General features: G+C 37.2%; 51 protein-coding genes and 1 riboswitch (2 of these 52 only partly in view). Of the genes, 46 read left to right on the forward strand and 5 right to left on the reverse strand.

Features of this window, described 5'->3' with window-relative positions; all coding sequences use genetic code 11:
• The 15 genes from IGJ76_RS03390 to IGJ76_RS03460 form a co-directional block, all read left to right on the forward strand.
• Positions 1-1,453 carry the 3' portion of an HD family phosphohydrolase gene (locus IGJ76_RS03390; protein WP_067483875.1) on the forward strand. Its footprint begins 749 nt before the window's first position, so 1,453 of the gene's 2,202 nt are visible here — the last part of the coding sequence; its start codon lies off the left edge, out of view; it ends in the stop codon at positions 1,451-1,453.
• 34 nt (positions 1,454-1,487) lie between these two features.
• Positions 1,488-1,964, forward strand: a complete 477-nt coding sequence (ybeY, locus tag IGJ76_RS03395; RefSeq protein WP_067483877.1) for an rRNA maturation RNase YbeY — start codon at positions 1,488-1,490, stop codon at positions 1,962-1,964.
• Positions 1,948-2,340 carry a diacylglycerol kinase family protein gene (locus IGJ76_RS03400; RefSeq protein WP_172843720.1) on the forward strand — a complete coding sequence of 131 codons (393 nt, stop codon included), beginning with the start codon at positions 1,948-1,950 and terminating at the stop codon, positions 2,338-2,340. Before ybeY ends, IGJ76_RS03400 begins: the two co-directional genes overlap by 17 nt.
• Before the next feature lie 18 nt (positions 2,341-2,358).
• On the forward strand, positions 2,359-3,258 hold the full coding sequence (gene era / locus IGJ76_RS03405) for a GTPase Era (protein WP_067483882.1): 900 nt from the start codon (positions 2,359-2,361) through the stop codon (positions 3,256-3,258).
• A 75-nt stretch (positions 3,259-3,333) separates the two neighbouring features.
• The gene (gene recO, locus IGJ76_RS03410; protein WP_067483884.1) at positions 3,334-4,194 is read left to right on the forward strand and encodes a DNA repair protein RecO; all 861 of its coding nucleotides are present in this window, start codon (positions 3,334-3,336) and stop codon (positions 4,192-4,194) included.
• A 300-nt stretch (positions 4,195-4,494) separates the two neighbouring features.
• Positions 4,495-4,737 carry a hypothetical protein gene (locus IGJ76_RS03415; RefSeq protein WP_067483886.1) on the forward strand — a complete coding sequence of 81 codons (243 nt, stop codon included), beginning with the start codon at positions 4,495-4,497 and terminating at the stop codon, positions 4,735-4,737.
• 22 nt (positions 4,738-4,759) lie between these two features.
• Positions 4,760-5,677 (forward strand): glycine--tRNA ligase subunit alpha, encoded by a 918-nt coding sequence (glyQ, locus tag IGJ76_RS03420; RefSeq protein ID WP_067483888.1) that lies wholly within the window; start codon positions 4,760-4,762, stop codon positions 5,675-5,677.
• A 1-nt stretch (position 5,678) separates the two neighbouring features.
• Positions 5,679-7,754, forward strand: a complete 2,076-nt coding sequence (glyS, locus tag IGJ76_RS03425; RefSeq protein WP_067483890.1) for a glycine--tRNA ligase subunit beta — start codon at positions 5,679-5,681, stop codon at positions 7,752-7,754.
• A gap of 541 nt (positions 7,755-8,295) precedes the next feature.
• Positions 8,296-9,027 (forward strand): GntR family transcriptional regulator, encoded by a 732-nt coding sequence (locus IGJ76_RS03430; protein ID WP_067483891.1) that lies wholly within the window; start codon positions 8,296-8,298, stop codon positions 9,025-9,027.
• Between the two features lie 12 nt (positions 9,028-9,039).
• Positions 9,040-10,215 carry an SIS domain-containing protein gene (locus IGJ76_RS03435; protein WP_067483893.1) on the forward strand — a complete coding sequence of 392 codons (1,176 nt, stop codon included), beginning with the start codon at positions 9,040-9,042 and terminating at the stop codon, positions 10,213-10,215.
• Between the two features lie 25 nt (positions 10,216-10,240).
• Positions 10,241-11,212, forward strand: a complete 972-nt coding sequence (gene lacD, locus IGJ76_RS03440; RefSeq protein ID WP_067484145.1) for a tagatose-bisphosphate aldolase — start codon at positions 10,241-10,243, stop codon at positions 11,210-11,212.
• Positions 11,213-11,303: 91 nt separating this feature from the next.
• Positions 11,304-11,783: a PTS system mannose/fructose/N-acetylgalactosamine-transporter subunit IIB gene (locus tag IGJ76_RS03445; protein ID WP_067483894.1), complete on the forward strand. Its 480-nt coding sequence runs from the start codon at positions 11,304-11,306 to the stop codon at positions 11,781-11,783.
• Positions 11,784-11,795: 12 nt separating this feature from the next.
• Complete coding sequence (locus IGJ76_RS03450; RefSeq protein WP_430596726.1) at positions 11,796-12,689, forward strand: PTS mannose/fructose/sorbose/N-acetylgalactosamine transporter subunit IIC; 894 nt, start codon at positions 11,796-11,798, stop codon at positions 12,687-12,689.
• Positions 12,676-13,485 carry a PTS system mannose/fructose/sorbose family transporter subunit IID gene (locus tag IGJ76_RS03455; protein ID WP_067483896.1) on the forward strand — a complete coding sequence of 270 codons (810 nt, stop codon included), beginning with the start codon at positions 12,676-12,678 and terminating at the stop codon, positions 13,483-13,485. Before IGJ76_RS03450 ends, IGJ76_RS03455 begins: the two co-directional genes overlap by 14 nt.
• Positions 13,486-13,498: 13 nt before the next feature.
• Positions 13,499-13,903, forward strand: a complete 405-nt coding sequence (locus tag IGJ76_RS03460) for a PTS sugar transporter subunit IIA (RefSeq protein ID WP_071868702.1) — start codon at positions 13,499-13,501, stop codon at positions 13,901-13,903.
• An 85-nt stretch (positions 13,904-13,988) separates the two neighbouring features.
• Here the strand turns inward: IGJ76_RS03460 and yidC are convergent, their stop codons facing one another.
• Together yidC and IGJ76_RS03470 are read right to left on the reverse strand one after the other, a co-directional pair.
• Positions 13,989-14,924 carry a membrane protein insertase YidC gene (yidC, locus tag IGJ76_RS03465; RefSeq protein WP_067483898.1) on the reverse strand — a complete coding sequence of 312 codons (936 nt, stop codon included), beginning with the start codon at positions 14,922-14,924 and terminating at the stop codon, positions 13,989-13,991.
• Positions 14,925-15,097: 173 nt separating this feature from the next.
• A complete protein-coding gene (locus IGJ76_RS03470) occupies positions 15,098-15,373 on the reverse strand; it encodes an acylphosphatase (protein WP_067483900.1) in 276 nt (91 codons plus the stop codon).
• Between the two features lie 105 nt (positions 15,374-15,478).
• On the opposite strand from IGJ76_RS03470, the gene IGJ76_RS03475 reads away from it, so the two are divergent.
• From IGJ76_RS03475 to IGJ76_RS03535, 13 genes are all read left to right on the forward strand, one after another.
• Positions 15,479-16,243: a TrmH family RNA methyltransferase gene (locus tag IGJ76_RS03475; RefSeq protein ID WP_270344653.1), complete on the forward strand. Its 765-nt coding sequence runs from the start codon at positions 15,479-15,481 to the stop codon at positions 16,241-16,243.
• 119 nt (positions 16,244-16,362) lie between these two features.
• Positions 16,363-16,866: an HD domain-containing protein gene (locus IGJ76_RS03480; RefSeq protein WP_067483904.1), complete on the forward strand. Its 504-nt coding sequence runs from the start codon at positions 16,363-16,365 to the stop codon at positions 16,864-16,866.
• 365 nt (positions 16,867-17,231) lie between these two features.
• A complete protein-coding gene (locus IGJ76_RS03485; RefSeq protein ID WP_071868704.1) occupies positions 17,232-17,564 on the forward strand; it encodes an LPXTG cell wall anchor domain-containing protein in 333 nt (110 codons plus the stop codon).
• Positions 17,561-18,289 carry a WxL domain-containing protein gene (locus tag IGJ76_RS03490; RefSeq protein WP_270660435.1) on the forward strand — a complete coding sequence of 243 codons (729 nt, stop codon included), beginning with the start codon at positions 17,561-17,563 and terminating at the stop codon, positions 18,287-18,289. The genes IGJ76_RS03485 and IGJ76_RS03490 overlap by 4 nt, the downstream gene beginning before the upstream one ends.
• Before the next feature lie 20 nt (positions 18,290-18,309).
• Positions 18,310-19,089, forward strand: a complete 780-nt coding sequence (locus IGJ76_RS03495; protein ID WP_430596727.1) for a WxL domain-containing protein — start codon at positions 18,310-18,312, stop codon at positions 19,087-19,089.
• Between the two features lie 19 nt (positions 19,090-19,108).
• Positions 19,109-21,754 (forward strand): pectate lyase-like adhesive domain-containing protein, encoded by a 2,646-nt coding sequence (locus IGJ76_RS03500; protein WP_430596728.1) that lies wholly within the window; start codon positions 19,109-19,111, stop codon positions 21,752-21,754.
• Positions 21,755-21,776: 22 nt separating this feature from the next.
• Positions 21,777-22,526: a WxL domain-containing protein gene (locus IGJ76_RS03505; protein WP_095803468.1), complete on the forward strand. Its 750-nt coding sequence runs from the start codon at positions 21,777-21,779 to the stop codon at positions 22,524-22,526.
• A gap of 58 nt (positions 22,527-22,584) precedes the next feature.
• A complete protein-coding gene (locus tag IGJ76_RS03510) occupies positions 22,585-23,667 on the forward strand; it encodes a DUF916 and DUF3324 domain-containing protein (RefSeq protein ID WP_430596729.1) in 1,083 nt (360 codons plus the stop codon).
• Positions 23,648-24,403 carry a class A sortase gene (locus IGJ76_RS03515; protein ID WP_071869154.1) on the forward strand — a complete coding sequence of 252 codons (756 nt, stop codon included), beginning with the start codon at positions 23,648-23,650 and terminating at the stop codon, positions 24,401-24,403. Before IGJ76_RS03510 ends, IGJ76_RS03515 begins: the two co-directional genes overlap by 20 nt.
• A gap of 1 nt (position 24,404) precedes the next feature.
• Positions 24,405-24,854 (forward strand): hypothetical protein, encoded by a 450-nt coding sequence (locus IGJ76_RS03520; RefSeq protein ID WP_083571982.1) that lies wholly within the window; start codon positions 24,405-24,407, stop codon positions 24,852-24,854.
• 6 nt (positions 24,855-24,860) lie between these two features.
• Positions 24,861-26,285, forward strand: a complete 1,425-nt coding sequence (locus IGJ76_RS03525) for a helix-turn-helix domain-containing protein (protein ID WP_430596730.1) — start codon at positions 24,861-24,863, stop codon at positions 26,283-26,285.
• Between the two features lie 451 nt (positions 26,286-26,736).
• Positions 26,737-27,384 carry a FusB/FusC family EF-G-binding protein gene (locus tag IGJ76_RS03530; RefSeq protein WP_067483924.1) on the forward strand — a complete coding sequence of 216 codons (648 nt, stop codon included), beginning with the start codon at positions 26,737-26,739 and terminating at the stop codon, positions 27,382-27,384.
• A 41-nt stretch (positions 27,385-27,425) separates the two neighbouring features.
• Positions 27,426-27,490: riboswitch (Fluoride riboswitch) on the forward strand.
• 53 nt (positions 27,491-27,543) lie between these two features.
• The gene (locus IGJ76_RS03535) at positions 27,544-28,809 is read left to right on the forward strand and encodes a voltage-gated chloride channel family protein (protein ID WP_071869152.1); all 1,266 of its coding nucleotides are present in this window, start codon (positions 27,544-27,546) and stop codon (positions 28,807-28,809) included.
• 547 nt (positions 28,810-29,356) lie between these two features.
• On the opposite strand, the gene IGJ76_RS03540 is transcribed toward IGJ76_RS03535, so the two are convergent.
• Positions 29,357-30,556, reverse strand: a complete 1,200-nt coding sequence (locus IGJ76_RS03540; protein WP_071869151.1) for a YdcF family protein — start codon at positions 30,554-30,556, stop codon at positions 29,357-29,359.
• A gap of 170 nt (positions 30,557-30,726) precedes the next feature.
• Positions 30,727-32,034, reverse strand: coding sequence for a serine hydrolase (locus tag IGJ76_RS03545; protein WP_067483930.1), 1,308 nt, complete (start codon positions 32,032-32,034; stop codon positions 30,727-30,729).
• Positions 32,035-32,536: 502 nt separating this feature from the next.
• Here IGJ76_RS03545 and IGJ76_RS03550 point away from each other — a divergent pair.
• The 14 genes from IGJ76_RS03550 (at position 32,537) to copB (ending at position 51,520) form a co-directional block, all read left to right on the forward strand.
• Entirely contained in the window at positions 32,537-33,658 is a 1,122-nt protein-coding gene (locus tag IGJ76_RS03550; protein ID WP_071869149.1) for a hypothetical protein, read from the forward strand.
• Positions 33,659-34,359: 701 nt separating this feature from the next.
• Positions 34,360-34,560 carry a cold-shock protein gene (locus IGJ76_RS03555; RefSeq protein WP_002288762.1) on the forward strand — a complete coding sequence of 67 codons (201 nt, stop codon included), beginning with the start codon at positions 34,360-34,362 and terminating at the stop codon, positions 34,558-34,560.
• 373 nt (positions 34,561-34,933) lie between these two features.
• On the forward strand, positions 34,934-37,714 hold the full coding sequence (locus IGJ76_RS03560) for a helicase C-terminal domain-containing protein (protein WP_071869147.1): 2,781 nt from the start codon (positions 34,934-34,936) through the stop codon (positions 37,712-37,714).
• A 52-nt stretch (positions 37,715-37,766) separates the two neighbouring features.
• Positions 37,767-38,294, forward strand: a complete 528-nt coding sequence (locus IGJ76_RS03565; protein WP_071869146.1) for a DUF5590 domain-containing protein — start codon at positions 37,767-37,769, stop codon at positions 38,292-38,294.
• Positions 38,295-38,313: 19 nt separating this feature from the next.
• Complete coding sequence (locus tag IGJ76_RS03570; protein ID WP_270492731.1) at positions 38,314-39,510, forward strand: pyridoxal phosphate-dependent aminotransferase; 1,197 nt, start codon at positions 38,314-38,316, stop codon at positions 39,508-39,510.
• Positions 39,511-39,543: 33 nt separating this feature from the next.
• Complete coding sequence (gene asnS, locus IGJ76_RS03575) at positions 39,544-40,842, forward strand: asparagine--tRNA ligase (protein WP_067483937.1); 1,299 nt, start codon at positions 39,544-39,546, stop codon at positions 40,840-40,842.
• Positions 40,843-41,076: 234 nt separating this feature from the next.
• Positions 41,077-41,460, forward strand: a complete 384-nt coding sequence (locus IGJ76_RS03580) for a YccF domain-containing protein (RefSeq protein WP_067483938.1) — start codon at positions 41,077-41,079, stop codon at positions 41,458-41,460.
• Positions 41,461-41,631: 171 nt separating this feature from the next.
• Positions 41,632-43,731, forward strand: coding sequence for a heavy metal translocating P-type ATPase (locus IGJ76_RS03585; protein WP_071869144.1), 2,100 nt, complete (start codon positions 41,632-41,634; stop codon positions 43,729-43,731).
• Between the two features lie 360 nt (positions 43,732-44,091).
• On the forward strand, positions 44,092-45,558 hold the full coding sequence (locus IGJ76_RS03590) for an amino acid permease (RefSeq protein ID WP_067483942.1): 1,467 nt from the start codon (positions 44,092-44,094) through the stop codon (positions 45,556-45,558).
• 161 nt (positions 45,559-45,719) lie between these two features.
• Complete coding sequence (locus tag IGJ76_RS03595; RefSeq protein ID WP_071869142.1) at positions 45,720-46,265, forward strand: topology modulation protein; 546 nt, start codon at positions 45,720-45,722, stop codon at positions 46,263-46,265.
• 73 nt (positions 46,266-46,338) lie between these two features.
• Positions 46,339-46,773, forward strand: coding sequence for a CopY/TcrY family copper transport repressor (locus IGJ76_RS03600; protein WP_067483945.1), 435 nt, complete (start codon positions 46,339-46,341; stop codon positions 46,771-46,773).
• A gap of 13 nt (positions 46,774-46,786) precedes the next feature.
• The gene (gene copZ / locus IGJ76_RS03605) at positions 46,787-46,999 is read left to right on the forward strand and encodes a copper chaperone CopZ (protein WP_067483947.1); all 213 of its coding nucleotides are present in this window, start codon (positions 46,787-46,789) and stop codon (positions 46,997-46,999) included.
• Positions 46,996-49,179 (forward strand): heavy metal translocating P-type ATPase, encoded by a 2,184-nt coding sequence (locus IGJ76_RS03610; protein WP_218658124.1) that lies wholly within the window; start codon positions 46,996-46,998, stop codon positions 49,177-49,179. The genes copZ and IGJ76_RS03610 overlap by 4 nt, the downstream gene beginning before the upstream one ends.
• A gap of 169 nt (positions 49,180-49,348) precedes the next feature.
• A complete protein-coding gene (gene copB / locus IGJ76_RS03615; RefSeq protein ID WP_270492816.1) occupies positions 49,349-51,520 on the forward strand; it encodes a copper/silver-translocating P-type ATPase CopB in 2,172 nt (723 codons plus the stop codon).
• Between the two features lie 26 nt (positions 51,521-51,546).
• Here the strand turns inward: copB and IGJ76_RS03620 are convergent, their stop codons facing one another.
• Positions 51,547-51,699, reverse strand: coding sequence for a hypothetical protein (locus IGJ76_RS03620; RefSeq protein ID WP_169819337.1), 153 nt, complete (start codon positions 51,697-51,699; stop codon positions 51,547-51,549).
• 296 nt (positions 51,700-51,995) lie between these two features.
• Here IGJ76_RS03620 and IGJ76_RS03625 point away from each other — a divergent pair, with 296 nt between their 5' ends.
• The 4 genes from IGJ76_RS03625 to IGJ76_RS03640 all read left to right on the forward strand — a co-directional run.
• On the forward strand, positions 51,996-53,651 hold the full coding sequence (locus IGJ76_RS03625; RefSeq protein ID WP_082904095.1) for a PTS transporter subunit EIIC: 1,656 nt from the start codon (positions 51,996-51,998) through the stop codon (positions 53,649-53,651).
• A complete protein-coding gene (locus tag IGJ76_RS03630) occupies positions 53,617-55,653 on the forward strand; it encodes a BglG family transcription antiterminator (protein WP_067483955.1) in 2,037 nt (678 codons plus the stop codon). The genes IGJ76_RS03625 and IGJ76_RS03630 overlap by 35 nt, the downstream gene beginning before the upstream one ends.
• A 33-nt stretch (positions 55,654-55,686) precedes the next feature.
• Positions 55,687-56,127 (forward strand): PTS sugar transporter subunit IIA, encoded by a 441-nt coding sequence (locus tag IGJ76_RS03635; protein ID WP_067483957.1) that lies wholly within the window; start codon positions 55,687-55,689, stop codon positions 56,125-56,127.
• Between the two features lie 544 nt (positions 56,128-56,671).
• On the forward strand, positions 56,672-57,671 hold the 5' portion of the coding sequence (locus IGJ76_RS03640; protein ID WP_086270645.1) for a PTS mannitol transporter subunit IICBA. The gene runs 764 nt beyond the window's last position; 1,000 of the gene's 1,764 nt are visible here — the first part of the coding sequence; the start codon lies at positions 56,672-56,674; its stop codon lies beyond the right edge, outside the window.

Consider the following 57,671-nt stretch of genomic DNA (forward strand, 5'->3'; position numbering starts at 1 on the left):
TCAGCCTGTAATGATTTTCCAAGGAGAAATCATTGTACGCGAAGGAAATCAAATTGATGCAGCCGCAATGAAAAAATTAGAATTATTGGGACTAACCAATCAAACAACTTCGATTTTTCCGCTAGTTGCAATGATTTTAGCTGTGTTGCTTCAAATTGTTGTTTTGACTTACAATTCATTGCAATTTCAAGATTCAGATAAACGGACGGAATATGTGTTGTTTTATGTAACAGCAATGTCTTTAAGTATTATCATGATGAAATTTTTCCAATTATTCCAAACGGAACAAGCAACTTATATCCCGTTGTTTTACCCAGCGGCGTTTACCCCATTGGTCTTAAATTTCTTCCTTAATCGAAGAGCCGGGATTATGGCAGCACTTTTCCAAGCGGTAACAGCGTTATTTATCTATTATGGTTCTATTGGGACAAATACCTTAACCGTGTTATTAGTTTCGTATCTGTTTTCTGGTTTGATGGGGACAATCGTTCGTCGTCAACGAATTTCTGAACAAGGATTACCAGCGGTTTTATGGGTAATTATCTTCCCAACGTTGATGAATATCATCTTGATTGTTTATCAAGGTATGAGCTTTAGTGATGGAACAACTTGGTTGACTTTAGTTTGTGGTGTAACAGGTGCACTGTTATCTTTCTTATTAACGATGGGCTTGCATCCTTACATTGAATTAATGGTGACAGATGATAGTGTGATTGTCTTAAATGAACTAAGTAACCCAAATCATCCACTATTGAAACAACTATTAGAAGAAGCGCCGGGAACGTATCATCATAGTATGATGGTAGCTAATCTAAGTGCAAATGCAGTAGCAGAAATTGGTGGTCGCTCGCTATTAACCCGAGTGGCTTGTTACTATCATGATATTGGTAAAATTAAACATGCTAGTTTTTTTGTTGAAAACCTACCGTCTGGTGCTGAAAATCCACATAATTTCCTGTTGCCAGAAGATAGTAAACAAATTATTTTTGGTCATGTGACTGATGGTGCTAAAATTTTAGAAGAATATGGTATGCCTGAAATGGTCATTGACATTTGTAACCAACATCACGGAACGACATTGATGCGGTATTTTTACGTGAAAGCAAAGGAACGTAACCCTGAAATAACAGAGGAGCAGTTCCGCTATCCGGGGCCAAAACCACAAACAAGAGAAGCTGGGATTGTCAATATTGCCGATAGCTGTGAAGCAGCTGTACGTGCAATGGATCATCCAACAGGTGAAAAAATCGAACAATTTGTTCATAACTTGATTGCAGAACGCATTTCAGATGGTCAGCTAGACGAGACAGGTTTAACATTGAAAGAAATTCGCAAAGTTGAGAAATCATTGATTAGTGGATTAAGTAGTACGTTCCACTCGCGAATCAAGTATCCAAAAATGAAATCAGAAGCTGAAAAATTAAAAGAAGAGCAAGCACAAACACAAGAATAATCTAAAAAGTGAGTAAAGAAAGAAGCGATGACTAATGGATATTACATTCATGGATGAAACAAACAAAGTACCTGAGGAGAAGATGCAAGAAATCGACGAACTACTCCAGTTTGCAGCCGATTATTTAAAATTGCCTGAAGAAACTGAAATGTCAGTGACTTTCATGGATAATGATGCGATCCAAGTAATCAATCGTGATTATCGAGGAAAAGATGCACCAACTGACGTCATTAGTTTTGCTTTGGAAGAAGAAGGCGAAGACGAGATCCCAGTTATTTTTGAAGATGGAGAGAATCCAATGCCACGTGTTCTTGGCGACATTATGATCTCAATCGAACGCGCTGCAGAACAAGCAGAATCATATGGCCATTCATATGATCGCGAATTAGGTTTCTTAGCAGTACATGGTTTCTTACACATCAACGGGTATGACCACATGACCCCTGAAGACGAGAAAGAAATGTTTGGGTTACAGAAAGAGATTTTGGATGCTTATGGACTTAAAAGATAAACAGGTTGAGAAGAATAAACATTTTATGACTTCTGTGGAATTTGCCATTCAAGGAGTAAAAACGGTTTTTGATGAAGAACGCAACATGAAAACTCATGTTGTGTTCGGCATCTTTGCATTGATTGCTGGCGTTATTTTTCAGCTTAGTCAGAATGAATGGCTGTGGCTGTTTTTAGCTATTTTTTTAGTGTGGATCGTTGAAATTTTAAATACTGTTTTTGAAAATGTTGTCGATATGTTTACGGACTTTCATTTTCACCCGATCGGGAAAAAAATTAAAGACATGGCTGCGGGAGCGGTTTTATTGACGGCTTGTTTTGCGGTGATCGTAGGTTTGATTTTATTTGTTCCCAAAATTTATCAATTATTTTTTTAAAGAAGAAGGAGAAACAATATGCCAGAACATAAATCAGGATTTGTTGCCATTGTTGGACGCCCTAACGTTGGTAAGTCAACACTTTTGAATCGAATCGTTGGTCAAAAAATTGCCATCATGAGTGACAAAGCACAAACAACTAGAAATAAAATCCAAGGAGTCTACACGACACCAGAAGCACAATTGATTTTTATTGATACGCCAGGAATTCATAAACCCAAACATCGCTTAGGTGACTTCATGGTCGAAGCAGCTTACAGCGCACTGAAAGAAGTAGATGCTGTGTTGTTTATGATTAGTGCGGATCAAAAGCGTGGCCGTGGGGATGATTTTATTATTGAACGACTAAAAAATGTAACCTCACCTGTTTATCTAGTTATCAATAAAATTGATAAAATCCATCCAGATGAGTTGCTAAGTATTATCGAAGATTATTCTTCACAGATGCCATTTGCTCAAGTAGTGCCGATTTCTGCAACTGAAGGAAACAATGTGGATCGTTTGATGGAAACTTTAGTGGATGAAATGCCAGAGGGGCCACAATATTTCCCAGAAGATCAAATAACAGATCATCCAGAATATTTTGTTGTTTCAGAATTGATTCGAGAAAAAGTACTGGTATTGACTCGTGACGAAGTTCCTCATTCCGTAGCAGTCGTTGTTGATTCGATGAAACGTAATGAAAATGATAAAATTCAAATCCAAGCAACGATCATTGTTGAACGTGATAGCCAAAAAGGAATCATCATTGGCAAAGGCGGAAAAATGTTGAAACAAATCGGAACAAAAGCGCGTAAAGATATTGAAAGTTTACTCGGTGATAAAGTTTTCTTGGAACTTTGGGTAAAAGTTCAAAAGGATTGGCGTGACAAAAAAGTCTATCTCCAAGACTTTGGTTACCGTAAAGACGAATACTAAAATCAGTAAAAAAGAACGGATCTGGACAGGTAGCAATACTTTTTCCAGATTTCTTTTTTTGAGGAGGGGAATCGATTGAGTCAATTGGTTGAATCAAAAGGCTTGATTATTTCTAGTCGCAACTATAAAGAAAAAGATAAATTGGTCAAGATTTTTACAGAATCAGCGGGGAAAATGATGTTTTATGTCAAAGGTATCCATCGACAAAACCAGCCATTAGCACCTGCTATTCGACCGTTTACTCAAGCTGTTTATATTGGCACCTTTAAAAGTGAGGGTCTATCTTTTATCACGAGTGTCAAAGATGTTCATGCCTATCGTAAAATTCAAGAAGATATTTTTTTGAGTGGCTATGGGACTTATTTGTTAAGTTTGGTTGATGCAGCAATTGAAGATCACCAATATGATCCGAATCTTTTTCATTTTACGCAACAAGCGTTGGAAAGAATGAATCAAGGAGACGATGCAGAAATCATCACCAATATTTTTGAGATCCAAATCCTACAACGATTTGGGATTGCACCGATTTGGACGCATTGCGCGGTTTGCGGTGAAACACAAGGAAAATTTGATTATTCTTCAAAATATGGCGGTGTGATTTGCGAACGTCATTGGTCCCTTGATCCAAGAAGGTATCACGCGGATCCTCGAGCTGTTTATTTTGCACGTATGTTTTCTGCTATTTCTTATGAGAGAATCAACGGAATCCATTTAAAAGAAGAAACGAAGCAAGCGATTCGTCAATTGATTGATCAGCTTTATGAAGAATATGTGGGGATTCATCTTAAAAGCAAAAAATTTATTGATCAAATGAAATCATGGGAGCATGTGCTCAAACCATTAGAGAAAAAAGGTGACGCCCCAGCTACTGAGCAAGAAGAAGTAGCTGAGGAACCCGAGTCACCCTTGTCAGCTGATCCTACAGATCATGAGTGAGCCGAGAAAAAAAGAAATTTAATTGGTCAATAAAAAAATTTGACAAAAGAGTAACGAAACGGCTATTATTAACCGTAGATAAAAATAGTACGTTGATCAAGAAGAGTAAAAAATACGTGGGTAAAAGCGAGTTCGGGAGAGTGTGAGCCGAATACAATCGATTTTTGAAGTGGCGCTTGGGAGTACGTGAAACGAAGCTGCCGAATGTTTATTCGGAAGTAGGGTGGAACCGCGAATTTATTCGTCCCTATGTCTGTAGTCAGACATAGGGACTTTTTGTATTTTTAGGAGGAAATCAAGATGCAATTTGACATGGAAATCCCGGCAACAGAGTTTAAAGAAAACCGAATCAAAATTCTTTCAAGTGTCGCATTAGCAGTCAGTGTTGTTGATGACCAAGAACAAGTGAAAGAAAGCTTTACCACCAGACCAGAAGAAACGATTTATTCAATTACTGCACAATTAGCTGAGACAGACGTTGTTCGTGTGAAGTTGATTCCAGGTTCAGTCGTCGCATTTTATCCAGTCGTGCAAGCTTTGTAAGAAATGAAAGGGGTACTATACTATGAGTAAAAAATTAAGCGTTCAAGACATGATTTTAACATTACAAAAATTTTGGGCATCAAATGGTTGTATGCTGATGCAAGCCTATGACACAGAAAAAGGTGCCGGAACAATGAGTCCTTACACATTTTTACGTGCCATTGGACCAGAACCTTGGAATGCAGCTTATGTGGAGCCTTCACGTCGTCCTGCAGATGGTCGTTACGGTGAAAATCCAAACCGTTTGTATCAACATCATCAATTTCAAGTCGTGATGAAGCCTTCACCAGAAAATATCCAAGAATTATATTTAGAAAGTTTACGTTTATTAGGAGTCGACCCACTGGAACACGATATTCGTTTCGTTGAAGATAACTGGGAAAATCCTTCAATGGGTTGTGCTGGTGTTGGTTGGGAAGTTTGGTTAGATGGAATGGAAATTACACAGTTTACGTACTTCCAACAAGTAGGTGGCTTACCATGCAAACCTGTGACTTCAGAAATCACTTACGGGTTAGAACGTTTAGCTTCTTATATCCAAGAAGTGGAAAGTGTTTATGATCTTGAATGGTCGGCAGGCGTGAAATATGGTGAGATTTTCAAACAACCTGAATATGAGCACTCAAAATATTCATTTGAAGTCAGTGACCAAGAATTATTGTTACAAAATTTTGATCGTTTTGAAAAAGAAGCGAATCGCTGCATTGATGAAAACCTTGTTCATCCAGCATATGATTACATCTTAAAATGTAGCCATACGTTTAATCTACTTGATGCACGTGGCGCTGTTTCAGTTACAGAACGTGCTGGCTATCTTTCTCGAATCCGAAATATGGCTCGCGCGGTAGCAAAAATCTTTGTTGCAGAGCGTGAAAAATTAGGATTCCCACTATTGAACAAGAACACAGCAAATCCAGAAACAGTTAAGGAGGCTGAATAAGATGGCAAAAGACTTATTATTAGAAATTGGACTAGAAGAAATGCCCGCTCATGTAGTAACACCAAGCATGAAGCAACTAGAAGAAAAAACAGCAAAATTTTTAGATGAACATCAATTGACTTATGATTCAATCGAAACATTTTCAACACCGCGTCGTTTAGCAATCAAAGTAGTAAATGTTCCTGAACGCCAAGCAGACAGTGAAGAAGAAATCAAGGGACCTGCAAAAAAAATTGCATTAGATGCTGATGGAAATTGGTCAAAAGCAGCCGAAGGATTTGTTCGTGGGCAAGGACTAACAACAGCTGATATTACTTTTAGAGAATTAAAAGATGTTGAATATGTTTATGTTACAAAATACACGCACGGAAAACCTGCAATTGAAGTTTTAGCTGGGTTGGCAGATGTAATTAAAAGTTTAACTTTCCCTGTAACAATGCACTGGGCAAATTTTGATTTTGAATATATTCGTCCAATTCATTGGATCGTTGCGTTGTTAGATGATGAAGTCATTCCATTTAGCGTATTAGATGTTGAAACAGGTCGTACTTCTCGTGGACATCGTTTCTTAGGCGAACCAATCACTTTTGACCATGCGAAAGAATATGAAGATAAATTGAATGAGCAGTTTGTGATTGCTTCACCACAAAAAAGAGAAGCAATGATTGTTAGCCAAGCACAAAAATTAGCAGAAAAAAATCATTGGGTAATTGACCTTGATCCAGAGTTGCTTGAAGAAGTAAATAACTTGGTAGAATATCCAACTGTTTTTGCTGGTGATTTTGAAGAAAAATATCTTTCTGTACCAGAAGAAGTCTTGGTAACTTCAATGAAAGAGCATCAACGTTACTTTGAAGTTCGAAATGACCAAGGAATGTTATTACCTCACTTTATTTCCGCTCGCAATGGAGATGCTGTCAAATTAGACAATGTTATTAAAGGAAATCAAAAAGTATTGACTGCACGTTTAGAAGATGCTGAATTTTTCTACAATGAAGACAAGAAAGTTTCAATCGCAGAAGACGTAGAAAAACTGAAATCAGTTACTTTCCATGAAAAAATCGGTAGCATTTATGAAAAAATGCAACGTGTTCAAATCGCTGCCCGCATTATTGGGGAAGAAGTTGGGTTATCTGAATCAGAATTAACAGATCTTCAACGAGCTGCCGAAATTTATAAATTTGATTTAGTGACGAATATGGTCGGTGAATTCCCTGAACTGCAAGGAATCATGGGTGAAAAATATGCGTTACTTGAAGGTGAAAAACCTGCAGTTGCGAAAGCGATTCGTGAACACTACATGCCAATTTCAAGCGAAGGTGAACTACCAGAATCAGTTATTGGTTCGGTTTTAGCAGTTGCAGACAAGTTAGATAGTATCTTTTCTTTCTTTGCTGTAGGAATGGTACCAAGTGGATCAAACGATCCATATGCTTTACGTCGCCAAGCTTATGGTGTGGTTCGTATCGTTGAATCAAAAGGATGGAGCTTCCCGTTAGCTAAATTGCAAGAAGTTATTGATGAAGAAATCAGTAAAGATCTAACACGTTTTGGAATTGACTTAGCCAGTGGTCAAGGCGAAGTTCTTTCATTTATCAAAGGACGTCTACGCCAATTATTAGTCACTAAAGAAATTCGTCACGATGTGATTGACGCAGTATTGAATGCGGAACAAAAAGATTTAACAAAAGTCTTTAGCGCAGCACAATTATTTAAAGAACATTTGAATGATGCAGATTTCAAACCATCTATGGAAGCTTTGACACGTGTCATCAACTTAGCGAAAAAAGCAGAAACAACAGAAGTTGGTGTAGTAGACCCCGCATTATTTGAAAATGAAGCAGAATCAGCATTGAATGAAGCTGTGAATGAGTTAAAAGCTAATTTTGCAACACAAACATTAGGTGAAAGCTATGAAAGCTTAGTCCAATTGCGCCCATTGATTGAAGAATATTTTGATCAAACAATGGTTATGGCGGAAGATCAAGCAGTACGTGCCAACCGTTTAACGCAATTGAAAGAAATTGCATTTATGGCGTTGTCTTTGGCAAGCTTGGATAAGATTATGACAAAATGAGGTTGTGGTACCAAGAGTTAAGCTTCAAGCAATAAGAATACTTTTCTAAAAATAGTTTTCCATATTTTAAGAAAAGAGGACTTATTGCCAAAGAAGCTGCTTGGGGAACACCGTGAATAAGGTTGTGGCGCCAAGCGTTCAGCTCCAAAAAAATAATGAGCAACTGACAAAAATAGCTTTTCATGTTTTTGGACAGTTATGAATTATTTTGAGGAGTTGCTTGGGGAACACCGTGAATAAGGTTGTGGCACCAAACGTTCAGCTTCATTGAGATAGCGGGCCCATACTTTTTCAAAAAAATAAGTTTATTTAGAACTGAGACAATGAAATTTGTCTCAGTTTTTTTGCATTAGAAGCCATTATCAAGCAATAAGTGTCATAATTTTATCAACTGGTATCAGTCTGGTACTTTTCTGAAATGAAAAAAAATCCTTGATAATACTGATAATGTATAATTTTTTTAAAAAAAAGGTTTGACAAAATAGAGAAATATTTTTATTCTTGTCATGTGGTTATAACCAGTTAGAGGAAGGAAAAAATAATGGAGAGCTCAAGCAAAGGAAAATCATTATACTATCAACTTGTTGATGTATTAAAAGATCGAATCGAAACGCAGATGACAGCACACGATCAACTGCCATCTGAACGAGAATTATGTCAACATTACGGCGTTAGTCGCACGACTGTTCGCTTAGCTTTACAAGAATTAGAAACACTAGGTTGCATTTATCGCCGCCATGGTAAAGGTACATTTGTCTCTGATCTATCTGTGAAATCATCCAACTTAGCTGGAGCATACAGTTTTACAGAAGCAATGAAAGAATTAGGCAGACTACCTAAGACAGTTATTTTAGAATTTCGTCAAATCGAAGCAACAAAGAAAATTGCCCAAGCTTTGAATATAATGCTTGGTGAACCAGTGTTTAAAATCAAACGATTACGATTGGCAGATGCAGAACCCTTGATGGTAGAACGTTCTTACTTGCCAGTTAAATTATTTATGAATTTAGATTTACCGTTACTTGAAAGTAAACCCTTATATGATGTTTTCTCACAAGACTACAATCAAATCGTCCAGTTTGCAGATGAAGAATTTTATGCGAGCATCGTTCAAAAGAAAGACGCCGATTTATTACGTATCGCAGATAGTGCACCTGTATTACATTTGATTCGGTCGACGTACAATCATAAAAATGAAATTATCGAATACACAGTCAGCGTTGCCAGAGCAGATCAGTTCCATTATAAAATTCGGCACGTACGTAGTAATTAAGGAGGAAGTCAAATGCTTGAACAAAAAACAAAGTTGAAAGAGCTAGGTGCAGCAATCACGGCTAGTGAAATTCAACAGCAACCAGAATTATGGCAAGAAACCGTTACAATCATGAAGGAAAAAAAAGAAAAACTCAAAGAATTTTTTGAAAAAATGGATGAAGCAGCAGATGGAAAACGTATCCGAGTGATTTTCACTGGAGCGGGAACGTCTCAATATGTTGGAGATACAATTGTTCCTTATTTGAATGGACATGGTGAAACACAAAAGTTTATTTTCCAAAGTATTGGAACAACTGATATCGTTGCTGCACCACAAGATTATTTAATTCCAGACGAACCCACATTACTTGTATCGTTTGCACGCAGTGGGAATAGCCCTGAAAGTTTAGCGGCAGTTGAGCTCGCAAATCAAGTTGTTTCGACGATTTTTCATTTAACGATTACTTGTGCAGCAGAGGGAAGTTTGGCTAAAGCAGCAGAAAAAGATGCAAACAACTTTTTATTATTGATGCCTGAAAAATCAAATGATGCTGGTTTTGCAATGACTGGAAGTTTTACGTGCATGATGTTAAGTGCCTTACTGATTTTTGATCAAACACCGGATGAAACAAAGGAAAAATATGTAACCGTTTTATCAACGTTGGGTAAGGATATCTTAAACAGAGCAACTGAGATTAAGGAATTGATTTCGCCAGATTTTCAAAGAATTGTTTATCTAGGATCAGGTAGCTTAGCAGGTTTGGCAAGAGAAGCACAACTTAAAATTTTAGAATTAACTGCGGGAAAAGTCGCTACTAGTTTTGATTCTTCCATGGGTTTTCGTCATGGACCTAAATCATTTGTAAATGACGAAACGCTCGTCTTTGTATTTGTCAACAATCAGCCTTACACACGAACCTATGATTTAGATATTTTAGAAGAAATTCACGGAGATAAAATTGCGAAACAAGCGATTGCGATTGCTCAACCTGGAAAAATAAACTATTCTGGTCAAACTTTCCAAATCGAAGCAACTGAAATTCGTTTGCCTGATGGGTACCTATCTTTAGCGATGATCTTAGTTGCACAACTGATTGCATTGTTGACATCCATCAAAATCGGAAATACCCCAGATACTCCTTCACCAAGCGGAACCGTTAATCGTGTTGTTAAGGGAGTAACGATTCACGACTATCCAGGAATTTAAAGAAAAGAGGAGAAAATAAGTGAACTTGACAACAGAAAAACAAGCAGCAATGAATCGATTATCCACAGAAACCGGGAAAATCAGTGCATTAGCAATTGATCAACGTGGTGCACTGAAAAAAATGATGAATGCACTAGGAATGGATGCGACAGCAGAACAAATCAGCGAATTTAAAACCCTCGTTTCAAGTGAACTGACACCTTTTGCTTCTGCTATTTTGTTAGATCCAGAGTATGGCTTACCTGCGGCAAACGCTCGTGACGAACAAGCAGGCTTGTTATTAGCTTATGAAAAAACGGGGTATGATGCGACGAAACCAGGACGTCTACCTGATTTGCTCGAAGATTGGTCTGCCTTACGTTTAAAAATAGCGCAAGCAGATGCTGTTAAATTCTTACTATATTATGACGTAGATGAAGACCCAGCAATCAATCATGTAAAACATGTTTTTGTCGAACGTTTAGGAAGTGAGTGCGCAGGAGAGGATCGTCCTTTTTACTTAGAATTGGTTTCTTATGATGCAACAATTACAGATAGTAATTCAATTGAATATGCGAAAATCAAACCCCATAAAGTCATTGAGATGATGAAAGAATTTTCACGGCCAAACTATAAAGTGGATGTATTAAAAGTCGAAGTGCCTGTCAATATGAATTACGTTGAGGGGTTTGCTACTAGCGAAACATGCTACACACAAGTTGAAGCACAAGAATTCTTTAAAGAGCAAAGTGAAGCAACGAATTTACCATTTATTTTCTTAAGTGCAGGAGTGTCAACGAAATTATTCCAAGAAACGTTGGTCTTTGCCCACAAATCTGGTTCGGACTTTAACGGTGTTCTTTGTGGCCGAGCAACTTGGAAAGACGGTGTAAAAGCCTATGTTGAGAGTGGTCGAGCAGGCGCAATTGATTGGTTGCAAACGACTGGTCGGGCAAACATCGAGGAATTAAATGAAGTTGTGGAACAAACAGCGACACCTTGGTATGAAAAAGCATAACAGTTTCATTTTAATTGAAGAAAAAGTAAGCGGTTTCGATTGCTTTTTATAGTAACATCACATATTTAAAAATAGAAGGGAACGAAGCAAAATGGCAATTATTGGCGTACGGATTGATGGCAGACTGATTCATGGACAAGTAGCGAATTTGTGGACAACAAAATTAAATATTACGCGAATCATGGTAGTGGACGACGAGGTAGCAACGAATGCAATCGAAAAAAGTGGTCTAAAGCTTGCTACACCAGCCGGAGTAAAGTTAAGCGTGTTACCAGTAGAAAAAGCAGCAACTAATATTTTAGCTGGAAAGTATGATTCGCAACGATTGCTGATTGTTGCAAAGAAGCCAGATCGTTTATTGAAGTTAGTTGAATTAGGCGTTCCTTTAACAGAAATCAATGTTGGCAATATGTCTCAAACAGATGAAACTCGATCGATTACTAAGTCAATCAATGTTGTAGAAGAAGATGTGTCCGTATTTAAGCAGTTGGCAGCCAAAGGTGTACACCTGATTGCCCAAATGGTCCCAAGTGACAAAGCCGAAGACTTTATGAGTCTGTTAACAAAATAGGAGGAATAATTCATGGATATTCAATGGTGGCAGATCTTATTATTATCATTATACGCAGGCTATCAAATTTTAGATGAGTTACAAATTTATTCGTCAATGAGTGCACCCGTGTTTGCAGGTTTATTTGCAGGTTTAGTGATGGGTGACTTGCAATCTGGTCTTATTATTGGTGGTAGTATGCAGTTAACAGTGTTAGGTGTTGGGACATTTGGTGGTGCCTCTAAGATTGACGCAAACTCAGGGACGATTTTAGCGACGGCATTCTCTATCTCGCTTGGAATGAATCCTGAGCAAGCGATTGCAGCAATTGCTGTGCCGGTAGCTAGTTTGATGATCCAATTAGATATTTTAGCTCGCTTTGCAAATACGTATTTTACACATCGAATTGATCGACATGTTGAAACAATGAATTATAAAGCAATTGAACGAAACTTCTTGATGGGTGCCTTACCTTGGTCACTTTCTCGATTAGTTCCTGTCTTCTTAGCTTTGGCTTTTGGTGGCGGCTTAGTTGAAAATGTTGTTGGTGTGTTAAATGGTGACCTAAAATGGCTAGGTGATGGTTTGTCTGTAGCCGGAGCTGTTTTGCCAGCAGTTGGGTTTGCTATCTTATTACGTTATCTACCTGTTAAGAAACATTTTCCATATCTTGTTTTAGGTTTCACGATTACTGCATTGTTAGCAACACTTTTCTCAAACGTTCAATTACTTGGAACAAGTGTCGCAAGTGTAGTGAAAGAAATGCCAGGAACGTTTAACTCATTACCAATGTTAGCTGTTGCTTTGATTGGATTTGCATTAGCAGCAATTAGTTATAAAAATGGTCAGAACAATCACAATCAAAAACCAGTAGCAAGCGAGCAAGTAGAATCAGCTGAGGGGGAAATCGAAGATGACGAAATCTAATTATAAATTGACAAAGGAAGATTTTAAACAAATCAATCGAAGAAGCTTATTCACCTTTCAACTAGGTTGGAACTATGAACGGATGCAAGGTTCAGGTTATTTGTATACGATTTTACCTCAACTTCGTAAAATTTATGGTGATGATACACCTGAATTAAAAGAAATAATGAAAACGCATACGCAGTTTTTTAATACGTCAAACTTCTTTAATACGATTGTAACTGGTATCGACCTTGCAATTGAAGAGAAGGAAGGCATTGCAGCAAAACAAACCGTTTCTGGGATGAAAGCTGGGTTAATGGGACCTTTTGCCGCAATTGGTGACTCGATCTTCGCAGCACTTATTCCAACTATTTTTGGTGCATTGGCTGCGAACATGGCAATCAATGGAAATCCAGCGGGTGTTTTCATTTGGATCGCGGCTCAAATTGCAGTCATGGTCTTTCGTTGGAAGCAATTGGAGTTTGCCTATAAGGAAGGAATTTCCTTGGTAACAACAATGCAATCGCGGCTCACTGCGTTAACTGATGCAGCAACTTTACTCGGTGTCTTCATGGTGGGCGCTTTAGTAGCAACGATGGTCAATGTAAAATTTTCTTGGGCACCAAGCATTGGTGATGTGACGTTAAATATGCAAAATAATATTGATATGATCTTACCTAAGCTTTTACCAGCAGCAATCGTTGGTGGTGTGTATTGGATGTTAGGTAAGAAAAATATGACATCTACACGCGCTATCTTTATTGTTTTGATTGTCTGTGTTGCGTTATCAGCCCTTGGTGTGATTTCAAAATAATGGGGTGTAAGAAATGAGTCAAGAGTTAGTTTTGATTAGTCATGGTCAATTATGTGAAGCCTTGAAAAAAAGTACAGAAATGATTATGGGACCACAAACAGCAATTCATACGGTGGCGTTGTTAGAATCAGATGGAGTAGAAGACTTTAAAGAAAAATTTTTACAAGTCACAGATGAATTAGACTCCTATGTTGTCTTTTGTGACTTAATGGGAGGGACGCCCTGCAATGTCATCTCTCGTATGATTATGGAAGGCGCAGCGATTGAACTTTATGCAGGGATGAATATGCCAATGGTGATTGAGTTTATCAATGGGACATTGCTTGATACACCTGTTGATTTTATTACTTCCGGTCAGCAAAATATCGTTTCTGTTAATCAAATGATTGCACTGACGAATGAAGAAGAGGATGAATAAAATTATACATCATGAAAAAGAGTGGCTGATCGAAGGATCAGCCACTCTTTTTCTTGTTGAAAGTAAAATGCTTGAAATAAAAATTTTAGTTACGGTTTTGTTTACCAGCATTTCGTTTTTTTGATGAATTATTTCTTTGTTGTGTATTGACTTGTTTAGGTGCTTTTTTCGTTTCAGCAGGTGTGACGTCTTTTCGAGGTGTCACGACTTGCTTGGGCGGATTTTGTTTCAATTCTTCAGCCACTTGAGCTTTTAAACGAGGCTTCATCAAAACGTTCGTAATGAATGTTTGAATACAACTAAAGATACCACCAACTACCCAGTACAGCGTAACGCCGGCTGGTGCACTAATTGACATAAAGACAATCATTGCTGGTGAAACAATCAGCATCGTACGCATGGTTTTCTTTTGCTCTTCGGGAATACCAATCGTTGAGATATATCCTTGAAGCAAATAAGCAATACCAGCGATAGCAACTAACACTAAACTTGGTGAGCCAAGATCGATTCCGTAAAAGCTTGATTCGCGGATTCCTTCAGTATAACGGGCAGTAAAGTAAAGTGCTGAGAAGATAGGCATTTGGATTAGCAAGGGTAAGCAACCAATTCCACCAGTCATACTCATCCCATTATCTTTATATACTTGTTGCATCTCTGCTTGTGCAGCGACTTGTTCTTCACGAGTCGTAGCAGCTTTTAACTTTTCTTGTGCAGCTGATACTTGTGGTTTTAACGCTTGCATTTTTTCTGATTGGATCATTGTTTTTTTCGATTGGCTAATACCTAAAGGCAGGATTACTAACCGAACGATAATAGTCAAAACAATAACGGCCCAGCCATAAGACCAATTAAAATTTTCTACTAAATAGGTAATTGCTTGCCCCATCGGATGAACAAGAACTCGATAGACAAAACCTGATGTGTCAGGATTTCCATGCGAGTCAGTTCGAACACAACCGGATAAAAAAAGTAGGACAGTAACTAGTCCAGATCCCAATAACCAATTTTTCCATTTATTCATAAAATACTTCCTCTTCCATAATTTTTACACAAAATTAACTATACTAAAAAAAATTTCATAATTCAATCAACTTCATAGAAAAGTCATAGAAATGTTCGGAAACTGTCCCCAGAATACACAGAAAAAATAAAGAGGAAAATCAGAAACCTGTTTTTTCCTTTTTCATGAAGTTCTTAGTAGATGACGTCAAAACTTGTTCGGTTATCCATCCACGGATTGTCTTGTAAATCGAGATAGGTCACTCGACCAGCAGGACTGGGTGAATCTTTGATCTCTTTAATGAAGCTTTCTACTTGTTCATCCTCGCCTGCGGCCTCTATTGTAACGGAACCATCTTCTTCATTTTTTACTGTTCCATAAATTCCTAAACGATCTGCAACCATTTTTGTTGTGTAACGAAAACCAACACCTTGGACGCGACCTTGGACATTCATTTTGACTTTACGCATAAGTTGTCACCCGCTTTCATTTTCTTATCTTTATGATAACTATTTTTTAGGAGAGAAACAAGTTACAGCCTTGAATACATGCTATAATCAAGTGAGGTGAAAAAGGTGAAAGAAATTCAATCCGCAAAAAATCCACGAATCAAAGAATTGAAAAAATTGCATAAGAAAAAATATCGCGAAGAAAATCGCACTTATCTTTTAGAAGGTTTTCACTTGATTGAAGAGGCAGTGGCTGCAAATGCTGTCATCAAAGAAATTTATGTTACCCAAAAAGGTCAAAGAGAATGGCAAACTTGGCTAGAGAAACTAGCTGAGATTGAATTATTTTTCGTAACAGATGAAGTCATGCAAGCCTTATCTGATTTACCAACACCACAGGGAATCCTTGCTGTTGTAGCACGTGAAGCAATGGAACCACCAGTTTTTTCGGGTGGCTGGTTGTTGCTAGATAATGTCCAAGATCCCGGAAATGTGGGGACGATGATTCGAACAGCTGACGCTTTTGGCTTAGCAGGCGTGTTGCTTGGCCAGGGAACAGCTGATTTATACAGTACGAAAGTGTTAAGAAGTATGCAAGGCAGTAATTATCATTTGCCTGTTATCCAGATGGACTTATCACTTGCTGTTCAGCAACTAAAAGAGCAGGGGATTATGATTTATGGAACAGAGTTGAATGAAGCAGCAACTGCGTTGAATGAAGTAGAAAAACCGGCTAATTTTGCCATTATTATGGGAAATGAAGGACAGGGAGTTAGCCAAGAATTATTGAACTTTACAGATAAAAATATCTATATACCAATGAGTGGAAATGCTGAATCATTGAACGTAGGTGTGGCGACAGGTATCTTGTTGTACCACTTTGCAGTTTAGTTAAGGAACTATTAAGCTTTCTTATTTTACTGCTCAGTAGCTAGAATCTTATCGTTTCAGGTGATATACTATGGTCAATTTCAGAAATAACGAAAATCAAAAGGTGGCAGATTGAAAATATGACAGAAAAATGGCGTGAAGACGAAGAATACATGTCTTATGTAGCAGATCTTTTGGAAACAGATGCAGTGAAAAAATTAGCCGACTACACGCAACATGTCCACTCAACACGATTGGAACATTCCATTAGTGTTTCTTATTATAGTTATTTATTAGCGAAAAAATGGGGCGGGGATGCTAAGGCAACAGCAAGAGCTGGGCTTTTACATGATCTGTTTTATTACGACTGGCGAACGACTAAATTTGATGAAGGTTCACATGCGTATGTACACCCAAGAATTGCTGTGAAAAATGCAGAAAAAATCACGGAACTATCTGATTTAGAACGTGATATTATCTTGAAACATATGTGGGGAGCAACCATTGCACCACCCAAATATAAAGAAAGCTACATTGTGACATTTGTTGATAAGTATTGTGCAGTGAAAGAAGCTGCTCAACCAATGACTAGTAGCATGCGTCAAAAATGGCAACATTATTTTGGAAAAGAACAATCTATTTAAGACAAAAAGCATAGGGCAGCGATCGTAATTGATCGTTGTCTTTTTTTCTATCGAAAGAGCAAGAAAACAGCGAATAATCTGTTTTTCTGCTCTCTTTTTGATTGCCTTAATGGAATAATCATTTTGTGTATGAATAACGATTAAGAAAAATAAAATAATAACTATGATTTGCAATACAAAAAAAGAAAGCGGTCAAAAAATCCCGTGTGTAAACGCTAACAATTGTTGGCACATAACGGTTTATATATTTTTTTTTGATAGTTAAGTAAAAAGTTTGAAAGAAACAAGTTTTTTATTTTTTTATAATTAAGTATGGTTGGAGGCCAGTTCAATCAAATCACAAAAAGACAAGAAAGGAGTAGCATATGAGAAATATTTTAAAAATGATGAGTGTTCTACTGCTATTTTTTTGTGTAATAGGGATTACAAATGAAATAAATGCAATAGAGCAGAACTATGACTCAAATGGACAAGCGAGTTTTTATGGTAAATATGAGTACGAGAATAAAAATGATTCAAATAATTCTGGATCTGATTGGGTAGCAGGATCTAATAATTATTTATCAACTGGCCAAGTCATATTACCAAGTACAGGAGATTATACTTATCCAGCTTTTACGCATGTGGGGGTTATTCTGTTAATCGGAGTAAGCATTTTTATTTTTATGAAAAAGAGAAAAGGGGAATTTGATAGATGAAAAAGATGGTTAAATTGATGTCAACTACTTTGCTATTCAGTTTGATGGCACACTCGATTCAAGTGGCTGCAGAGGAAACATTTCCAAAAGAATACAACTCAGAAGGAATTATTACTTTTGAAGCAGGGGACGAAGAGGTAACACCCCCAGTCGATCCGGAAAATCCAGATCCAACAGATCCTGTAGATCCAGTGGATCCTCCAGGACCAGGAACAGGTGGGGCATTATCGATTGATTATGGTTCAAAATTTAAATTTGGTGTACAAAAAATCTCTACAGCAGATAAAGTGTATTACGCAGCACCAGATGAAATGACAGATGGTTCTAAAAAACCGACTTATGTCCAAGTTACCGATAAAAGGGGGACGTTGGCAGGATGGAAGCTAAGTCTTTCACAACCAGAACAATTCAAAACAGCATCAGGTGAAGAGTTAGTTGGCGCACAGTTAGCATTTACAAAGGGACAAGCTGCTTCATTAGTTGACGCAAAATATACACCAACAACTGTGAACGCTGATTTAATATTGACACCTGGAGCAAGTAATACGCTTGCAATCAATGCGAAAGAAGGAACTGGCGTTGGAACATGGGTTTATCGTTTTGGTGCCAATGAAGAAGAAAACAAAGACGCTGTTCAACTTTCAGTACCAGGGAAATCGGTCAAATTAGCACAACAATATTCAACAAAATTAGTATGGTCTTTGGAAAATACACCAAATAACTAAGTTTGAGGAGGAGAGTATCAATGAAAAAGCAACTCATCGGTCTGTTAGCTTTTAGCACTTTAGGACTGTTAGCGACATCTATCGAAGGATATGCAGCAGAGAACAAACAGTATGACTCAAATGGACTCGTAGAATTTATTCCTAATTTAGATCCAACTGTTCCAGTTGATCCAGAAAATCCAGATCCAGAAAAACCAGTAAACCCAATTGATCCAACAGATCCAAATGGGCCAAATCCAGGAACACAAGGACCATTGTCAATTGACTATGCTTCTAGTTTAGATTTTGGTAAAAATCGTATCTCCAATAAAGATCAAGTTTACTTTGCCAGAGCACAAGCTTATCAAGGTGACCAAAAAGATACGGCGAACTTTGTTCAGATTTCTGACAATCGCGGAACAAACGGTGGTTGGACGTTGACAGTTAAACAAGAGACTCAATTAACTTCGACAACACAAACATTGAATAATGTTTTAACGGGTGCACAAATTACTTTAAATGATCCAACAGTGAATAGTAATGCACAAAACGTAGTAGCTCCTGATGCAAAAGATAATATTGCTTTAGTACCTGGACAGGAGTCTGTTGTGACAACAGCCAAAGCAGAAGCTGGTGCTGGAACTTGGGCAACCTATTGGGGAGCTGTAGAAGAAGTAGAAGAAGTTGATGAAAATGGTGATGCACAAAAGGTAAATGTTACAAAGGCTATCCAATTAGCTGTACCTGGTTCAACGCCTAAAGATGCGGTTAAATACCAAACAAAATTAGTTTGGACGTTAACGGATGTTCCAGGAATTTAGAGATTAGGGGGAAAGAGATATGTTCAAAGGAAAAATAGTTACGCTAATGTTAAGCGGCATATTAGCGACCAATATCTCTCCTATTGTCAATACATTTAGTTCAGACTCTATTACAAACAGTTCTGAAACCACTCAAAATGAATTACCTGATACAGACATTTCAGAACGATTAAACACGGATATTTCTGATCAGCAAACAGAAACGAGCGACATTCCGACAGCTGATTCAACCCGTGAGACACTTTCTTCAAGTGAAAATGGGAATGAAAGTACTACAGAATCAAGTGATACTACAAAGAAAACGTCTAAAGTAGAAGAAAAAAATGAGGGCAATGCGCTAATCACTACAAGAGAAGCAGCTATTGACGGTGTAGAAGTATCCAGTTGGAGTACATTTGTTCAAGCTATTAGAGACGAAGCAGTCACTAAGATTATTTTGACAGGTGATTTTGACAATCCCAGTAATACAGATACATCTTTAACCAACTATTCGAGAAAAAATGACTTAGAAATAGATGGTAGAGGTCATCGAGTGGATTTCAAAAGTACATCTATTCAGCTGGGTTCGCCAACAGGATCAGGGAATTTTCATATGCATGATATCGTGCTTAATCAACGTTACGGTGGAGCAAATAGTGAAGACATTGTGGGCACTCGTTTAAATTACACTAATGGCGGGAAATGGCGATATCGTTTTGGCAATATTACAACGGAACCCGATGTCCAAAGGTTGGCAAGAGCCTCTTATTCTGAAGTAACCGTATATGGAAAAATGGACATCGATACACGTGCGGAAAACTTCTATTTAGGTAGTTTGAAAATGGAAGATGGTACCAATTACAAAGGGAATGTAAATTATTACAATTTCTCGATTTTTTGGTATAACGTTGCTGCAGCAGATACATCCACAGGTGCAAGCAAAGAATTTACGATTGGAAAAAATTGTCGTGTCGATTTAACACAAAGTCAGACAACGGGTACGACTTATCCAGCAGTTTATTCATATTATCAAGCATTGACGGTGGGAGAAAATAGTACATTTAATGTAAATATGCCCGGAAATGCTGTTCGATTTGATATGGATGGTGCAGGAATGACTATAAAAGCAGGGGCAATCGTTAACTTAACTAGTAAACAAAATTCTGGTTCAGTTGTAGCTTATAGTAATGACAATAATTATTTGATTGTTGAACCAGGGGCTTACTTTTACACGATTGGTGTAAGTAATCAGCCACTGATTAATTTGTCTGCCAATGGACTAGGTACGGGAAATGTTAGAAGACAAAATAACAAGTTTATTTTGAATAGTCCTGCTCAATACGACATTCGTAATTTAAGAGATGGCTACACAGCAGTTCAAGTTGCTATGGGAAATTATACGGATAATCTTTTTCAGATTGTCGATTCTGATATTGATTTGTGGAAGTTAGCTACCCAACCTCTAGGCCCCTCAGATGAAACATATACAAAAGTAGCTCAATTTTCAGTAACCGGTAATGGCTCAAATGAACAAATTAGTGCTACTACCTCGGGATTGAATTCTTTTTCTCAAAAAAATTATCGTAGAATCTCAGGAATGAACCAAAACCCTGTCGTTGAGTGGGTTCCTGTTACAGATGCAGATAAAACAATTAAAGCCAGAGTGATTATCGGTTATGTGCCAGATAATAATGGATTAAATGCTGACGGAGAAGTTAGCTATATTCCTGTTTATGCTTCCAAAAATCAAGCAAATGTGACAATTACTGATACCCACGGGAAAGTAACGAAAGATTTATTGACAGATGAAAATGGCTATGCAAGTTATCAATCAGAATCATTTAATCTTGCAGGAAAAGATATGCAGGCAACAGCGCAAAGAGGTCCATGGATTTCGGAAGAAGCATCAAAATATCTTGTAATTGATGTTACACCTCCAGAACCAGCCATTATCGATAGCGGTGAAACCTTATCACCTTTGGTCAAAGAGCTATCAGGAACTGGTGAAGCTGGGGCAATCGTTACGATAACACTAAATGGTGAAAGGCAAACCAATACTACGAATGTTTCTAGTGAAGGAAAATGGACGTTGTCCCTTTCAAATCTAAGTTTAAAGAAAGATGATGTACTACAAATCTTTTTACAGGATACAAGTGGCAAAATAACACAAATTCCGGATCCACCAAAAACGAATACTGAAGTTGGGAACATTCAGCCTGCAGAAGAATATGCTTACCGCGATGCTGTCTTTAAAGCTGCAACAAAAATAGTTGTCATAGGAACCTTAGAACTGAAGGCTGTACCTGAAACATTTGATTTTGGTACGCAAAAAGTTAGCAGTATCCGAACAAAATATACACCCAATGTAATTGGAAACTTAATTGTTTCTGATACGCGGGGAGCTGAAAAAAATCCTTGGCGAATTACGTTGAAAGAAAAATCTCCTTTAGTTTCGGACCATAATAGCTTAGCGGGACAATTTTATTACACGAATGATGTGGAAACAATCAATATTACTAGTGAATCAATTCCCGTTGAAGAAGGTAAGCTAACAGAAGATGGCGAAACAAATTTATCAGACGGTTGGAATGATACAGAGGGACTCAGTCTGAAAATACCGATAGAAAAACAATTGTTAGGGACTTATAAAGGAACTTTAGAATGGGCGCTTGAAGATGTCCCATAATCAAAAGAATGGAGCAAATAAAATGAAAAAATCAACTAAATTATTTATGTCAACAATTATCCTAGGCGCACTAACTGTACCAGTAACTACTTTTGCAGCTGACGGTGGCGTTTATACTTCAAACGGTGTGGTAGAATTCGTACCAAATGAAGACCCAACCGATCCAGTTGACCCTACGGATCCAACAGGTCCAGTAAATCCAATCGATCCAACGGATCCAGATGGACCAAATCCTGGAACAAATGGTCCACTATCAATTGACTATGCTTCAAGTTTAGATTTTGGTGTACAAAAAATCACTTCGAAAGACCAAACTTACTTTGCTGCATCACAAAAGTATAAAACCTTAGATGCAGAGGGTAATCCATCAACTGAAGTGAAAGAGGGCCCCAATTATGTTCAAGTGACTGATAATCGTGGGACAGAGGCTGGCTGGTCATTGAAAGTGAATCAAGAAGGTCAATTTACATCTACTTCAGGAAAAGAACTAACTGGTGCAACAATTAGTTTCAAAAATGGGCGTGTAGTGACAGCATCTGATTCAGGTAAACCAGTTGGACCAGAAACAATCGTTTTAAATGCAGATGGTTCACAATCTGATGTTATGGCAGCCAGTGTAGGAAACGGTGCTGGAACGTACCTTTACACTTGGGGAACTGCTACAACAGCTAGTGAAAGCATTGAACTAAGTGTCCCAGGTTCAACAACAAAATATGCTGAAAAATATTCAACTAAGTTAACATGGACACTGACTGATGTACCAGGAAATTAATGCCTTGAGAGACGAGAAATCATTCTCGTCTCTTATCTATTGGTAAGGAGTGGTTTGATTGAAACGAAAACAAATACTATTCACAATTGCACTAGTTGTTTTAAGTGTTTTTGCTAGCAGTAAAACGATAGCTGCCAGTGAATTCAATTTCGCGGTTACACCGATAACACCTGCAAATCAAATTGACAAGGAAAAAACTTATTTTGATATCCAGCTCGAACCAAATCAACAAGAAAAGTTAAACGTTAATTTGCGAAATGATACGGATAAAGAAGTTAAAATTGATGTTTCACTAAATAATGCTACGACTAATTCAAATGTAGTAGTTGAATATGGAAAAAATGAGATAAAAAAAGATAGTAGCCTAACATTTAATCTGGAAGATTATGTGGACTATCCAGAAACAGTTACCTTGAAACCTCATAGTAATCAAACCGTTACTTTCCAAGTTAAGATGCCAAATGAAACATTTGATGGCGTACTGGCTAGTGGGATTACATTTAAAGAAGTTCAAGATGAAGAGAAACAAAAGGAAAAAGATGAGCAAGGATTATCAATCAAAAATGAGTATTCTTATGTTGTAGCTTTACTGATGCGCCAAAACTTAAATGAAGTGGCACCTAATTTAATTCTTCATGAGGTTGAGCCTGGGCAAATCAATGCTAGAAATGTCATTTTAGCGAATATCCAAAATGATCAAAAAACGTATATCAACCAAGTGAGTATTCAAACCGAAATTACAAAAAAAGGTCGCTCAGAAGTTTTATACCGTGAAGATAAAGAAGATTTACAGATTGCACCAAACAGCAACTTTTCTTTTCCTACTTCTCTAGGTGGTGCTGCCTTGGAACCAGGTGAGTATCATCTAAAAATGACTGTATTTGGAAATGAAAATGAGTCAGGAAAGTTTACTAGAGAAAAAGAGAACACGACTGTTAACTACACCAACTATTGGGAATTTGAAAAAGATTTTACAATTGCTGGTGATGTTGCTCAGAAGTTAAATGCGAAGGATGTCACAATCAAAAAAGATAATACTAAACTTTATATCCTGATAGGAATCATTTTCTTGTTATTGATGTTGTTGCTGATACTTTGGTTGATTTGGAGAAAGAAAAAACATGAGGAAGAACAAACTTAAAATCATTATCAATTTACTTTTTATTATGGGTGTATGTTTGATTTCTTTTCCTATTATTAAAAATACAATTACAATCGTAAAAATTCAAAAGACAAAAGTAGTAACAAAGGAAGAACTGCCAGTAGTAAACCCGAATGAACGAATCGTTTTACCGACAATTGAAAGTTATCTAACAGCATCTTCCAAAAATCTTGGAACAGCTATCGGAGAACTAAACATTCCCAGCCAGAAAATAAAAATACCTATTTTTGCTGGTTTAAACAATCAACAAATGTTATTTGGTGTAGGCGCTATGTATCCAGAGCGTAATGTTCTAAAGGATAACTTGGTACTTTTGGGTCATCATTTAAGCATGACGGAGCTACTATTGGGCAATATTCAAAATTTACAAGTCAATGACAAAATCACTGTGACCTATCTAACGAACAAGATACAATATCGAGTAATTAAAAAGGAAACAGTCAATGAAACGAATCTTAGTGTTTTAGAAAGTACGAACATACCTCAGTTAACACTCATTACTTGTGATAAGCCTGAGCTTACTGATAAACGAATTGTAGTGACTGCAAAACTAGTTGATCGGGAAGAACAAGAAACTTTACAGAATACTAAGAATAATGTGACACCAAATAAAAAAATATTACAAAGGAGTATCGTGAAATATAGCTTAATACCTCTTTTCATAATGTTCACTGCATTAGGTATAGGTAGCTATGTGATTTGGCGATACGTATAAAATGATGAATCAGTATAAAAATATTTTATTGTGGAGTTCTATTATTCTCTCCCTTTTAAAAGCAACAAGTGTAGTATATGGAGAAGAAAATCAGCATCCTATTTATGACCCAACAAACCCTAATCAACAAGTCCAACCACTGGAAAATACACATGAAAATGAAGCCGTTGTTTCAATCGAAGATAGTTCTGAAACAGTATCTGAAACACAAGAGAGTAGTAAGGAATCGAAAGAAATACAAAAATCTTCTGCTACAACTTCAGTAACAAATGAAAAGGCTCAAAAGAAACCAACTAAGAAAATTTATTTAACGAAAGAACTATTTAATGTCAACAAAGATGTTATACAAAATGGTGGTCTTGATGGTGACGACCCAGACCCCGATAATCTATTTTATTTCCAATTGATTGATGAATTAGTGGGAACAGCAATATATGGAAGAAAGAGCTGATTACTAATGAATTATGAGTTTTTTTTGAGCAAAGAGGACTATCGCAGTTATTCCTTACTTAAATATTTGGAAGAAAGCTCAAATTTGTCAGAATCAATACTGAAAATCCAAGAGGAATTATCATTATCAACTTTCCTTTTGAAAAAAACGATTGAAAACTTAAATGATGATCTTGATGAGCTAGGTATAAGTGAACATTTAAAGATTCTTGCGACAGGTACAGAAGTTTCTTTAGAGATTGATGGCCATTACTCTAGTGGTTTTTTATTGTCAAATTATATCAAACGATCCATTTATTTAGATTTATTGATTGAATTTTTTCGAGAAGATTACACTACCCTTGAAGTTTTTGCAGATGAGCACCATATCAGTTATTCTTCAGCGTATACTATCTTGCAAGAGCTAAAAAAAGTGTTGAAGAAGCATCAGATTTTTTTTGATAAAAAAAAATTATACGGAAATCGAAGGAATATTGTCATTTTCTATTATCAATTATTTCTGGTTACAGATATTTCTTATACGAAAGTTTATCCGGGAGATGTCATCGATCAAACAAATCAATTTATTTTTTTATTAAGTAATGAATATTCTTTGTCTGTTTATGAAAAGAAAAAATTATTTCATTATCTATCTGTCAATTTATTAGCAGAGAAGTCAAAAGAGTTAGAGATTTGTAAAAACATTATCCATTTTTTCTCTGAAGAAGACGTTACAAAAATAAAAAAGTTATTAAAAATATCTTCAACTACTTTTGCCTATCTAGTTCTGATTTGGCTTTATCTGAATGATAAAGTAGATCGAACGTATATCGAAAACAATAAAGACGAGGGTATCGAACAGTTAAATGATCACTTTATCCAAAAAATTGAAGAACGATTTAAGCCGCTTCAAGAAGAAAATACTTGGGAAATTCGTAGAGAACTAAGTAAAATTCATTTTAATATTCTGTATTATCCTATCAATAAATTTGATGAATTTACTATTAATATTTATTTTTTTAGGCAAAATTATCCGGAGTTCTACTTCTATTTGTTAGATTATGTCAAGTTATTAACGGAAGAGTACAAAGAATTATCTCGAGATAAAATTTTTCTGTTTTTTAGTTACTTGATGTTAATCATCAATCATGTACCCGTTCAGTTGATTTCTGACTCAGTCAAAGTCGGTATCGATTTTTCTTATGGATCTGCTTATAACCAATTTATCAAGAAAAACTTAGGTTTATATATCAATCTAAATGTAGAGGTCGTTGATGATGAACAATCAGCTTATACAGATGTAGTTATTACCAACATGAATAATTTGTATGGGGAAAGTTCTCCACAAGTTGTCGTCTGGTTAAATCCACCTCGCCCCGTCGATTGGGGGAATCTTACCAAGATTTTGTTGAAAATCCAAGAGGAAAAATATAAGAATGGTCAAAACAACTAATACTCGTACAAGTATTGTTACCAAAAAAAGACTTTTAGCTATTGATCAGTAGCCAAACATCGAAAAATGTTTTTTAGCCAAAAAGATGGAACAGAACGCAAGCACGTTTTGTCCATCTTTTTTATTGTCTGAAGTTTGAGTATGGAAGAGAAAAGAGTCGATGTGTTCAAAAATGTGGAGAGCGTCTGAAACCTGTCGAAGGGATCTGGATATGTTTCTTTGAAGAGGAACACATCACAAGCAATGATTGACGAAAAAGCGAAATTGGTGTTTACTTACAGATGACCATTTAAGCAAGTACATAGATCAATACCATTAAAGGGGGTGATGATGAGATGCACACTAACGTATCTTATTTAAAAGAGTTGGGTTTGAACAAGTAACGACATGCTTTGTTGAAACAACTTTTTTCTTCAAAGTATGACTTTTGAAAGAAGAAAGGACTCTTAAAATGAAACAAACAATCCAACCATATCAATATTATTTTATTCAACGTGAAGTAGAACAATTACTTAATGCTTATTCTTCTGTGAACGATCCGAAAACGGTTCAAACAGTTCAAGCATTAGCAACTGAAAAAATTCATTCTGTCATTCAGGAAGAATTACCTGAGATCACCGATTTTTTAGCAATCGTAATGAATGTCACGCTAACACGAGCAAAAGCGGAGCGTGCGTTGGAAGAACTGAAATCCTATGTCATACCTTTTGAGCAACCTTCGAAGCAACAAGTTGACAAAATTTTTCGGAAAGTGAAAAAGCTGAAACAACCAACCTGGTCAGCATATGATCTTAGAGAACACACTTATGTAGGGTTCAACGATCCGGGAAGTCAAAGAAAGTATTTGCTTTACTATGAAGAAGGAAAACTCCAAGGAGATTACGGCAGTCTATCACCAACCATTACAAAAGGAATTTGTGCTATTTGCCAGAAAACATCGAATGTTTCACTCTTTCTTTCAACGACAAAGTCTGGTTCAGACGGTACCTATACAAAAAAAGGCAATTATATTTGTCATGATAGCGATATGTGTAATCATCAATTGGTACAACTTGAGCCATTTTATGAATTTGTTCACCGCGTGAAAAAAGAACGATAGTTGATTGTAATTTTCAGAAAATCATGCTATATTTTTAAATGAAGTGAATAGGTGATGGTGTTCGCCTTTAAACGTTTATCAATAAACTAATGACGCCTACTAAAAAACGGGATAAGTGTCCTCTTTTTTAGTAGGTGTCTTTTTTTAGGAGGAGTTTTAATGGAAAAACAAACAACAAATGTGTTAAGAATAGGAGGCTATATGCTGAAGTGGCTACTGATTACGGCCATTTTAGGAGTGGTAATGGGAAGCCTTTCAGCATTTTTCTTAAACAGTTTAACGTTTGTAACTAATTTGCGCTTGACCCATACGTGGCTATTATTTCTTTTACCCGTAAGTGGTGCTATTTTTGCTTATTTATATACAAATTATGGTGGGAATTCAAGTCGTGGAAATAATTTAGTTATCGATCAAGGTAATGGTGGGGAAGAAAGAGTTCCGCTACGATTGATTCCATTGACTTTATTTGGAACAATCACGACTCACTTATTTGGTGGATCAGTTGGTCGTGAAGGAACGGCTGTTCAAATGGGGGGCGCATTAGCAGATAACTTATCACGTGTATTTAAACTGAATCAGTTAGAGCGAGAAATCTTGATTATCAGTGGAATCAGTGCAGGATTTAGTTCTGTTTTTGGTACACCTTTGGCAGGAACCTTGTTTGGCTTAGAGGTTTTAGCAATTGGGAAAGTTCGGACAGAGGCTTTATTTCCAAGCTTTTTTGCAGCTATTTTTGCAAATCTCATGACAGAAAGTTTTGGAATTGTTCACGTCCATTATCCAATGGGAGAAATTCCTGCGTGGAGTGGTAGTTTGTTTGGTAAATTGATGTTGGCAGGAATTGTCTTTGGTCTTTGTGGCTGGGTATTTAGTCGTTCAATCGTCTTTTTGAAAAAAGTCTATGCTAATTGGTTTACGAATCCTGTTTTACGAAACTTTATGGGTGGAGCAATTGTTGTTTTGGTAGCTGTTGTCTTGCAAACACAACGTTATCTTGGCTTAAGCTTACCTTTACTGCAAGATGCTTTTAATGGTAATGCGCACCCCTTTGATTTTTTAGGAAAACTGGGTTTTACTATTTTATCTTTGGGCGCTGGATTCCAAGGTGGGGAAGTAACACCCCTGTTTGAAATTGGTGCAACATTAGGTGCAAGTTTGGCACCAATCTTACATGTCTCTGTTCCATTTTTAGCTGGACTTGGTTTCATTGGTGTGTTTTCTGGTGCGACGAATACACCAATAGCTTGCTTTATTATGGGAGTTGAATTGTTTGGTAGTGAAGCAGCCGTGTATTTCTTTTTGATTTGTCTAGTTAGCTTTATGTGTTCTGGCAACAATGGTATTTATTCTGCACAACAGGTTAGTATAAAAAAGGGAATCTTTTTTACACCTGTTCTTGAATCATTCCGCAATAAAAGGAAATAAAAAAGCAAGTCGAGGTCAGTTCGGACTTCGACGTGCTTTTTGTTTTGTGGATATTTTTTGTTGAGTGATTAAGGTTTGGAGCTACAACCCTTTATTCACGGTGTTCCCCAAGCAACTTCTTCGGCAATAAGTCCTCTTTTCATAAAAATATCCTTATTGCTTGAAGCTGAACGCTTGGCACCACAACCTTATACACGGTGTTCCCAAAACAACTCCTCAAGATAGCTTGCAACCACTTCAAAATATGAAAAGCTATTTTGAGTGTCTGCTCACTATCTAGTCGGAGCTAACCGTTTTGCGCCACAACCTAATACACGGTGTTCCCAAAACAACTCCTCAAGATAGCTTGCAACCACTTCAAAATATGAAAAGCTATTTTGAGTGTCTGCTCACTATCTAGTCGGAGCTAACCGTTTTGCGCCACAACCTAATACACGGTGTTCCCAAAACAACTCCTCAAGATAGCTTGCAACCACTTCAAAATATGAAAAGCTATTTTGAGTGTCTGCTCACTATCTAGTCGGAGCTAACCGTTTTGCGCCACAACCTAACTAAACAGTGTTACCAACACCAGCAACAAATCAAAAGCGAAAATCAACGAACACATAATGAGATGGCGCTTTTTATTCAGCATCAAGATTGCAATGTATTCTCTTAGAAAAGCATTTGGCAGATAATATAAAGCTGTCTTTGAACCAATTCCGTTTGCTTTGAGTTGTGCTTGTCGCGCATAAAGTCCTGCACGAAAAATATGATAGTTATTTGAACTGAAGATTGCTTGGTAAGGGCCTTTCATTAAACGATCCATGATTTCCTTAGAAAAACGCATATTTTCTAAAGTAGTCGTTGAATTTGTTTCAACAATAATCTGTTCTTCCGGAATGCCTTTTTTCAACGCGTAATTTTTCATTGCAACAGCTTCAGGCAACTTCTCGTCAGCTCCTTGTCCGCCAGACATCAATAATTTTGGTGGATTAAGTGTTGCTCGCTCTTGCGCTCGATAAAAGGCAATTGCTTTATCAATTCGTTGACCAAGTAAAGGTGATACTTTTTCACCACCCAAAAGTCCAGCACCTAAAACGATGATGAAATCTTGGTTGAACCGTGGACGATTGAATTGATATAGAACAGAAATCGTCAAGAAATTATAAAATACGACAAACAAGTAGAATAAAATCATGGGTACAACACTGAACAAAACGTTTGCCCACTGTGGCAGATATTGAAGTAAGAAAAGTTCAGTTAACAAAAAGATGGTTAAGAAAACACCAAGCAATAATGTCAACAAATTCGCTAGTGAATGTGATTCTTTTTTTAATACCACGATGCCATTCCAAAATAAAACGACAATCAATATATATAATCCAAACAACAGGATTAAAAGAAGGGGAATAGCAATCAGTGCAAGCAATCCACCAATGAAAACATTCTCTGTTTCAAACAAAAGCATGACTAAGTAAATACCGAAGCTGATCAGAAATAAATTAAACAACCACCCATTCAGTAGTCGCCTTTTCTCCGTAAAATAAAAAAAGGCAAAGACACTAAAAAAGAATAAGGGAATCATAAAAAAGAGTGAGTGATAGGAAATTTCTAATACAATCAAGTAAGTCAGTAATACACCAAAGGACCATGTACTACCATAGAAAAAAAGTGCAGGATCTTTTTGTTTTTTCCGCCAATAATAAATACCAACAATGCCTAAAAAATAGAGAGCCATAAAAGCTAGATCTCTGGTTAAATTCATAAGTTCAACTCCTTTTTCATTCATTAAGTATAACGAAATTTCTCTAAAAAAGCTTTTAATAAAACTAAAAAATTGAAAGAAAATGAGCGAAATAAAAAAGCGTGAGAGCCGTTGTCGTGTGACAAACGTTTCTCACGCTTAATGAATTGTAGATTACTTTAATTAGGAGATTAAAAAAGATTTGTAAAGAATTCAGCGACATGTCGCCAACCAAGAACGAAAATATTCGCTTTTTCAACTTTAGCAGTTGTGATGATATCAGTTGCAGGTGCATCTTTTTCATCTAAATAGCCAAGTTTGTCATCTGCTAAAGTGATTGTGGCAGTACCGACTTTTGTTCCTTTGTCTGCAGGTGCTTGAATTTTTTGATCGGTTAATGAATCTTTTGCAAGTGTAGGTGTAATGGTTAACTTTCCTGTATCCATGTCATTACGAACCCAAACTTTAACTGGTGACTTAAGTGCGACTGGAACAGTTTGTTCTTTACCGTCAAGAACATCGATTGTTTTCATGTCTGGAATACTTGCGCCAGCTTTACCTAATTCTTTTTCTGACCAGTTGTCATAGCAGTAGTCCATTAAGTTTGCAGTAGCAGTAAAGCGAGCACTTGGATTTTCTTCATGGCCATCAGCATTTAATACAACGGTGATTACACGACGATCATCTTTTTTGATCGTACCAACAAAACAGGCACCGGCCAAATCAGTTGTTCCAGTTTTTAATCCATCAACGCCTTCTTTGTGGTTGATAAATCCCGGAAGCATCCAGTTCCAGTTAACCATCTCAACTGGGGAAACCGTATCTTCACCAAACATTTGAGTCGCAGTACTAGTGACTTCTAAAATCTCTGGATAATCTAGAATCAGGTGACGAGCAACAATAGCGACATCACGTGCAGAAAGCTGATTTTCGTCTGTTTCAGAGCTTCCTGGGTAGCGATTATCCCCCAAATAGCTATTATTTAGTCCAGAAGCATTGACTAAAGTAGCATCTGTGATACCCCATTTTTTTAATTGTGTTTGCATCAACTCAACGAATTTAGGTTCACTACCAGCAATTTTTTCAGCAAGTGCAACAATTGATGCGTTAGCAGATTGGATTGCAGCAGAATCAAAAAGTTCTTTGACAGTATACGTGTTTTCCTTGTGCAATGGCACATTTGATAGATCTGGTGTAACACTTAATTCTTCCGCATAATCTGAAATGGATACTTCATCATCCCAAGCAAGCTTTCCCTGTTTAACTTGGTCAAGGATAATGTAAAGACCAATGATTTTTGTGACTGAGGCAATTCCCATCGGTGTATCACCATCTTGGTTATACAAAATCTTGCCGGTTTCGGCATCAATTGCAAAGGCCGCTTTGGCGCCAACAGAAAACGTGTCGTCAGCCCTAACAGTTAATGTGGGGAAAAGGGAGGCAACACATAAGATGAGGCTAGCAAGCAGAACAACTAACCGTGTTTTTTTTATGGACATATTCAGTCTCCTTATCGATTTCTTTTCGTACAAATTAAAATTTTATCAGAGAGTGTGGGGACTTTCAATGTTTCTGAAAAAAACTTTAGATGTCAGCAAATCAGGAGACGTAGAGTCAAAATTATAGTAGAAATCAATCGTTTTTTACACGTATTTTAACTGGTTGTGGGTCAAGTTCGACGACACGACTAGCGACAAATGCGAATAAGCTCATCATACTCAATAAACTAAAAATAATTAGTAATTGCATCTTTTTCACCTCATTTAAGTTAGTGATTAATCCATTTTTTGAAGTTTTTCTATTTGATAACTTAATCATAATAGTAAATTTTGAATCATTTGCTGAGAAGTTTAGAGGAAATAATGGTTTAAATGTGAACAAAACATGAATTATTGAGAAACGAGAAAACGTTTGCGGGTTGCAATTCGTTTTATTGGGTTGAAAAAAATTGTTGTGGTAGACTTTAAATGTAGGAATGATTTTTTTAGGAGGGATGCGTTTATGACAAAAATCGATAAAGAATTGTTGTCTCAATTAGCTTCAGAAGGTGCAAAAGGTCCGTTTGTAACAATTATGTTGAATACACACGTTTCACATCAAGATGTTGAAAAAGATCAAATCAAATTTAAAAATTTTGCGAAAGAAGCCAAAAAACGTTTTGAAAAAAAATACTCAAAACATGAGTGGACTCCATTTAAAGAAAAGATTGAGGAAATCCTAAAAGATGCTTCATTTTGGCGTAGTGGCACAAAAAGTGTGGCAGTTGTCTTAAATGAAGAGCAATCGTATATTTACCGTTTAAGTATTCCAGTTGATGATCAATATTATGTTAGTGATTTACCTTATTTATTGGCAATCATTAAAAATGCGCAATTCAACTATTCTTATTATTTATTAGGGTTGAATCGCGATTCCATGAAGTTGTATGAAGTAAGCAACAAGTTGGTCAAAGAAATCGAATTACCAGAAGATGCACCAGTAGATATCGTAACAGCTTTGGGCGACGAGTTAACAGGTGGAAATCTAAACTTTATTACGAGTGGTAAAGCAGGGAATTCAAAAGAAGGTGTGACGTTCCATGGAGTCAGCACGAAAGATGAAGAAGTCAAAATCGATTGGATTAACTATTATCAAGCGGTAGATAATTATTTACGTGATACATTTGAAAATCCAGAAAAATGGCCAATTTATTTATTTGCCTTACCTGAAAATCAAGCTGTTTTCAAAAAAGTAGCAAAAAATCCAGACTATCGTTCAGATGTTGCTGTCTCAGCTTCACCAGCGCAATTGTCATTAAAAGATATTGAGGTTGGCGCGCAACGTTTGTCAAAAGAATTGGCAGATAAAGAAGCTGAAAGTTATAACAAATTGTTGGATAAAAAATTCATTGATCAATTAGTGGATATTGTTCCAGCGGCGAAAGAAGGTAAAATTTCGCATTTGTTTATTGCAACTTCTAATTTAGTCGATGGCTTTGGTGAAGATCCGGAAACGGAATATGATCGCCGCCAAGTTTTAAATCAATTGGCGGATGATGTCATTGAAACTGGTGGACAAGTCTTTATCTTAGATCAAAAAGAATCGCCAGATGAAAAGAGTTTGGTGGCAATTTTGCGTTATTAAGGAAAGTTGTAGCGCAAAACGTTTAGCTCCGACAAGATAGTGAGCAGCCATTCAAAACAGCATCTCATGTTTTGAAGTGGATGAAAGCTATGTGGAGAAGTTACCGTGTATTAGGTTGTGGCTCCAAGCGTTCAGCTTCAAGCAATAAGGAATTTTTTCTAAAAATAGCTACTCATGTTTTTATGAAAAAAAGACTTATTGTCGAAGAAGCTGCTTGGGGAACACCGAGAAAAAGGGCGCGAATGAAGCCCATCCACTTTAATAGATAACAAAAAGGATTTTTGATTTGACCACGAAAATAAGGCTGAAAATAGTGCACAAAGAACAGTTAAGAATGACCTGCTTTTAAGTATTAGAAAAGGCTTGCTGTGTTATTTCTCTTATTTTTACTATGGACAAGAAGTCAGACGTTACGCTGGCTTCTTGTTCTTTTTTTTTGCGTATCCGTTTCCTTTCTTAATAATCAAAAAACTTCAAAGAAAATTGTTCGAGTTCTACTTAAGGTGGGAATTGTGAAAAAAATGGAGTTTTTTTAAATAAATGTTCTAAAATTCTAGCTATTCCAATAGATGTATGGTATATTAATAGTCGTAGTTTCTGTTCGGTAATTATGGTAGCTTGTTTCAAATAAACATCTTCCAGATATTCACCATACAAGTAATTGCAAAATATGTGTTTGAAACACAAGGAGGATTTTTATTATGGAAACAGGTACAGTTAAATGGTTTAACTCAGAAAAAGGATTTGGATTTATCACTGCAGAAAACGGAAACGACGTATTCGTTCATTTCTCAGCTATCCAAGGCGACGGATTCAAAACTTTAGAAGAAGGCCAAGCAGTAACTTTTGATGTTGAAGAAGGTCAACGTGGACCTCAAGCAACTAACGTTACTAAAGCTTAATTAACCTATAAATTAAACAAAAGCTTGGAGTAGTTATCTTTTGATAATTATTCCAAGCTTTTTTATTGTGTCAGAGTTGATTCTTTTTTTTGATCCAATCAGTAACGATTCAATTTTTTACAGAAAAAATAAAAGGGAGAGGCTAGGATAAAAATTCTCAGCCTTTTTTTGTTACGAAAGTTAGCCAGCAAGGAAAAAAATCTTTGAGAAGGGAAGAAAAGGTGGATAAAAAAAGTGTGAATCATTTTTGAACGTTCGTTCTTTCTTTTTAAGGTGAAACACTTTTGTCGCAGCCTCTTCTTTGTAGTATAATTTCAAAAGAAACACCCGTACTAAAAAAGTAAATGAAGCGGCAAGAGAAGAGGAAATTATTTTGAAACCAACAACTTATGCAGTCGTCGATATTGAAACGACTGGGACGAACCCAAAAGAAGATCGTATTATTCAATTTGGCTGCGTCATGATTGAAGCTGGTCGAATTACTTCCCGCTTTTCGATCGACATTAATCCGGGGCGAAAGATTTCAAAACAAATCCAACATTTAACAGGAATTTCGAACCAACGCGTCCAGCGTGCGCCTTATTTTGAAGATGTCGCACCGACGATTTACAATCTCTTAGCAGAAACAGTATTTGTCGCACATAATATTTACTTTGATTATAAATTTTTGAATCAAGAATTGATGCGGTGTGGTCTTCCAGAATTAAAGATTCCGGGGATTGATACGGTTGAATTAGCGCAGATTTTTTTACCAACAGAACCAAGTTTTCGCTTGAGCGATTTATCTGAAAGTTTAGGATTTATTCATGAAAATCCACATCAGGCAGACAGCGATGCGGAAGTGACTGGTCAGCTCCTTTTACTGATTGAAGAACGCATGCGTCAGTTGCCATTAGTTACGTTGGAAGAAATCGTTCGGCTAAGTAAATACACTGGGATGGATACGAGCCGATTCATCGCACGTGTTGTTGAAGAGATGAAACAGCAAGTCCAGCCATTAGATGATTCGATTGAGATCATTGATGGGATTGCACTACAGAAGAAACAAGTGGAGCTGTTTTCCCAGGTTCACTACGGTAAACAAACTTATCCAAGAAAAAAACAGGCAAAAGAGCGAATGTTTGGCGAAACATTGATGTATCGTAAAGAACAAAATCGTTTGATGAATGCAGTATATGATCACTTCACTAAAAAAGAGGAACAAAAAAACTTGATGATCGAAGCTGCGACGGGAATGGGGAAAACGATTGGCTACTTGTTACCACTAAGCTATTTGGCAACACCTGAGAAACCAGCTATTATTAGTACTGTTTCACTAGTCCTTCAGCAACAAATCGTCGAGAAAGACATTCCTTTGCTAAACCAATTACTGGATCAACCGATTCAAGCAACAATCATCAAAAGTTTTCGTCATTATATTGATCTTCAACGGTTGAAAGCGACACTGAACGAAGCACCAAGTCAAAAACAATATGCATTGTATCAAATGTCGGTTTTAGTTTGGTTGACACAAACACAAACCGGTGATTTAGATGAATTACATTTGACGAATTTGAACCATGTCTTTTTCCACGATATTGCTCATCGTGGCGTTCATTTTTTAGCACCAAATCAGCCATTTTACGAACAAGATTTTGTTCGCTTTTTATTGAAAAAAGCAAAACAAAGTAATTTTTTGATTGTTAATCATGCATTTTTAGTCCAAGAAACGTTGCGTAAAGAGCCATTACTACCTGAGAGCCCCTATTTGTTGATTGATGAGGCGCATCATTTGCCTGAAATTGCTGAGAAAATCAATGATCGAAGATTGAGTGTGGCACATTTTTATAAACAAGTACAGCAGTTGAATGATGAAGGGCAATTGTTTGATCGCATGAGCAGTTATTTGCCAGATAATCATGAAGTGACTCGTTGGTTACAGATTTACCGGCAGGAATTAGTTTCTTTATGTGAGGCACAGTTCACGATTGCAGAAGGTCTGACGGAGTTGTTGAACCAAAACGGAAACAGTCATCAAGAAGAGGTCATGGTAACGAAAGAATTATTAGATGAATTACCATTTGAGGCAGGGATTGCGATTGATCATCTGCAATTATTCTATCGGGAAATTTATCAGCTTCATGAACAATTGAAATTAAGTTTGGAAATCATTCAAGAAAGCTGGTCAAATCAAATGCGCTTGGATCTAGCCAATTTGTATGCTTTATTTGACCAATTAGATACGCAACAACAATTTATGGAGCAATGGTTGGAAGATTGGCGTGAACAGTTGATTCACTGGGTCGTGCTTGGAACTGGTCCACAGCAATTGATGTTTCATCTACATGATTTTCAAGCAGCGTTATTACCTACAACAGTTTGGTATCCAAGATATCAACACATTCTTTACATTGGTGGTACTTTGAAAATTGGACCGGATCGGAATTATCTTTCAAAACGACTGGGTATTGAAGGCACACCATTGAAAGTAATTGCCTCACCATATGATTATGAAAGCCAAGCCAGAATTTATTTGCCAACAGAAGCACCCGCAGTGAATCAGGTAACAAGTCAGGAATATATCGAATACTTGACCAAAACACTAACGGGATTGATTAAACGAGAACAGCGACCTATTTTAGTCTTGTTCACCTCGCATGATATTTTGCAACAAGTCTATCAAAAAATGCATATGAGAATGCTGGAACAAGGCAGAGAAATATTAGCACAAGGATTTGGTGGAAGTCGCGAAAAATTATTGAAGCGATTCATGTTGTCAGAAATGAGTGTCCTTTTTGGTGCTGATAGCTTTTGGGAAGGTGTCGACTTGCCCGGAGATGCGCTCCAAATTGTTGTTGTCACACGACTACCTTTTGATAATCCAAAACGACCAATGGTAAAAGCTAGAAATGCCTATCTTGAATCAGAAGGAATCAATCCTTTTTATCAGGAATCAGTGCCTAAAGCAGCTTTGAAATTACGCCAAGCGTTGGGACGACTGATTCGGACTGAAACTGATCGTGGTGTGTTATTGATTTTAGATCGTCGGTTGTTAACGGCAAGATATGGTGGAAGAATTTTACGTTCTCTACCGAAAAAAGTAAAAGTCCAAGAAGAACCAATTGATGTAATCTACCAAGAAATCAGTGAATTCTTAACAAAAAACGAAGAATAAAGTCAAAGTAATCTTCCTATTTTGAGAGAAAAATCTGGTATAATGAAATGCAATGAAGATAAAGGAGCGACGATCCTTGAAGAAAGAATCAAAAAGAGAAAGAACCATTAATCGCGTGTTGCTTAGTTTGATCGTATTTTTACTAGCAGTAATCGTCTTTAGTTCGATTTTTTATTTGCGATCAAATCGCCCTTATGCACAGGCGGAAAAAGAAGCAACAGCTCTTGCAAAAAAATATGCGAATTTGGAAAATGTCGATCAGTTTTACTGGTATACGCGTGAAAAAACTTATTTTTCACTAATGGGGACGAATGACAAAAATCAAAAAATTGTAGTCGTCATTCCAAAATCTGGTGATAAGGTGAAAATCTTGGATCAAAATAAAGGTTTAACAGAAGAAGAAGCCAAACAAAAAATCCAAGAAGCACATCCAGAAGCCGTAATTGAAAAAGCAACACTAGGGATTTTTGAAGATCAGCCTGTTTGGGAAGTTGTCGCTAAAGGTACGGACAATTCATTAAGTTATTACCTTATTACATTTGAATCAGGCGATGAAGTGAAAACCATTCAAAATATTTAACTGTGAAGGGATGAAAAGGATGGAACTATCTAAGAGAGCACAACGTTTAGAGCCTTCTGTAACACTTGCAGCGGCAGCCAAAGCAAAAGCACTGAAAGCCCAAGGTAGAGATATCTTAAGCTTAACAGTAGGTGAACCAGACTTTGCAACACCTGAGAATATTCAGGAAGCTGCAATCCAAGCAATCAAAAATGGGAAAGCAAGCTATTATACACCAACTGCTGGAATTCCAGAGTTGCGCCAAGCAATTGTTGATTATTTAAAACAGCATTACCAACTTGATTATCAATCTTCACAGACCATTGTTACTGACGGAGCAAAGTTTGCCTTATACACGCTCTTTCAAACAATTCTTGATCCCTCAGATGAAGTAATTATCCCTGTTCCTTACTGGGTAAGTTATGGGGAGCAGGTCAAATTAGCCGAAGGTGTCCCAGTCTTTGTTCGTGGAGAAGAAGCAAATGAGTTCAAAGTGACAGTGGAGCAGTTAGAGGCTGCTCGTTCTGAGAAAACGAAAGCGGTGATTATTAATTCACCGTCTAATCCGACAGGGATGATTTACACCAAAGAAGAACTGTTGGCGATTGGAAAATGGGCCGTTGCAAATAATATTTTGATTGTTGCAGATGATATTTATGGTCGTTTAGTTTATAATGGCAATGAATTTACTCCAATTGCCACATTAGGTGAAGCAATTCGTGAACAAACAATTATCATCAATGGTGTTTCAAAAACATATGCCATGACTGGTTGGCGGATTGGGTATGCAGTTGGTAATCAAGCAATCATTGACGGAATGATCACGATTGCATCACAATCGACTAGCAATCCAACAGCAGTCAGTCAGTATGCTGCAGTTGAGGCATTAAGAGGAGAACAGGATACGGTAGAAGAAATGCGTCAGGCGTTTGAAGAACGTCTCAACCGTTTGTATCCATTAGTGGCAGCATTGCCAGGAGTCAAACTTGCGAAACCGCAAGGCGCTTTCTATCTGTTCCCTAATGTGAAAGAAACGTTAACTATTTGTGGGTATAGCAATGTGACAGAATGGGTCGAAGATCTGTTAGAAGAAACAGGCGTTGCTTTAGTTACGGGTGAAGGATTTGGTGCAAGTGAAAATGTTCGTTTGAGCTATGCGACAAATCTTGGAACGCTTGAAGAAGCTGTGTTAAGGATTGCTCAATTTATTGAGAGTAAAAGTCAAAATGAATCCTGAAAGTAAAACAGGAAGAAAAAAGGAGAGTCATTCGTGGAACAAATTCAAATTATTGATTCGAAAAACCATGTAGGAGAAACTGTGACAATTGGTGCATGGGTTGCTAACAAGCGCTCAAGCGGAAAAATTGCCTTTCTTCAACTAAGAGATGGAACAGCCTTTTTCCAAGGCGTAGTTGTCAAAAGTGAGGTACCAGAAGAAGTTTTCCAAACAGCTAAGAACTTACATCAAGAAACAGCAATCACTGTTACTGGTGAAATTCGTGAAGATAGCCGTTCAAAATTTGGATATGAAATTGGCATTACTAACATCGAAGTTGTTGGTGAAAGTCATGATTATCCAATCACACCGAAAGAACACGGTACAGACTTTTTGATGGATCACCGTCATTTATGGTTGCGCTCATCACGTCAACATGCAATTATGCAAATTAGAAATGAAATCATTCGTGCAACGTACGAATTTTTCAATGCGAATCAATTTGTTAAAATTGATCCACCAATTTTGACTGGTTCAGCACCAGAAGGCACAACCGACTTATTTGAAACAAACTATTTTGATCAAAAAGCGTATCTTTCTCAAAGTGGTCAATTATACATGGAAGCTGCTGCAATGGCATTTGGAAAAGTCTTTTCATTTGGACCAACATTCCGTGCAGAAAAATCAAAAACACGTCGTCACTTAATTGAGTTTTGGATGATTGAACCAGAAATGGCCTTTACTCATCAAGAAGAAAGCTTGGAAGTCCAAGAAAAATATGTGGCTTTCTTAGTACAAAGTGTCTTAGATAATTGTGATTATGCTTTAGATGTACTGGAACGTGATAAAGAAGTCTTGAAGTCTTATACTAAATTACCTTTCCCACGTATCACGTATGATGATGCGATTGAACTATTGAAGAAAAATGGATTTGATGATATTGAGTGGGGCGAGGACTTCGGTTCACCACACGAAACGTTTATTGCAAATTCATTTGAACAACCTGTTTTCATTTTGAACTATCCAAAAGCAATCAAACCTTTCTACATGAAACCACATCCTACACGTGAAGATGTTGTGATTTGTGCAGATATGATTGCGCCAGAAGGTTACGGCGAAATCATTGGAGGCAGTGAACGTGCAACTGATTACGAATTTTTACTAGAACAAATTCGTGAACATGGCTTAGATGAAAATGAATATTCTTGGTACCTTGACCTACGTAAATATGGCTCTGTACCTCATTCAGGTTTTGGTTTGGGTCTAGAACGTACGGTTACTTGGATTTCAGGAATTGATCACGTGCGTGAGGCAATCCCATTCCCTCGTTTGTTGAACCGTATTTATCCATAAAGGTTGTGGTTCCAAGCGATTAGCTTCAAGCAATAAGGATGCTTTTCTAAAAATAGTTTTCCATATTTTTGTGAAATTTAGACTTACTGGGAGGAAGTTGCTTTAGGAACACTTTAAATAAGAACGCAACTTAATAAAAAGAGTTTAAAAAGGAAGCATGACGAAACTTTCATGCTTCCTTTTTGGCATTTTATGCGATAATAGATTCAAGTAACTTTGGCAAAGGAGAATAGTATGAGCTGTTTAGGAAATATTTTATGGTTTATTTTTGGTGGATTAGTTGGTGGACTTGGCTGGCTGATTGCCGGTGTATTATGGTGTATAACAATTGTTGGAATCCCAATTGGGTTACAATGTTTTAAACTTGCTTCTCTATCTTTTGCTCCATTTGGAAAAGAAGTCGTTTATCATCAAAGTGGTTTTTCATTGATTGTCAATTTGATTTGGTTGATTGTATCAGGTCTCCCTTTGGCGCTAACACACGTTGTAAGTGGCTTGATTTTGTGCATTACGATTGTGGGAATCCCATTTGGTAAGCAATCATTCAAATTAGCTCGTTTGGCATTGATGCCATTTGGAGCAGAAATTGTTCCAAGTAATCACTATTATTTTGAGTAACGATCAAATAGCGGACAAAACGGAAATCGTTTTGTCCGCTATTTTTGACAAGAAAAGAAAAATGTCAAATAAAAGAAAAAAAGAGAAGGCTTCCAGTTGACATATGAATGCACATTCATTTATAATTACTTATGAAGAGTTATTCATGTGTATTGCAAGGAGGGAAAGAAAATGAATAAAGATTATCGATTAGATGGCTTAGATTGTGCAAATTGCGCAATGAAAATTGAAAAAAAAGTACAGACAATTGAAGGTGTGAAGGAAGCAAATGTAAACTTTACTACTGGTAAGTTGCGAATTGTTGCAAACGAAGCAGATTTAGCAACAGTTGAAACGAAAACGAAGCAAGCAATTAAAGAAATCGAACCGGATGTGGCGGTTAGTGAGATTACAAATAATCACCAAGACGGAGACGGACATAATCATGAGCATGATAATAGTCGAAATGATTTGCTTCGTATTCTTATCTCTGCATTAGGAATGGGCCTTTTGATTTGGTTCTCGCCAACTGGTATTGTTCGCCTAATTGGTTATCTCCTTATTTATGGATTAATTGGTTTTGATGTAATAAAAAAAGCTGTTATGAATATAACCAAGGGTCAGATTTTTGATGAAAACTTTTTGATGGCGATTGCGACAATTGGTGCAATGATTATTGGCGAATATCCTGAAGCAGTTGCTGTAATGCTATTTTATCAAGTAGGTGAATATTTCCAAGGATTTGCGGTCAAACAATCACGAAGATCTATTCGTGAACTGATGGCCATTCGCCCCGATACAGCCCGTGTCCAAACTTCTGAAGGCTGGAAGAATGTTTCACCAGAAGCAGTTGAGTTAGGACAACAAGTCTTAATCAAGCCTGGTGAAAGAGTCCCACTAGATGGAAAGATTATTGAAGGTGAATCTATGGTTGATACTTCTGCCTTAACTGGAGAATCTGTTCCGCGGAAAGTAACCAGTGGAGAAATGATTCTCAGCGGTTTTATCAATAAAAATCAACCTATCGTAATGAGTGTTGAGAAAACTTATGGTGAATCAACAATCAGTAAGTTATTGGAATTAGTTGAAAATGCTAGTAGTAAGAAAGCACCAGCCGAAAATTTCATCACTAAATTTGCGCGTTACTATACACCAATCGTAGTTGTTTTAGCGGTATTGTTAGCAATCGTGCCACCATTAGTGGTTCCTGGTGCCGTATTCTCTGAATGGATTTATCGAGCATTGACGTTCTTAGTTATTTCTTGTCCTTGTGCTTTAGTGATTTCTGTCCCATTGAGTTTCTTTGGCGGGATAGGTGGCGCAAGTAAGATTGGAGTATTGGTTAAAGGAAGTAACTACCTTGAACTACTTGCAGAAACAGAAACAGTCGTTTTTGACAAAACGGGGACGTTAACTAAAGGTGAATTCTCAGTTCAAACAATTGAAACAACGATGGATCAAACAACTTTTATGCAATATGTAGCGAGTGCCGAACAATATTCTACACATCCAATCGCTCAATCAGTCTTGGCTGCTTACCAAGGTCCTTTATTGGTGAGTGAACAAGTAGAAGAAATTGCTGGTGAGGGAATCTCAGCAGTGATTGATGCTCATGATATTTTAGTTGGTAATCAGAAATTGATGGCGCGTAAACAAATTGCATTTTCTACGAGTGAAGAAGTTGGAACATTACTTTATGTTGCGATTGACCAAAAATATGTCGGCTTCCTATTGATTGCAGACGCACTAAAAGAGGATGCAATTGAAACAATGAATAAGTTGAGAAAAGCTGGCGTCAAAGAAACAGTCATGTTGACAGGTGATGCGAAAAAGATTGCTGATTCTGTAGGTAAAAAAGTAGGAATTGATCAAGTTTATAGTGAATTGCTTCCTCAAGATAAAGTTGACAAATTAGAAATGATTCTTGCAAAAAGTTCTGGCAAAGTAGCTTTTGTGGGTGACGGAATCAATGATGCTCCCGTTTTAGCAAGAGCAGATGTCGGAATCGCCATGGGCGGATTAGGAAGCGATGCGGCAATTGAAGCAGCTGATGTTGTAATCATGAACGATGAACCTTCAAAAATTGCAGACGCGATGCGAGTAGCTCGTAAGACATTACGAATTGTGAAACAAAATATTGTCTTTGCAATTGGTGTGAAAGTTCTAGTTTTACTACTTGGTGCATTAGGCTTTGCCTCAATGGGTGATGCTGTTTTCGCAGATGTCGGGGTAACGGTGATTGCTGTTTTGAATGCAATGAGATGTTTGCGAGTGAAAAAATTAAATGAATGAATATTGATAAATTAAATATGCGTAAAAAAGTTTTGTTATCGCTCTAAAAAATAACGTATGTTCGAATCCAAGAGATCACTGTTGCTGGTCTCTTGGATTTTTTTCATGTAATTTTAAAAGAAGTCGCAGCAAACAAAAATGTATTTTCATTTTTCAGAAAATTATGTCTTGCAAGTATCATAAGACGAAAACTTTTTGAACAAAAAATATTTTTCTGGTTTTATGATGAAAAAATAATTTTAAAATGATGTGTTTATGATAAAAGAATGCACACTTAAAATAACAAACTATTGCGACAGTTAAAAAAAGTGATTATTATTACATGGTGCAATAGATACTTTATATCAAAGGAGAGAGACAATGAACGACAAACAACTGCGCTGGTTCACAGTTGCATTGATTGCATTCAATATGGTCTGGGGTATGGGAAATGTTGTGAATAACTATGCACAACAAGGGATTTCCGTTATTACTTCTTGGCTATTGATTCTTGCAATCTATTTTATTCCTTATGCTTTGATTGTTGGCCAATTAGGTTCAACATTTAAAGATAGTAAAGGTGGCGTAAGCTCTTGGGTTGAAAATACAACTTCCAATAAACGACTAGCTTATTACGCTGCATGGACTTATTGGGTTGTGCATATTCCTTATTTGGCACAAAAACCACAAGCAATTTTGATTGCCGCTGGCTGGGCAGTCCAAGGAAATGGAGATATCGTGAATACGATGTCTGTTCAATTAGTTGCTATTATTTCATTAGTAATCTTTTTAGCGTTCTTATACTTATCAACTAAAGGATTATCAACATTGAAAGTAATCGGTGGATTAGCAGGAACTGCGATGTTCGTGATGTCATTACTATTCATCTTACTAGCAGTGACAGCACCATTCATCAATCCAACAATGGAATTTGCTACACCACATATGAATCAAGTGAAAACATATATTCCGACATTTGATTTTAGTTACTTCACAACCGTTTCAATGTTAGTTTTCGCAGTAGGTGGAGCAGAAAAAATCTCTCCTTACGTAAACTCAACAAGAAATCCTGCAAAAGAATTTCCAAAAGGAATGATTTTCTTAGCAGCAATGGTTGGTGTTTGTGCAGTATTAGGTTCAGTTGCAATGGGTATGCTATTTGCAAGTGACAATATTCCCAAAGACTTAATGGCAAATGGTGCTTACAGTGCCTTCCAAATTTTAGGTAATTACTATGGAATTGGAAATGCACTAATGATTATCTATGCGTTAACAAATATGGTTGGGCAAATTTCTGCTTTGGCCTTCTCAATTGACGCGCCACTAAAAATCTTGTTAGCTGATGCTGATCCAGAGTTCGTACCAAACTGGTTGCGTAAACGTAATCGTAAAGGGACTTTGGTCAACGGTTATTTCTTAACAGGGATTTTAGTAAGTATCATTATCTTACTACCAATTTTCGGTATCAAAGACATGAATGAATTAGTTAAATGGTTGACTAACTTAAACTCAGTTGTAATGCCAATGCGTTATCTATGGGTATTCTTGGCTTACATGATGTTGAATAAAGCATATAAAAAATTCACTTCAGAGTATAAATTTGTTAAGAATCCTAAAATCGGTTATATCTTCGGTGCATGGTGTTTTGCATTTACAGCATTTGCTTGTATCTTAGGTATGGTTCCAAAAATCGAATACGCAGCTGATCCAAAAGCTTGGTGGTTCCAATTGATTTCAAATATCATTACACCAATTGTGTTGATTTTACTAGGAATGATCTTACCTGCGATTGCACGTCGTGATAAGAACAAAGAAGTTCCTGTATCAGAAACAATTCCACAAGCATAATTCAGTAATTAAGTAATAAAAGTGAAAGAATAAGTTGCCATAGGGTCTGACAAGCTAACTAGTGATTAGTTTGTCAGATCCTATTTTTTTGTGTATCGTAAAAACTATACATATTCATAAGTAGGAATGAAATCAAGAAAATAGAGAGGGAGGATTTATCAATGAATTATTTGATCATGGGCAATTCTGGTTCAGGGAAGTCAACATTTGCTCGGAAACTTCAACAAGTAACAGGAGCCAGTTTATTGCCACTGGATTTTTTGTGGCATCAAACAGACTATAGCGAAGAGGCTCAAATTTGGTTTCAGGCAGAGCAAGAAAAGTTTATCCGCACAAATGAAAACTGGATCGTGGATGGCAATTATTTAGGAACAAGTGACTTACGGTTCCAACATGCGGACATACTTATCCTCTTAAAAGTACCACGTCTACTGTCCTTGTTTCGAGTAATTTCTCGTTCAATCAAACGAAAAAATAATCCAGATTCTAGACCAGATATGCCAAAAACATTTCAGGAAAAATTTGATCGAGAATACTTAGATTTTCTTCTCTACATTTGGCGATTTCCCAACAACCAAGCAGTGAGACTAGAACAAATTTTGCAGGAGCAACCCAATGAACTACAAGTAATCATTCTAAAAAGCAAAAGAGATCAAAAAATTTTCTTTCAAAAATTAATCGAGCAAAAAAGAAGTAAAGAGAGTTGACAGTTTTTGTTTACAGTTGTAAACTAAGTTTGTCTTTAAAGATTACAAGTGTAAACGAAGAGGGGTGAAAGCAATGGTAAAAACGAAAATGCCTGTTAAAATTAGTGATTCTGAGTGGGAAGTAATGCGAGTGATTTGGACATTGAACCAAACGACTGCGCAAGAGATCACTCAAATTTTAGCGGATTCAATGGACTGGAAAGCTGCTACTGTCAAAACGTTACTGGGCCGACTAGTGAAAAAAGAAGTTGTGTGGACGCAGCAAGAGGGGAAAAAATTTATTTATCATCCGGCAGTTTCTGAAATGGAAACGGTTCGTAGCGCAACAGAAAATTTATTTTCACATATTTGTGCAAAAAAAGTTGGTGAGACGATTGCTGACCTAGTGGAAGAAGCCACTTTGACACAAGCAGATATCGATAAAATTATGGAACAGTTGCAACAAAAAGAACCAGTGGCAACAATTGCTTGCAATTGTATCCCCGGACAATGTACGTGTAAATCATAAGGAGGAATTTAGGATGAAACAACAATTTTCAATTCAAGGTATGAGCTGTAATCATTGTGTAGCAAAGGTTGAAGAAACACTTCAAACATTACCAGGTGTTCAAAAGGTAAAAGTAAATCTGAAAAAAGCGAAGGGCATGGTCAAATTCGACGAAAGTCAAATTCAATCAGACCAAATCAAAGAAAAAATTACAGCACTAGGATATCCTGCAGAGGTGATTGAATGACTGAAACACCACAAATGACTACCTTGGTGATTACTGGTATGACTTGTGCAAACTGCTCTGCACGAGTGGAAAAAGAATTAAAAGAACAACCAGGAGTGATTTCGGCAACGGTCAATTTAGCAACGGAAAAAGCAAGTGTCAAATATGCTGAGACTTCTTCTGAGGCATTGATTCAAAGTGTCGAAAAAATTGGGTACGGCGCAATTTTATATGACGAAGAACACAAACAAAAAATTGCTGAAGAAAAAAAAGCGTACTTACGAAAAATGAAACGAGATTTAGTTTTAAGCGCACTCTTAACTTTTCCATTAATGGCATCAATGATTGCCATGATGTTAGGAAATCATGGCGCACTTGTTCAATTTTTCCATCAACCAATGGTCCAACTGCTTCTGGCGTTTCCCGTCCAGTTTTACGTGGGTGCACGTTTTTACCAAGGTGCATATCATGCACTGAAAACCAAGGCACCAAACATGGATGTTTTGGTCGCTCTTGGAACGACTGCTGCTTTTCTATTAAGCATTTATAACGGATTTTTTTCAAGTACAACCAATGATTTGTATTTTGAAAGTAGCAGTATGATCATCACCTTGATTTTATTAGGAAAATATTTAGAGCATACAGCCAAAAGCAAGACAGGCGATGCTATCAAGCAATTGATGTCGCTACAGATGAAGACAGCTCAGAAATTAGTTGATGGTGTCGAAGAAACGATTGCGATCGAAGACGTTACAGTGGGAGATTGTTTAGTGATTCGCCCTGGTGAGCAAATTCCGACAGATGGGAAAATCATTTACGGAAGTAGTGCGATGGATGAAAGCATGTTGACAGGGGAAAGTTTGCCGGTGGAAAAACATCTTGGTGACGCCGTTTTTGGAGGAACAGTGAATACGACTGGTCTAGTACAAATTCAAGTTTCCCAAGTCGGTAGTCAAACCGTGTTAGCTCAAATCATCCAAATGGTAGAAGATGCCCAAGGAAGTAAGGCACCAATTCAACAAATTGCTGACCGTATTTCTGGTATTTTTGTACCTGTAGTCTTAGTTGTTGCTTTCTTTACGTTGGTTTTAACTGGATGGCTTACAGGTGATTGGCAATTGGCTTTGATTCACAGCGTATCCGTTTTAGTGATTGCTTGTCCTTGTGCCTTAGGATTGGCAACACCAACAGCAATTATGGTTGGAACAGGTGTCGGCGCACGAAATGGTATTTTGATTAAAGGCGGCGAAGCGTTAGAAGAAGCGGCGGGACTTACGAGTATTTTATTAGATAAAACAGGAACGATTACACAAGGAGCACCTCAAGTAACTGATGTGATTGGTTCAACAGAAGTTGTTAAACTCTTTCATAGTTTGGAACAAGCTTCCGAGCATCCTTTAGCAAAAGCAATCAATGATTATAGCAAAAAAAACGGGATTGCTCCTTATGAAGTGAGTGAATTTACTGCACATCCGGGCGCCGGAATCAGTGGGAGAATCAATCAGCAAGAATATTTTGCTGGGACAAAAAAACGCTTAGCTCAATTAAGCCTATCAGTTGCGTCATTGGAAGAACAAGCGCTACACTTAGAACGAGAAGGAAAAACAGTCATGTATTTGGCTGATGAGAAGCAAGTTTTAGGATTGATTGCAGTAGCTGATGCAGTAAAACCAGAAGCAAAACAAGCAATTGCAAAACTTCAAGCACAAAAAATCGAAGTGTACATGGTGACGGGTGACAACAAACTTGCTGCTAATGTGATTGGTAAACAAGTAGGGCTTGATTCAGATCATATTTTTGCGGAAGTACTGCCAGATGAGAAAGCCGCTTATGTTCAACGATTACAACAAACGGGTCAGAAAGTCGGCATGGTTGGTGATGGAATCAATGATGCCCCAGCTCTTGCTTTAGCTGATGTTGGTTTAGCGATGGGAAGTGGAACGGATATTGCCATGGAAACAGCGGATGTTACTTTGATGAATAGCAATTTAATGGCTGTTGAGCAAACGATTGACCTATCTCGTGCTACGTTGAAGAAAATCAAACAAAATCTTTTTTGGGCTTTTGTTTACAATACAATTGGGATTCCATTTGCTGCGTTTGGTTTGTTGAATCCGATTATCGCTGGTGGCGCGATGGCATTTAGTTCAGTCAGTGTGCTACTTAATTCATTAAGTTTGAATCGGAAAATGAAAAAATAATTGAAGTGAAGAAGGGATCGAGATGAAAGAATCAGAAAAACAGAATGAATTGTCGAAACACGATCATGAAAAAATGATGCAGGATCAGATGTCTCACGATGAGCAGCATTCAGCGAGTCAGGAGGCTCATGAAAAGCAAGAAATGGACAAGCAAAAGCATCAGCATGACATGAGTGAGATGGATCACTCGAAGCATGAAGGAATGAATCACGAGCATGACATGAGCGGGATGGATCATTCAATGCATGGACATATGCATGACCATGATATGGGTGGGATAGATCACTCGAAGCATGAAGGAATGAATCACGAACATGATATGAGCGGAATGGATCATTCAATGCATGGACATATGCATGACCACGATATGGGTGGGATGGATCACTCCATGCATATGGGGAATTTTAAGCAGAAATTTTGGTTGTCCCTTGTTTTAGCTATTCCAATCATTCTTTTGTCACCAATGATGGGCTTGGAACTGCCTTTTCAAATCAGCTTTCCTGGTTCTGAATGGGTTGTCCTTGTTTTAGCTACGATTCTCTTTGTTTATGGTGGTCAACCATTTTTAAGTGGTGCCAAAATGGAATTAGAGCAAAAGAGTCCGGCAATGATGACCTTGATTGCAATGGGGATTTCTGTTGCATATATTTATAGTTTGTACTCTTTTATCGCGAATTTAGTTAACCCACATGCACATGTGATGGACTTTTTCTGGGAATTAGCTACTTTAATCGTCATTATGTTACTGGGCCATTGGATTGAGATGAATGCTGTTTCAAATGCAAGTAATGCGTTGCAAAAGCTAGCAGAGTTATTGCCTGAATCAGTTAAGCGAATCAAAGAAGATGGGACGGAAGAAACAATTTCTTTGAAAGAAGTTCATGAAGGTGATCATCTAGTCGTACGCTCAGGAGATAAAATGCCGACAGATGGCATCATCATCAAAGGAAATACGATTGTCGATGAATCAGCTGTTACGGGTGAATCAAAAGGAGTCAAAAAACAAGTTGATGACCGCGTAATTGGCGGATCAGTCAATGGTGAAGGCACGATTGAAATCAAAGTTACGGGTACAGGTGAAAATGGATACCTTGCGAAAGTAATGGAAATGGTTCGTAAAGCACAAAGTGAAAAATCAAAATTAGAATCTTTATCAGACAAGGTTGCTAAGTGGTTGTTTTACGTTGCGTTGATTGCAGGGATCTTAGCATTTATTATTTGGCTAGTTGTTGCCGATTTACCTACCGCGTTAGAACGAATGGTGACGGTCTTTATTATTGCGTGTCCCCATGCACTAGGTTTGGCAATTCCTTTAGTTGTAGCTCGTTCAACATCAATTGCTGCAAAAAACGGCTTGCTGTTGAAAAATCGCAATGCTTTAGAACAAGCCACTGATTTGGATGTCATCATGTTAGATAAAACCGGAACCTTGACGCAAGGAAAATTTACGGTCACAGGTGTTGAAATGCTAACTGATTCTGTAACGAAACAGGAAGCACTTGAAATGATTGGTGCGCTAGAAGCAAATGCCAACCATCCATTAGCAATCGGGATCATGAGCTATCTGCAAGAGCAAAAAATTACACCAGCTAAAGCTGAAAATTTGAAAAATTTAGCAGGTGTTGGCTTAGCTGGCACGGTGAACAATCAGGAAGTCAAAATCGTGAATGAAAAAGAAATCAAACGACTTGGCTTCGTTGTAAAACCAGAGTTACTCCACAGTTATCAAGAACAAGGAAATACGATTAGCTTTTTACTTTTAGCAGACCAATTGGTGGCAATGATTGCACTAGGTGATGTCGTGAAACCAGAAGCAAAACAATTTATCCAAACATTGAAAGATCGCAAAATCACACCAGTCATGTTGACCGGTGATAATGAAAGTGCTGCTCAGGCAGTAGCACATTATTTAGGAATCGATGATTTTTATGCGGGATTGTTGCCTGATGATAAAGAGAAAATCGTGCAAAATTATTTGCAACAAGGTAAAAAAGTCATTATGGTTGGTGACGGGATCAATGATGCACCAAGTCTAGCTCGTGCAACAATCGGTATGGCAATTGGTGCCGGAACAGATGTGGCAATTGATTCAGCAGATGTCGTTTTAACCAATAGTAATCCCAATGATATTTTGCATTTCTTAGATTTAGCAAAACAAACAAGAAGAAAAATGATTCAAAACCTTTGGTGGGGAGCAGGCTACAATATTATCGCAATTCCTTTGGCTGCCGGGATTTTAGCGCCAATTGGTATTTTATTAAGCCCAGCTGTTGGTGCTGTCTTGATGTCACTCAGCACAGTCGTAGTTGCTTTGAACGCGTTGACTTTGAAAATCAAATAAGTTAGATAAACCAAGGGGTGATGAGCTTAGGCCATCACTCCTTTTTTGATTAATCCAAAGCTTGTTTGAAATAATCGTGCTTTAGCTTCAAGCTCGATTTTTACTTTTTCAATTTCTTTTAATGAAAGTGTTTGACTTTCGTGGATTTTCTTTTTCGACTTTTGTAAAAGTTCACTCATTTGTAGAACCTCCATTCATACAAAAATAATTAGTTAGGTACCGAATTATTTTCTTGTTTCGATTATAGTTCGGTACCTAACTATATGTCAAGAAGTTTTCTAAAAAAGAATAGATTAGATGTGAACTACATAAAAATTTTGTGGACGCTTTGGGTTCTTTGTTATACTTTAATAGTGACTCTTCAGATGATCATCCTGAAGTGTAAGGAAGTGGGGAGGAAAATCACTTGGTAGAAAACATAACGACCAAAAGCTTGGGACTACGAAAACTTGGACATAAATTGAGCCAATTGATTATGCCAAACCTAAGTATTTTTATTGCTTGGGGATTTCTTTCTTTTCTAACGCCTTATTTTTCTGGAGAATTAGCCCAGAGGCTGAATGAAGTGAGCGAGTGGATGCTTCATTTGTTATTACCGATTTTGATTGGTTATCTAGGTGGGAAAATTACTGGAAATCAACGTGGAGCAATTGTTGGCGCAATTGCTACGCTAGGAATCATTGTTGGTTCAACTGCGCCACAAATTGTGGGAGCCATGATTATGGGAACGTTAGCAGGAAAAGTGTATGATTTTTTTGAAAATAAAGTTAAAGAACAGTTTACGATTGGATACGAGATGTTGATTCATAATTTACTTGTAGGAATCATCGGTGGTGTATGTTGTCTGCTGGGAATGATTGTGATTACGCCTCTCATTTCTTCGGTTAGCCAAATGATTTCACAAGCTATTCTTTGGTTGACGGAAATGAAAATGCTTACGTTAGCTCATGTCTTGTTGGAACCACTCAAAGTATTGTTTTTTAATAATATTATCAATCATGGAATTTTGACACCACTTGGCATTGAATTTACTCAACAAGAAAACTCATCAATTTTATTCTTGATGGAGGCGAATCCGGGGCCTGGGATTGGTGTGTTGCTTGCGATTCTTTTTCAGGGAAGAAGAGAAACCAAAACCAATGCAGGGAGTGCGCTAATGATCCAAGCTATTGGTGGTATCCATGAAATTTATTTCCCTTTTGTATTAATCAAACCAAAACTTGTATTGGCAGTCATTTTGGGCGGTGCTAGCGGAACCTTTCTGTTTCAGTTATTGCATGTAGGGTTAAGTGCGCCAGTCTCACCGGGCTCATTAATCGTTATTTTGACGAATACGCCGACAAATCAGCTTTTAGCCGTTAGCTTTGGTATTTTAGTGAGTATTCTAGTGACGTTTAGTTGTGCATTGTTTTTACTAAGGAAAGAAGCAGTGAATGTTGAACAAGAAAAGTCAAATGATGAGGAACGTGAAGAAATGCAACTAGCGAAAAATAAAAAAATTATCTTTGCTTGTGATTCGGGAATGGGCTCAAGTGCGATGGGTGCTGCGCTATTAAAGAAACAACTACAAGTCGCAAACTTACCTGCAAGCGTTGATTATGCTTCGATTTATCAAGTCAAAGATCAACCAGATCAACTAATTATTGTTCAAAGTGAACTGACAGTGCTCGCACAACAGCAAGCACCAAATAGCCAAATTCTCTCCTTGGATCACTTTTTGGAAGTAGAGAATTCTTTACCAAAGATTAAAAGCTTTCTTTTAACAACTACTCACATGGAGAAATCCGCAGAAATTGCCATAGAAATGGACAGAAACGAAACTGAAAAGGTTGTGTTTTTATACGCTGAAAATATTCGAGGCTCACAAACGATGGGCATGACGATCCTAGCACAATTAGCGAAGAAACAGGGACGCTCACTTTCCATTAGCAAGCTACCAATTGAACAGTTAGTAGGCGAAAAAGAAACCATTTATGTTGCTACAACTGCTTTCTTCCACAAGTATCCCCAGTTAGCAGAACTCTCCAAGATTGTTTTAGTTGAACATTTCGTTTTAACAACAACCTATGAACAATGGATGAAAGGAGGAGTTGAGCATGTACTTGTCCACAAGGGAAAAACAATTGATTAGTGAGTTGTTACACAGTTCCACACCAGTGTCCGTAGATCGAATGATGACGGTCTTAAAAGTTAGCAAGCGAACAGTTTATCGTGAGCTAGATCAGTTAGCTTTATCGTTGAAAGCAGTTGATGCGCAATTAAAAAAAGTAACGCGTGGTTCGTTCTTGATTGATGCGACAACTGAAACCAAGTCGAAACTATTAGCAGAAATCAATGATGAAGGTGGCGAAGAGCTTTCGACATTGGAGCGACAACATGCGATTTTATTAGCGATTTTATTGACAGCACAGCCGTTGAGTTTAGCACATTTTTTGGAAACTTATTTAGTCAGTAATACAACATTTTATGCAGATATCAAGCAACTTGAAGCAAGTATCGAACACTTGCCTTTAAAAATTGTTCGTAACCAAGGATATGAAATCGTTGGCCCAGAAAAATATCGACGTTTATTGGCGGCGAATGTGTTGGAATTGGAAATTAATGAATATGAATTGTTTCATCTGATGAAAGAACAAAAAAGTTCAAATTATTTTTTTCAATTTATTCAGTTAGAAAATTTCTTTTTAGTGAGAAAGATGATTAGTGAAGAGCTGATTGGCAAAAAAAATGAGCTGAGTGACCGCAAATTAGCACATCTGATTTTGATATTGACGCTGACGATGGATCGGGTGAAAAAAAATCAGTTTTTGACGAATGAAACATATTTAGGTTTAGCCAATAAAGAGTTTTTACAAATCGCCAAGCGACTTTTTGCTATTATCGGAAAAGAAAGCCAACAACTTTATCCAGTGAATGAAATTGTCTTTTTTGCAAGTTTGTTGAATGATTTTTCTAATTCATTTGATAAAGATTTCTTTGATGAACATTTTGATACACAGCTTGCTTATCTAGTAAAACAGCTGATTACATTAGTTAGCGAAGAAACAGATGTACGTTTTTATGAAGATGAAAGCCTTTATAAAATGTTACTAACACATTTGTCTGGGGTATTTTCTCGAGCGATTTTGCAAGAAGAAACGTTGACGAATCCGATTCTTGAAAAAATCATGGTTCAATACGAGGAACTGACTACCGCCATTCGATCCGCAGTTAATCAAGTCTTTCAAGAAAAACAGTTATCCAATGAAGAAATTGCCTATATGGTTTTACATTTTGCTAGTTCACTTGAACGTAGTCCAAAAGAAAGTTCGATCCGTATTGCCGCTTTTTCTCCAAGTGGTTTGGCCTCAACTAGTATGCTAGAAATGCGCTTGAAACGGTATTTTCCTTCGATTAGTCAACTGGAGTTTTATCGGATTGCAGATATCAAAAAAGTAAATCTTAAAAAAACATATGATGTGGTCATTTCGACTTCCGTTTTACCGGGATACACAGGAAATTATTTGTTGGTGTCACCCTTATTGTTAGAAGATGAAATCAAACGTTTGAAACAAGCTTTTCAAAAAGTGAGAAGCGCTCATCCTTTGCCAGCAGAAAAAACGACTACATCTGAGCCAATTTTAGCAGATCAATACGAACAAACTTTAGCTGTGATGGAAAAAATCAATCAGTTACTTTCTCGCTTTTTTATTCAAGAAATCAGTAATGAAGACAAACTAAGTGAGATTATAAAGCAGGTTCTTTCTTTTTTACCAACGAATTTACTTACAGATGAAAAAGACGTCCAAGAAAAATTAATGCGACGGTATCAACAATCACCAATTGGGATTCCTAAAACAACTATGGGCTTGTTTCACACATCTAGTTCAGCAGTGGCAGCTCCAGTTTTTTGTATCTTCGAGTTGAAGCAACCAATCACAATTGAAGGAATGGACAAGCAATCAATCACGCTTGAACGAATGATGCTAATGCTCGCTCCCTCACCAATTGAGGAAACAGATAGCCGATTACTAGGAAAAATCAGTGCAGCAATGATTATGAATGACTTGAACTTAGAAATTTTTCAGTCAGGTAATCAAGCAATCGTCTATCAATTGTTGGCAAAAATTTTGATTGATGAGATGAAAAAGTAAAGGAATGAAAAAAGAAACGGAGAGGAGACAAAAATGGAATTAGCCACAGAAAGAATTCAATTGAATCAAACTTTCAGTGATTGGCAAGATGCGCTGACAAATATTGGGGCATGGTTAACTAACCAAGGCTGGGTAAAAGCGGGGTACACTGAATCAATGATCGAACGTCAAGAATTGATGAGCGTTTATATTGGTAACTTTGTTGCCCTACCTCATGGCAACGAAGAACTGGTAGTTAAAGAAGGCATCTCACTTATCCAAGTGCCTGACGGGGTTAACTTTGGAACTAAAGAAGAGCCAAAAATTGCCACAATTCTATTTGCGGTTACCTTCAAAAAGGAACAGCAATTACCAATGTTACAAGAACTGGCATTTTTTTGTGCGGAAATTGAACAAGTGATTGCGTTAAGCGATGCGAAAACTGTGTCAGAAGTGCAAGCAATTTTGGAAAAAAACACCACTAAGTTTGAGTGAAAATTTATAGTTAAAATGAATGAATATTAGTGAACTGTAAAAGAAGGTTGTGGTGCCAAGCGTTCAGCTTCGAAAAAATAATGAGCAACTGACAAAAATAGCTTTTCATGTTTTTGGACAGTTATGAATTATTTCGAGAAGTTGCTTGGGGAACACCGAGGCGAAGGTTGTGGCGCAAAACGCTTAGCTCTGACAAGATAGCGAGTAGGCACTCAAAAATAGTTTTTCATCTTTTGAAATGACGCAAGCTATATGGAGGAGTTGTTTTGGGAACACCGAGGAGAAGGCTGTGAAAGAAGTGTTCAACTCCAATAAATAAAAAAATTACCAGAAATTGCTTCTCAAATTTTTAAGTAATTTGAGCTTATTTGGAAGAAGTTACTTCTGGAACACCGTTTATTTTGAAAAAAGAGTACGACAATCGTCGTGCTCTTTTTTTTATACTCTCCATGTTTTGGCACAAACCTTTGTGCCAAAGTACGACTATTTATGTATTTAGTAAGCGGATACAATTAAGCCATAAAGAAGAAAAGGAGCTAAAAAAATGGAGCAGACGATGAATACCAAAGAAAAAGTCTCACTGAAAGCACGTGTTCAAAAATTAGGAAGTACCTTGTCTAGTATGGTGATGCCCAACATTGGAGCACTAATAGCATGGGGTGTCCTAACAGCTTTATTTATTCCAGATGGCTATTTACCGAATGAACAATTTGCGACAATGGTTGGTCCAATGCTGACTTACTTGATCCCGCTATTGATTGGTTACACTGGTGGAAAAGTAATCGCAGGTGATCGAGGCTCAGTTGTCGGAGCCATCGCAACGATGGGCGTCATCGTGGGGACAGATATTCCAATGATGCTTGGCGCGATGATTATGGGGCCTTTGGGCGGTTATGCAATAAAAAAATTCGATCAGGTATTTCAATCACGAATTAAATCAGGATTTGAAATGTTAGTTAATAATTTTTCAGCAGGATTGATTGGTTTTGGTTTAGCTCTAGTTGGTTTTACCGGGATTGGTCCAGTTGTGGATGGCTTGACACAAGCGATGGCCCAAGGTGTAGAAGTTATTTTAAACGCGCACTTAATTCCACTTACGAATATTTTTATCGAACCAGCGAAAATTTTATTTTTGAATAATGCAATCAATCATGGCATTTTAACACCACTTGGAACAGAGCAAGTCGCAACAGCAGGCAAATCAATTTTGTTCTTATTAGAAGCCAATCCTGGCCCTGGCTTAGGTGTGTTATTAGCTTTTACTTTCTTTGGCAAAGGCGCAGCAAAATCTTCTGCACCCGGTGCAATCATTATCCACTTCTTAGGTGGAATCCATGAAATCTATTTTCCATACGTCATGATGAAACCGCTTTTGTTCTTGTCGGTAATTGCAGGCGGAATTTCAGGAAGTTTCATTTTCCAATTATTAGATGCAGGACTACGCGCGCCAGCTTCACCCGGATCAATTATTGCTATTTTAGCAATGGCACCACTTAGTTCTTATCTACCAGTGTTATTAGGTATTGGAGTTGCAACCATCGTTT

This window comes from Enterococcus sp. DIV0175 (assembly GCF_050529075.1).
In the GTDB taxonomy this organism is placed as follows: Bacteria; Bacillota; Bacilli; order Lactobacillales; family Enterococcaceae; genus Enterococcus_B; species Enterococcus_B thailandicus.

Coding starts and splice junctions, on each gene's coding strand:
- ybeY (WP_067483877.1), top strand. CDS start 1,488: ATGGATATTACATTCATGGATGAAACAAACAAAGTACCTGAGGAGAAG.
- IGJ76_RS03400 (WP_172843720.1), top strand. CDS start 1,948: ATGGACTTAAAAGATAAACAGGTTGAGAAGAATAAACATTTTATGACT.
- era (WP_067483882.1), top strand. CDS start 2,359: ATGCCAGAACATAAATCAGGATTTGTTGCCATTGTTGGACGCCCTAAC.
- IGJ76_RS03415 (WP_067483886.1), top strand. CDS start 4,495: ATGCAATTTGACATGGAAATCCCGGCAACAGAGTTTAAAGAAAACCGA.
- glyQ (WP_067483888.1), top strand. CDS start 4,760: ATGAGTAAAAAATTAAGCGTTCAAGACATGATTTTAACATTACAAAAA.
- glyS (WP_067483890.1), top strand. CDS start 5,679: ATGGCAAAAGACTTATTATTAGAAATTGGACTAGAAGAAATGCCCGCT.
- IGJ76_RS03430 (WP_067483891.1), top strand. CDS start 8,296: ATGGAGAGCTCAAGCAAAGGAAAATCATTATACTATCAACTTGTTGAT.
- IGJ76_RS03435 (WP_067483893.1), top strand. CDS start 9,040: ATGCTTGAACAAAAAACAAAGTTGAAAGAGCTAGGTGCAGCAATCACG.
- IGJ76_RS03445 (WP_067483894.1), top strand. CDS start 11,304: ATGGCAATTATTGGCGTACGGATTGATGGCAGACTGATTCATGGACAA.
- IGJ76_RS03450 (WP_430596726.1), top strand. CDS start 11,796: ATGGATATTCAATGGTGGCAGATCTTATTATTATCATTATACGCAGGC.
- IGJ76_RS03455 (WP_067483896.1), top strand. CDS start 12,676: ATGACGAAATCTAATTATAAATTGACAAAGGAAGATTTTAAACAAATC.
- IGJ76_RS03460 (WP_071868702.1), top strand. CDS start 13,499: ATGAGTCAAGAGTTAGTTTTGATTAGTCATGGTCAATTATGTGAAGCC.
- yidC (WP_067483898.1), bottom strand. CDS start 14,924: ATGAATAAATGGAAAAATTGGTTATTGGGATCTGGACTAGTTACTGTC.
- IGJ76_RS03470 (WP_067483900.1), bottom strand. CDS start 15,373: ATGCGTAAAGTCAAAATGAATGTCCAAGGTCGCGTCCAAGGTGTTGGT.
- IGJ76_RS03480 (WP_067483904.1), top strand. CDS start 16,363: ATGACAGAAAAATGGCGTGAAGACGAAGAATACATGTCTTATGTAGCA.
- IGJ76_RS03485 (WP_071868704.1), top strand. CDS start 17,232: ATGAGAAATATTTTAAAAATGATGAGTGTTCTACTGCTATTTTTTTGT.
- IGJ76_RS03490 (WP_270660435.1), top strand. CDS start 17,561: ATGAAAAAGATGGTTAAATTGATGTCAACTACTTTGCTATTCAGTTTG.
- IGJ76_RS03495 (WP_430596727.1), top strand. CDS start 18,310: ATGAAAAAGCAACTCATCGGTCTGTTAGCTTTTAGCACTTTAGGACTG.
- IGJ76_RS03500 (WP_430596728.1), top strand. CDS start 19,109: ATGTTCAAAGGAAAAATAGTTACGCTAATGTTAAGCGGCATATTAGCG.
- IGJ76_RS03505 (WP_095803468.1), top strand. CDS start 21,777: ATGAAAAAATCAACTAAATTATTTATGTCAACAATTATCCTAGGCGCA.
- IGJ76_RS03515 (WP_071869154.1), top strand. CDS start 23,648: ATGAGGAAGAACAAACTTAAAATCATTATCAATTTACTTTTTATTATG.
- IGJ76_RS03520 (WP_083571982.1), top strand. CDS start 24,405: ATGATGAATCAGTATAAAAATATTTTATTGTGGAGTTCTATTATTCTC.
- IGJ76_RS03525 (WP_430596730.1), top strand. CDS start 24,861: ATGAATTATGAGTTTTTTTTGAGCAAAGAGGACTATCGCAGTTATTCC.
- IGJ76_RS03530 (WP_067483924.1), top strand. CDS start 26,737: ATGAAACAAACAATCCAACCATATCAATATTATTTTATTCAACGTGAA.
- IGJ76_RS03535 (WP_071869152.1), top strand. CDS start 27,544: ATGGAAAAACAAACAACAAATGTGTTAAGAATAGGAGGCTATATGCTG.
- IGJ76_RS03540 (WP_071869151.1), bottom strand. CDS start 30,556: ATGAATTTAACCAGAGATCTAGCTTTTATGGCTCTCTATTTTTTAGGC.
- IGJ76_RS03545 (WP_067483930.1), bottom strand. CDS start 32,034: ATGTCCATAAAAAAAACACGGTTAGTTGTTCTGCTTGCTAGCCTCATC.
- IGJ76_RS03550 (WP_071869149.1), top strand. CDS start 32,537: ATGACAAAAATCGATAAAGAATTGTTGTCTCAATTAGCTTCAGAAGGT.
- IGJ76_RS03555 (WP_002288762.1), top strand. CDS start 34,360: ATGGAAACAGGTACAGTTAAATGGTTTAACTCAGAAAAAGGATTTGGA.
- IGJ76_RS03565 (WP_071869146.1), top strand. CDS start 37,767: ATGAAGATAAAGGAGCGACGATCCTTGAAGAAAGAATCAAAAAGAGAA.
- IGJ76_RS03570 (WP_270492731.1), top strand. CDS start 38,314: ATGGAACTATCTAAGAGAGCACAACGTTTAGAGCCTTCTGTAACACTT.
- IGJ76_RS03580 (WP_067483938.1), top strand. CDS start 41,077: ATGAGCTGTTTAGGAAATATTTTATGGTTTATTTTTGGTGGATTAGTT.
- IGJ76_RS03585 (WP_071869144.1), top strand. CDS start 41,632: ATGAATAAAGATTATCGATTAGATGGCTTAGATTGTGCAAATTGCGCA.
- IGJ76_RS03590 (WP_067483942.1), top strand. CDS start 44,092: ATGAACGACAAACAACTGCGCTGGTTCACAGTTGCATTGATTGCATTC.
- IGJ76_RS03595 (WP_071869142.1), top strand. CDS start 45,720: ATGAATTATTTGATCATGGGCAATTCTGGTTCAGGGAAGTCAACATTT.
- IGJ76_RS03600 (WP_067483945.1), top strand. CDS start 46,339: ATGGTAAAAACGAAAATGCCTGTTAAAATTAGTGATTCTGAGTGGGAA.
- copZ (WP_067483947.1), top strand. CDS start 46,787: ATGAAACAACAATTTTCAATTCAAGGTATGAGCTGTAATCATTGTGTA.
- IGJ76_RS03610 (WP_218658124.1), top strand. CDS start 46,996: ATGACTGAAACACCACAAATGACTACCTTGGTGATTACTGGTATGACT.
- copB (WP_270492816.1), top strand. CDS start 49,349: ATGAGTGAGATGGATCACTCGAAGCATGAAGGAATGAATCACGAGCAT.
- IGJ76_RS03620 (WP_169819337.1), bottom strand. CDS start 51,699: ATGAGTGAACTTTTACAAAAGTCGAAAAAGAAAATCCACGAAAGTCAA.
- IGJ76_RS03625 (WP_082904095.1), top strand. CDS start 51,996: ATGCCAAACCTAAGTATTTTTATTGCTTGGGGATTTCTTTCTTTTCTA.
- IGJ76_RS03630 (WP_067483955.1), top strand. CDS start 53,617: ATGTACTTGTCCACAAGGGAAAAACAATTGATTAGTGAGTTGTTACAC.
- IGJ76_RS03635 (WP_067483957.1), top strand. CDS start 55,687: ATGGAATTAGCCACAGAAAGAATTCAATTGAATCAAACTTTCAGTGAT.